Origin of the sequence: Pseudomonas rustica (assembly GCF_018336155.1) — a bacterium.
Classification (GTDB): Bacteria; Pseudomonadota; Gammaproteobacteria; order Pseudomonadales; family Pseudomonadaceae; genus Aquipseudomonas; species Aquipseudomonas rustica.
Genome location: NZ_JAGYHF010000008.1, coordinates 287,227 through 343,055, shown reverse-complemented (window position 1 = coordinate 343,055; position 55,829 = coordinate 287,227). Strand labels below are relative to the sequence as shown.

The window sequence follows — 55,829 nt, the reverse complement described above, 5'->3', positions numbered from 1 at the left end:
TTCGTTATGAGTGACCATCACACGTACAAGAAAGTCGAGCTGGTCGGTTCGTCGACCACTAGCATCGAAGAAGCCATCAACAACGCAATTGCCGAAGCCAACAAGACCATTCGCAACCTGGAATGGTTTGAAGTCACCGAAACCCGTGGTCATATCGAAAACGGTAAGGCTGCGCACTTTCAGGTGACGCTGAAAGTCGGCTTCAAGATTGCCAGCAGCTGAGTTTGGACTAGTCTTCTGAACTTGCGCGCTGGCCGAGTGCCATAGGAATGGCAAAGCGCTATAGGGTGAGCGCATCGGGTGGATGACCCGATGCCCGCCTCTTTCAATCCGACCAGGGAGTGCGACCGATGAAGAAGTTTATGTTGGCGGTAGGTTTGTTGAGCCTTGCGGGTGGTGCGTTTGCTGCCGGTAAGCCATGTGAAGAGCTGAAAAGCGAGATCGCGGCGAAGCTGGATGCCAAGGGCGTTTCCGGGTATTCGCTGGAGATTGTCGACAAGGGCGCAGATGCTGGCGCTAAAGTTGTTGGCACCTGCGAAGGTGGTACCAAGGAAATCGTCTACAAGCGCGGTTGATTGCGCCTGAAATACAAAAGCCGACGTGAATGCGTCGGCTTTTTTGTGTCCCATGTAGGAGCTGCGGCACGCTGCGATCTTTTGATCTTGCTCTAAAAACCTAGATCAAAAGATCGCAGCCTCGTTTCACTCGACAGCTCCTACAGGGGGCCGCGCGTTATCCTTTCATGACCTGCGCCAGCAGTTCGTACGAATGCACGCGATCAGCATGCTCATACAAATCGCTGGTAAAAATCAGCTCATCCGCCTGCGTCTGCTCAATCAGCACTTCCAGCTTCGCGCGAATTTTCTGCGGGCCACCCACCATCGCCAGCCCAAGGAAATCACCCACCGCCTCACGCTCATGCGGCAACCACAGGCCATCCATGGTTTTCACCGGCGGACGCTGCACCAGACTCTGCCCGCGCATCAGCGCCAGAATGCGCTGGTACACCGACGTCGCCAGATAATCCGCCTGCTCATCGGTATCCGCGGCCACCAATGGCACCCCGAGCATCACGTACGGCTTGTCGAGCACTGCCGACGGTTTGAAGTGATTGCGATAAACGCGGATCGCCTCATGCATGAAGCGCGGGGCGAAGTGCGAGGCGAAGGCGTATGGCAAACCGCGTTCACCGGCCAGTTGTGCACTGAACAGGCTGGAACCGAGCAACCAGATCGGCACATTGGTGCCCGTGCCCGGCATCGCGATCACCCGTTGATCCGGGGTGCGCGGGCCGAGGAAGCGCGCCAGTTCGGCGACATCTTCGGGGAAATCATCAGAGCTGCCTGAACGCTCGCGGCGCAGCGCACGCGCGGTCATCTGATCGGAACCGGGCGCGCGGCCCAAACCGAGGTCGATCCGCCCTGGATACAGGCTTTCCAAGGTGCCGAACTGTTCAGCGATCACCAAAGGCGCATGGTTGGGCAGCATTACGCCGCCGGAGCCGACGCGAATGGTCGACGTACCGCCGGCCAGATAGCCGAGCAATACCGACGTCGCCGAGCTGGCGATGCCGTCCATGTTGTGGTGTTCCGCCACCCAAAACCTTGTGTAGCCGAATTTCTCGACGTGCTGCGCCAGATCCAGCGAATTGCGCAGCGCTTGCGCCGGGCTGCCGTTTTCGCGCACTGGCACCAGATCGAGGGTGGAAAATTTTACGTCGGACAGTTGCTTCATAAACCTGCGTCTCCGAGTGAGGAGGCAGGTTTTTCTATGCGAACGAAAACCTGCCGAATCCAAAAGCGTGTTTAAGCAATAAGGGCATATACCCGAGTTTCAATAGCTGAACCGAAATTTCCTACTAAAAAAGTCAACGATTCAGATGGGCTGAACTTTGTTCCGACGTCTATCCTCAGAAGCCTTGCAAGCAAAAACCACGACGACGCGGCGTTTCCGCGTCAGATCTTGAGGAGGCAGACATGGCTATCGTGAAGAAAGCATCCGCACATTGGGCAGGCGATCTGAAAACCGGCATCGGCTCGATCTCCACCGAAACCGGTGTCCTCAGAGAAGCACCGTACGGCTTCAAGGCCCGCTTCGAGGGCGGCAAGGGCACCAACCCGGAAGAACTGATCGGCGCTGCACATGCCGGTTGTTTCTCCATGGCGTTCTCGATGATTCTCGGCGATGCGGGCCTGACGGCTGACAGCATCGATACTCAGGCTGAAGTGACCCTTGATCAGGTGGACGGCGGTTTCGCGATTACCGCGGTGAAGCTGATTCTCAAAGCGAAAATCCCTGGGGCGACCCAAGCGCAGTTTGATGAGCTGAGCAAAAAGGCCAAGGAAGGGTGCCCTGTATCGAAAGTACTGAATGCGCAGATCAGTCTAGAAGCAACGTTGGTCAGCTGATTCGGAGTTAGCAGGTCTGACGCTTTCGCGAGCAGGCTCGCTCCCACATTGGAATGCATTTCAAATGTGGGAGCGAGCCTGCTCGCGAAGGCATTCTGACAAACACCGCAGCACCTGGATCAGACTGCACATCTTGTGCGCAAAGTCAGAACTCGCTTCACAAAAATATGGTCGAATACGTGACAGCAGCTTCAGCGCACGCCCGTGCGCGCTGCCTCAGGGAGCTTCACTCATGAAACGTATTGGCTTGGCCATCCTCTGCAGTGCATTGGCCACTTCGGTTGTTGCGGCACCGAAAGACTGCGAAGAACTGAGAAAAGAAATCGAGATCAAGATCCAGGCCAAAGCCGTGCCTTCGTACACGCTGGAAATTGTCAGCAAGGAAGAGGCGGCCAAACACGATATCGCCATGGTGGTGGGTTCGTGCGAGAACGGCACCAAAGCGATCATCTATCAGAAGAACGACTCCTGATAACGCTTACGGCACGCAGTTGATCTGCCGTTCTTCGGCAACGATCTGCCCCTGACGATTGATCAACCGGGCGCTTGGCGTGAAGGCCAGCGACCGTGCTTCGAGCCGGTAGCGTTGCCCGGCTTCGAAGTGGTCATAGGGTACGGTCATGTAACACAAGCGTTCCTGCGGATCGGTATCCATGCCCTGACCGCCGCCGAAAATCTCGAAATCGAAGCGCACCGTCAATTCATGGCTGCCCGGCGTGACCTGGAAAAAACGCCCATCGCGTAGACGCTGATTATCCAGGCGTTCAGCCAGCAACACTTTGCCGCCGGGTGTCGGCATCGAAAAATCGACCCAGGCCATCTGTGGATCGACCGCTGGCAGCGGGCTCTGACAGCCGGCAAGCACACTTCCTACCAGCAACAACGTCAACCTGCGCATGATCAATGTCCTTTGATGTGGACAGCCAGCATACCGCCGATCAGGTCTTCTGGCAGCCCGCCGGTGTGCCCTGCCCGACGACTTTGCGCTGCTCATCATAAAGTTTGGCCCATGGCCGGAAACCAATACTGCCCGCCTGCAACTGATAGCGTTGGCCGGCGTTGAAATCCTTGAATTTCAAGTTCAACTGGCAATCGCGCCACAGCGGTTCGGCATCAGGGCCGATGTTGCTGGCGTCGACCGGAAACTGATAGCGCACCTTCAATTCATGGCTGCCGGGCTCGACTTCAAAATAGCGTTTATCAATCGCGGCCTGGCTGTCGACCTTCAGCGCTTGCAGAGTCGTGTCCTGTTGCCGGGCATCGAGATCGATCCAGGCTTGTGAGGGGTCAGGGTCGGGCATTCCGAAATTGGCACAACCGGCCAGCGTCAGCAGGCCTCCCGTCAGCATCAACATGCGCATAGCGGTGCTCCTTAAGGCGGGATAGTCTTGCGAGCAGACTCTCCGGGGGGATTTCTTATTGTGATCAGGCCGTTTGCAAGCCATGGGTTACTTGATCGCGTTTTTCGGATTTTGTTTCCGGGTGTGATGTTTTTGTTGCTCAACGGTTGCGCCAGCGTCAGCTATTACAGCCAGTTAGCCAGCGGTCAGCTGCAACTGCTGCGGGCGCGCGAGCCAGTGGCCGAGGTGATTGCCGACCCGGGCCGCGATGCGAAGTTGCGCGCACACCTGAGCCAATCGCAAAAGGCTCGTGCTTTCGCCAGCGAACATCTGCACCTGCCCGATAACCAAAGCTATCGCCTGTACGCCGACATTGGCCGGCCGTTCGTGGTGTGGAATGTGTTCGCCACTCAGGAGTTTTCCCTGACGCCGCAGAACCATTGCTTCCCGATTGCCGGGTGTGTGGCTTATCGCGGCTATTACAGCCAAGGCGCGGCGCGAGGCGAGGCGGCGATCCAGCGCTTGCAGGGCATGGACGTATCGATTGGCGGCGTCGAGGCCTATTCGACGCTGGGCTGGTTCAACGACCCGATCATCAACACGATGATGGGCTGGGGCGACGAACGCCTGGCCACGCTGATCTTTCATGAACTGGCGCATCAACGCTTTTATGTGAAGGACGACACCGAGTTCAACGAGTCCTTCGCCACTTTCGTCGAACAGGAAGGCACGCGGCAATGGCGCGCGTTTCGCGGGTTGCCGGCGGATACCGACTCGCGGTTGCAGCAGCGGGATCAATTCATTGAGCTGGTGCTGGATGTGCGATCACGGCTGGAGAAGCTGTATGCACAGCCATTACCGGCTGAGCAGATGCGCGAACGTAAAGCGGCGGAGTTCGAGCAGTTTCGCCGGGATTATCGGGTGATGCGCGACAGCCAGTGGGCCGGGGATAAGCGCTATGACGCTTGGGTGAATGCGCCGCTGAACAATGCGCGGTTGTTGCCGTTTGGCCTGTACGACCAGTGGGTGCCGGCGTTTTCGGCGTTGTTCAAACAGGTCGGGGGAGATTGGCTGAGGTTTTATGCCGAGGTTGAGCGGTTGGGTGGGTTGCCGGTGACTGAGCGTAAGGCGGCGCTCAAGGCATTGGCGGAATCCTGATTTTGCATTGGCTAGGCCGGCCCTTTCGCGAGCAAGCCCGCTTCCACAGGGGGAATGCATTCCAAATGTGGAAGCGGGCTTGCTCGCGAAGACTGACTGATCAGCGCCGCAAAAACGCCTGATGTAACTCATCCAGCGTTTCAAAGTGATAAGCCGGCGCCTCGGCATTCAGCTCTTCAAAACTGCCAAATCCATAACCGACCGCCGCCGCATCCAGGCCATTGCTGCGTGCGCCAATCAGGTCGTGCTTACGGTCGCCGATCATCAGCGTATTCGCCGGATCCAGCCCCTCTTCTTTCATCAGGTGCGCAATCAACTCAACCTTATTGGTGCGGGTGCCATCCAGTTCGCTGCCGTAAATCACTTTGAAGTGCCGGGCGAAATCAAAGTGCCGGGCGATCTCGCGGGCGAATATCCACGGCTTCGACGTCGCGATATACAGCTGCCGACCTTGGCCACCGAGGGTTTCCAGCAACGGTGTAACGCCATCAAACACGCGGTTTTCATACAGACCGGTGACCTTGAAGCGCTCGCGATAGAAATTCACCGCCTCCCACGCTTTAGCCTCATCAAAATCGTAGAACTGCATGAATGCCTGCAACAGCGGCGGGCCGATGAAGTGTTCGAGCTTGGTCAGGTCCGGCTCATCGATGCCAAGTTTGGCCAAGGCAAACTGAATGGAGCGGGTGATGCCTTCACGCGGGTCGGTGAGGGTGCCATCGAGGTCAAACAGTACTGTTTGGTAATGCATGGTAATTCCTGGGCAGTCGCCAATTCGATTCAGAGTGTGTCGTAGCCTTCGGCCAGATGCAGATCCTTGAGCTTCACGTAATTGGCCGCGCTGTAAGTGAAGAAAGCGCGTTCCTTGTCGCTCAACGGGCGGATCTGTTTCACCGGGCTACCGACATACAGGAAGCCGCTTTCAAGGCGCTTGCCCGGCGGCACCAGGCTGCCGGCGCCGATGATCACGTCGTCTTCAACCACCGCGCCGTCCATGACGATGCTGCCCATGCCGATCAGCACGCGGCAGCCGACGCTGCAGCCGTGCAGCATGACTTTGTGGGCGATGGTCACGTCGTCGCCGATCAGCAGCGGAAAGCCGTCAGGGTTGAACGGGCCGGCGTGGGTGATGTGCAACACGCAGCCGTCCTGCACGCTGGTGCGCGCACCGATGCGGATGCGGTGCATGTCGCCACGGATCACGGTCAGCGGCCAGACCGAGCTGTCTTCGCCAATTTCCACATCGCCGATCACCACCGCCGAGCGGTCGACAAACGCGCCTTTGCTCAGGCTGGGGGTGTGATTCTGGTACTTGCGAACGGACACGATAATTTCTCTCTCTGTCGCCGATAGCTGCGGTGAATGCCGATTGTAATTAAGATGGGGCAATGTTTCCCCAGCCAAGGTGCCAACCGTGAGCGTGAACAACCCTCTGCTGCAGTCCTACGACCTGCCACCGTTCTCCACGATCCGTGCCGAACACGTCCTGCCAGCCATTGAAACCATCCTGGCCGACAACCGCGCCGCCATCGCCGAAATCCTCAAGACTCAGGTTCAGAACCCTACCTGGGCCGGGCTGGTGTTGGCGATGGACGAGCTCAATGATCGCCTCGGCGCCGCCTGGAGCCCGGTCAGCCACCTTAACGCCGTGTGCAACAGCGCGGAATTGCGTGAAGCCTACGAGTCGTGCCTGCCAGCCTTGAGCGCCTACTCCACCGAGATGGGCCAGAACCGCGAACTGTTCCAGGCGTTTGAAGCCCTGGCCAACAGCCCGGAAGCCGCCGGTTTCGACGTGGCGCAGAAGACTATTCTGGAACACGCTCTGCGTGACTTCCGTCTGTCGGGTATCGACCTGCCGGAAGCCGAACAGAAACGCTACGCCGAAGTGCAGAGCAAACTGTCCGAGCTCGGCAGCCGCTTCTCCAACCAACTGCTCGACGCCACTCAGGCGTGGACCAAGCACGTCAGCGACGAAGCCGCCCTTGCCGGCCTGACCGATTCGGCCAAGGCGCAAATGGCCGCCGCCGCTCAGGCCAAAGGCCTCGACGGCTGGCTGATCACCCTGGAATTCCCGAGCTACTACGCGGTGATGACCTACGCGCAAGACCGTGCGCTGCGTGAAGAAGTCTACGCCGCCTACTGCACCCGCGCCTCGGATCAAGGCCCGAACGCCGGCCAGAACGATAACGGCCCGGTGATGGAAGAGATCCTCGACCTGCGTCAGGAACTGGCCAGGCTGCTGGGTTTCGCCAGCTTCTCCGAACTGAGCCTGGCGACGAAAATGGCTGAATCCAGCGATCAGGTACTGAGCTTCCTGCGCGACCTGGCCAAGCGCAGCAAACCGTTCGCCGCACAAGATCTGCAACAGCTGCGCGCTTACGCCGCCGAACAGGGCTGCGCCGATCTGCAAAGCTGGGACAGCGGTTTCTACGGTGAAAAACTTCGCGAACAACGCTACAGCGTTGCTCAGGAAACCCTGCGCGCCTACTTCCCGATCGATAAAGTCCTGGGCGGTCTGTTCGCCATTGTTCAGCGCCTGTACGGCATCGAAATCGCCGAACAGAAAGGCTTTGACACCTGGCACCCGGACGTTCGCCTGTTCGAGATCAAGGAAAACGGCCAGCACGTCGGCCGCTTCTTCTTCGACCTCTACGCCCGCGCCAACAAGCGTGGCGGTGCATGGATGGACGGCGCCCGCGACCGTCGCCGCACCATCGACGGCGTGCTGCAAAGCCCGGTGGCCAATCTGGTGTGTAACTTCACCCCGGCTGACAGCGGCAAGCCTGCGCTGCTGACCCACGATGAAGTGACCACGCTTTTTCACGAGTTCGGCCATGGCCTGCATCACCTGCTGACCCGCGTTGATCACGCCGGTGTTTCCGGGATCAACGGTGTGGCGTGGGACGCGGTCGAGCTGCCAAGTCAGTTCATGGAAAACTGGTGCTGGGAGCCGGAAGGCCTCGCGCTGATTTCCGCTCACTACGAAAGCGGCGAGCCGCTGCCGCAGGATCTGCTGGAAAAAATGCTCGCGGCGAAGAACTTCCAGTCCGGCCTGATGATGGTGCGTCAGCTGGAGTTCTCGCTGTTCGACTTCGAACTGCACGCCACCCACGGTGACGGCCGCAGCGTTGCGCAGGTACTCGAAGGTATCCGCGACGAGGTGTCGGTGATGCGTCCGCCAGCCTACAACCGCTTCCCGAACAGCTTCGCGCACATCTTCGCCGGCGGTTATGCGGCCGGTTACTACAGCTACAAGTGGGCTGAAGTGTTGTCGGCCGATGCCTTCTCGAAGTTCGAAGAAGACGGCGTGCTCAACGCAGAAACCGGTCGCGCCTTTCGCGAAGCGATTCTGGCGCGCGGCGGTTCGCAGGCACCGATGGTGCTGTTCGTCGACTTCCGTGGGCGTGAGCCGTCGATTGACGCACTGTTGCGCCACAGCGGCCTGAGTGAGGACGCGGCAGCATGAGTGAGGGGCCTGTGATTACCAAAAAACGCTTTATCGCCGGGGCGGTCTGCCCGGCGTGCAGCGAGCCGGACAAGTTGATGATGTGGAACGAAGACAGCGTGCCGCACCGAGAATGTGTGGCTTGCGGTTACTCCGACACGCTCAACGAGCAAGGGTTGTCGGTGCCGAAAGAACTGGGCACGCGGGTCAACACCAGCGCTATCAGCAAACCTGCGCCGGACAAAACCGTGCAAGCCGTACAGTTTTTCCCCAACCCGAAGCTGAAGAAAAAGCCTGACGAGCAACACTGACGTGTCACCCACCTTTCACCGTTTTGGCGGTGAAAGGTGGTAACTATGTACCGCCCTTCCCCCGCGCTTCCTGATTAGGCTGGCTCTTTCAGCCATCCCTCAAGGAAGACGCCATGCCTGACTCCAATCCGCTGTTACAACGCTGGACGCTGCCGCCGTGGTCAACCGTGCGCGCTGAACATCTGGTGCCTGCGATCACAACGATTGTGGCCAACAACCAACTGATCATTGAACAAGTAATCGCCAGCCAGACCGAGCAGCCGAACTGGGACGATCTGATCCTAGCCGTCGATGAAGCTGATGCCACATTGGCTGAAGCCATGGCGGTGATCGAATACCTGTCGATGGGCAAATCCGCCGACAGCGCGTGGGAAAAAGCCAGCGCGCAGTGCAACCAGATCGCCGGGCAATACCGGACTGACACGTTGGCGAGCGTGCCGTTGTTCCGTACGTTTCAACGCTTGGAAGACAGTGCGGTCGCCGTCCATTTCGATGCTTCACGCAAAGCGTCACTGGCCAAAATCCTGCGCGGGTTGCGCTTGTCCGGGGTTGAGTTACCCGCAGCGCAACAGGAGAAACTCGCCCGTTTGAATCGCGTCATCGGCCTGCTCGAACAGCTGTTCGCCAGCCAGATCGATCTCGCCAACGCTGCATGGACAAAACACATCACCGACGCCGCGCGGCTCGACGGTCTAAGCCCGCACAGCCAGGCGCAACTGGCACTCAAGGCCAGACAGGCCGGGCTCGACGGCTGGCTACTCACGCTGGATCAAAACACCTGCCACCAAATCATGACGTACGCGCGCGACCGCACTTTGCGCGAGGAATATTTCATTGCCTGGACCACCCGCGCATCGGATCAAGGCCCGCAGGCGGATCAGTTCGATAACGAGCCGGTATTGAGTTTGCTGCTGACCTTGCGTCACGAAAAAGCCGAAATTCTCGGTTTCGATAACTACGCGCAACTGCGCCTCAACGATCGGATGGTCACCTCCACCGCGCAAGTCAGCGCCTTCCTGCAGCGACAAGTCGCGCAAGCCAAACCGCTGATGGAGCAAGAGTCGAAAACGCTGCAGGCGTTCGCCGATCAGCAGGGCTTTGGAACCATTCAGGCCTGGGATCAGGAATTCCTCGCCGAACGGTTACGCGTGCAGCAACTGGACGGCGCGCTGCAAGGCTTGCGGCAGTATTTCCCGCTGGACGCAACCGTGCAGCGGTTATGCCGGTTCAGCGAACATTTGTTCGGCATCACGATTCACGAGCAGCGCACGTTTGATCGCTGGCATGAGCATGTCCGCCTCTATGAAGTCAGCGAGCATGGCCAAGCCATCGGGCATATCTACCTCGACCCTTACGCGGGCAAACACGCTGCGGACTATGCCTGGACGGGCACGGTGCGCAATCGGCGAATCGATGCCGAAGGTCGGGCGTCGACGCCGATCGCCGTGCTGTCCAGTAACTTCACCGCTCCCACGCCCGAACACCCGTGCCTGCTGTCGCATCAGGATTTGCGGGTGCTGTTCCATGAATTCGGGCATTGCCTGCAACACGTGCTGACGCGCTCGCCGCATCACAACCTGTCGGGCATTTCCCAGTTCCCACGCGACACCGCCGAATTCGCCGGGCAATTGTTTGAGCAATGGTGTTTGTCGCGAGAATTTATCTTGTGGCTGGCGGCGCATCATCAAACCGCAGAGCGCCTGTCTGAAGCGCGCGTGAACACCGCGCTCACGGCTTTGAGCGCGCAATCCAGTCGAGCGACCGGGATGTTGCTGATGGGCGCTTTGTTCGATTTCGAGTTGCACCACCGCCACGGCGACGGCCGCAGCATTGCGCAGGTGTTCGATGGGGTGCAGCGCCAGTTTGCCGAACTGCAAATGCCGGACTACTGCCGGTTTGCCAACAGCTTCGACTATTTGGTCACCGGTTATGAAGCTTCGGTGTACGCCTATAAATGGTCGGGCGTGCTGGCGACCGAGGCGTTCAAACGCTTCGAGCACGACGGAGTGTTCAATCCGCAAACCGGCCGGGCGTTTCGCGAGGCATTTTTTTCCGGCGACTCGCCGACGTTGCTGAGTGCTCTGGAAAAATTTCTCGGGCGCCCCGTCAGCGCGGAGCTGTTTGAAACCGCGCCCGATCCAACCACTGTCACTTCAAATTGACCGACTGAAACCAGCTCTTCATCGAGCAAGTGGCGAACGCGCTGGTGCTGCAATCACCATTGGCCAGCGCGGTGCGCAGTTTGTCAGCATCGGCCTGCATCACGTAGCGCACGCTGTCGCGGAAATGCCCACTCTCGCCGAATCCGCCTTGGGTCATTTCGCTCAGCGCGTCTTCTTTGCTCCAGCCTTGCACAACCACACGGTACATCGCCGCCATCAATCCGGTGCGGTCGGAACCGTGTTTGCAGTGCAGCAACACTGGGCCGTTGGCTTCGGCAGCCTGAATGGCGCGCAGGGTTTTCAGCACGTCAGCATCGTCGACGTGGTTGGTGCGGTAAGGCAGTTGCACCTGATTGATGTCGGAGTCCGACAGCCAGTTCTGGTCGGATTCCGGCAAAAAGGTAATCACCGTGGCGACTTTGAGATTTTTCAGCAACGGCACCGCGCCACTATCGGGCAAGGCACTGCGGTAGAGCGTCGGTGACATCTGAAACAGGTTGTATTGCACTTCAACCGGTTGCGCCCATTCAGTCGGGCGCACCGGGGTGGCGGCCTCAGCCTGAGCCGGCATCCAGTGCAACAGCGCTACAAGCGATAAACACAAAGCAGGAAACAAACGCACTCGGGACATGCTGAGCTGACCGTGTCGGAATTCTTCAGGAATAGGAGCCGTAGCTTCGTCGTTGGGCGGTCAAAGCCCCGTGAGGCGTTTGTCAAAGAAACGTGAATCCGCGTTGTTTCATCGATTTCATCCAAGAAATCCGGGCTTTTTTTCACTGAATCGGTTCATCCCGATGCTTAGCCTGCTACCATTTGTCACATGATGTTGCAGACGCTTTCCCTCCTCCGGGTCTTCCACCGGCCACGTCGCGACGAAAAATCCTCAAGCCGTTCGCAGAAACAGCTGACCACCATTGATGCCTGATGAGGTACACCTTCCATGTCTGATCAAGATCGAGACAACCCGCGGCGTGAGTTTTTGCGCAAATCCCTGACCCTGATCCCGGTCGTGACCCTTGCCGGCACCGGCCTGGGCAGCAGCGTCCTGCAAGCCGCGCCTGAAGCGGCGCCCGCTGCACCGGCCACGCCAGCCGCTCGCGCTGACGCCGAGGTGTATCAACCGAGCTATTTCACCGCCGAAGAATGGGCATTCATCAATGCCGCCGTCGCGCAGTTGATCCCCAACGATGCCCAGGGCCCGGGCGCGCTTGAAGCCGGTGTGCCGGAATACATCGACCGTCAAATGAACACGCCGTACGCCGCCGGTGCCCTTTGGTACATGCAAGGCCCGTTCAATGCCGAAGCTGCGCCGGAAATGGGCTGGCAGAGCAAACTGGTGCCGAAAGAAATCTATCGCCTCGGCATCGCCGCCACGGATCAGTGGGCAAAATCCCTCAACGGTAAAGTATTTGCTGAGCAAGACAGCGCTACCCGAGAAGATTTGCTCAAGCAACTCGAAGCCGGCAAGCCGCAGTTCGATGCGGTTCCGGCGAAGATTTTCTTCAACCTGCTGCTGCAAAACACCAAGGAAGGCTTCTTCTGCGACCCGATCCACGGTGGCAATAAAGGCATGGTTGGCTGGACGATGATCGGTTTCCCCGGCGCCCGCGCCGATTTCATGGATTGGGTGGAACGCAACGAGCAATACCCCTTCCCGGCAGTGTCGATTCGCGGCGAGAGGGCGTAAGCATGGCAACGGTATTGAAGAAAGTAGACGCAGTCATCATCGGTTTTGGCTGGACCGGCGCGATCATGGCCAAGGAGCTGACCGAAGCGGGTCTCAATGTGCTGGCGCTGGAGCGCGGGCCGATGCAGGACACTTACCCCGACGGCAACTATCCACAGGTGATCGACGAACTCACCTACAGCGTGCGGAAAAAACTCTTTCAGGACATCTCCAAAGAGACCGTCACCATTCGCCACAGCGTCAACGACATCGCCCTGCCGAACCGCCAGTTGGGCGCGTTCCTGCCGGGCAACGGTGTTGGCGGCGCCGGCCTGCACTGGTCGGGTGTGCACTTCCGGGTCGATCCGATCGAGTTGCGCATGCGCAGCCATTACGAAGAGCGCTACGGCAAAAGCTTTATCCCCAAGGACATGACCATCCAGGACTTCGGCGTCAGCTATGAAGAGCTGGAGCCGTTCTTCGATTACGCCGAAAAAGTCTTTGGCACCTCGGGCCAGGCCTGGACGGTAAAAGGCCAACTGGTCGGTCAGGGCAAGGGCGGCAACCCGTACGCGCCGGATCGCTCCAACCCGTTCCCGTTGGAAGCACAGAAGAATACGGTTTCCGCACAGCTGTTCGGCAAAGCGGCTACAGAAGTCGGTTACAAACCCTACAACCTGCCGTCCGCGAATACGTCGGGGCCGTACACCAACCCTTACGGCGCACAAATGAGCCCGTGCAACTTCTGCGGTTTTTGCAGCGGTTATGTTTGCTACATGTACTCCAAGGCGTCGCCGAACGTGAACATTCTGCCGGCGCTGAAGCCGCTGCCGAATTTCGAGTTGCGCGCCAACGCTCACGTGCTGCGGATCAACCTCGACAGCACCAAGAGCAAAGCCACCGGCGTCACCTACATCGATGCACAGGGTCGCGAAATGGAGCAACCGGCGGATCTGGTGATCCTCGGCGCGTTCCAGTTGCACAACGTACGTTTGATGCTGCTCTCCGGCATCGGCAAACCGTACGACCCGAAGACCGGCGAAGGCGTGGTCGGGCGTAACTTCGCCTACCAGAACATGGCGACCATCAAGGCGTTCTTTGACAAGGACACCCACACCAACAACTTCATCGGCGCCGGCGGTAACGGCGTGGCGCTGGACGACTTCAACGCCGACAACTTCGACCACGGCCCGCACGGCTTCGTCGGCGGTTCGCCGATGTGGGTCAACCAGGCGGGCAGCCGGCCGATTGCCGGTACCTCGAACCCGCCCGGCACGCCTGCCTGGGGCAGTGCGTGGAAACGCGCGACCGCCGATTACTACACCCACCAAGTGTCGATGGACGCCCACGGCGCGCATCAGTCCTACCGTGGCAACTACCTCGATCTCGACCCGGTGTACCGCGATGCCTACGGTTTACCGCTGCTGCGCATGACCTTCGACTGGCAGGAAAACGACATCAAGATGAACCGCTTCATGGTCGAGAAAATGGGCAAGGTCGCCGAAGCCATGGGCCCGAAAGCCATTGCGGTGATCGGCAAACAGGTCGGTGATCACTTCAACACCGCCGCGTACCAGACCACCCACCTCAACGGTGGCGCGATCATGGGCACCGATCCGAAGAAGAGCGCGCTGAACCGCTACTTGCAGAGCTGGGACGTACATAACGTCTTCGTTCCGGGCGCCTCGGCGTTCCCGCAAGGCCTGGGCTACAACCCGACCGGGCTGGTTGCCGCACTGACCTACTGGTCGGCAAAAGCGATCCGCGAGCAGTACCTGAAAAACCCCGGCCCGCTGGTTCAGGCTTAAGGAGCGATGACCATGAAGAATTTCGTTATCGCGACCCTGGCCCTGCTCGGCAGCGCCTCGATCCATGCGACTGAGGTTGATCAAGCCTTGATCAAACAAGGCGAATACCTCGCCCGCGCCGGTGACTGCGTGGCTTGCCACACGGCCAAGGGCGGCAAGCCGTTCGCCGGTGGTCTGCCGATGGAAACGCCGATCGGCACGATTTACTCGACCAACATCACCCCGGACAAAACCGGCGTCGGTGAATACAGCTTCGCAGACTTCGATCAGGCCGTACGCCATGGCGTCGCTAAAAACGGTAGTACGTTGTACCCGGCGATGCCGTATCCGTCCTACGCGCGTGTCAGCGAAACCGACATGCAGGCGCTGTATGCGTACTTTATGCACGGCGTCGAACCGGTCGCGCAGGAGAACAAGGCCAGCGACATTCCGTGGCCGTTGAGCATGCGTTGGCCCCTGATGGGCTGGCGCTGGATGTTTGCGCCGAAGGTCGAGGACTACAAAGCAACGAGTACCGACCCGGTGATCGACCGTGGCGCGTATCTGGTTGAAGGCCTCGGCCATTGCGGCGCCTGCCACACGCCACGTGCGCTGACCATGCAGGAAAAATCCTTGAGCGCGGCCGATGGCAGCAACTTCCTCGCCGGCAGTGCGCCGCTGGAAGGCTGGATCGCCAAGAGCCTGCGCGGTGATCACAAGGATGGCCTCGGCGGCTGGAGCGAAGAGCAACTGGTGCAATTCCTCAAAACCGGTCGCAGTGATCGCAGCGCGGTGTTCGGCGGCATGAGCGACGTGGTCACCCACAGCATGCAATACATGACCGACGCCGACCTGACCGCCATCGCCCGCTACCTCAAGTCGCTGCCGGCCAATGACCCAAACGATCAACCGCATCAGTACGACGAGAAAGCCGCCAAAGCGCTGTGGAACGGCGACGACAGCCAACGCGGTGCCTCGGTGTACATCGACAACTGCGCGGCGTGTCACCGCACCGATGGTCACGGTTACACGCGAGTGTTCCCGGCCCTGGCAGGCAATTCGGTGCTGCAATCGGAAGATCCGACCTCGCTGATTCACATCGTGCTCAAGGGCGGCACCCTGCCGGCGACGCACACCGCGCCTTCTACTTTCACCATGCCGGGTTTCGCCTGGCGTTTGTCGGATCAGGAAGTGGCAGACGTGGTGAGTTTTATTCGTGGGAGTTGGGGTAATAAAGGCTCGGATGTTAATGCCGATGATGTAGCTAAGTTGCGTAAAGGCGATTTGAGCCAGGCAACTATCGACACTCGTTAATTCACCGCTAATAAAAAACCCTGCTTGAGCAATCAAGCAGGTTTTTTTATCAATATGAAAACTATCCTGGTTACGGATTGATGATACTTGCATAGGCTTTTGCGAGCGCCGCCAGTTTGGCTTTGTCTGCATCGCCAATCACACCGTCGCGATCCACATCTTGATTGAGACGCCCGATGGTGAAGGTCTTGCCCCCGTCTTTAGAGGTTGCGGTGACCATGATCGAATCAACCAGCAATTCGCTTTCGGTCGAAGTTTGCGCATCCCACGCCAATTCCTTGCGTGCCAGTTGCATGGAAACCAGTGTATTAGGCTCCGAAGGGCCAGGTTGCATCAGTTGCAGAAAAACACCGCGAGCATTGAAAAACGACATAACTAAATCCTTTTATTTAATAAGTTTTGAACACAACCAAAGACTACAAATTCAAGACTCGAATAACCAGCCGATAGTTGTTTCGCTAGTTTGCACATAACAACTTACTTATTGTCGGCAATAGCCGAAGCGCAGCATTTCTTGCCGGCCAGCCAAACGGTAGTGGCCAAAAACCGGCAAATGCGATTACTGTATGGATATACAGAACAAAGGATCCGACTGATGTCCATCGCCCTGCCCCCACGCGGCCGCGGCACCGCGACCAACCCGCACAACCGCTTCGCGCCGAGCCGTTCGGTAGCTGAGGACGACGGCTGGTATCAGGAAGTGCCCGAAACACAGAACACCGAGGTGATGATCGAAACCGCGAAAACCATCATCACTCGTAACACATCGCCCGACCTGCCCTTCGATCGCTCGATCAATCCCTACCGAGGCTGCGAACACGGCTGTATTTATTGCTACGCACGGCCCAGTCACGCCTATTGGGATATGTCGCCGGGACTGGATTTCGAAACTCGGCTGATCGCCAAGACCAACGCCGCGCAAGTGCTGGAAGAACAGTTGAGCAAACGCGGCTATCAATGCGCGCCGATCAATCTGGGCTCCAACACCGATCCGTATCAGCCGATCGAACGCGAGCACAAAATCACTCGGCAGACCCTCGAAGTGCTGCTGCGCTACCGGCATCCGGTGACCATCGTCACCAAGGGTTCGCTGATTCTTCGCGATCTCGATTTGCTGACTGAATTGGCGCAGCAGCGGCTGGTGGCGGTGATGATCAGCCTGACCACGCTGGACGATGAACTCAAACGCATCCTCGAACCGCGTGCCGCTGCGCCGAAAGCGCGGTTGCGGGCGATCCGGGTCATGCGCGAAGCAGGAATTCCGGTCGGCGTGTTGTGCTCGCCGATGATTCCGATGATCAACGACAGCGAAATCGAAAACCTGCTCAATGAGGCGCACGCCGCCGGTGCGCAAAGTGCCGCTTACATGATGTTGCGCCTGCCACTGGAAGTGGCGCCGCTGTTCGAGGAATGGTTGGCCGCGCACTACCCGCAACGCGCTACCCATGTGCTGAGCCTGATCCGCCAGAGCCGTGGCGGCGAGCTTTACGACAGCCGTTTCGGTGCCCGCATGCGTGGCGAAGGGCCGTTTGCCGACCTGCTCGCACAACGTTTTGCCAAAGCGATTAAACGGCTTGGCCTCAATCATCGCGAAGGCTATAACCTTGATTGCACAGCCTTCTGTCCGCCGGGTCGCCAGATGTCGTTGATTTAGCGACAATTGACGCTGGGTTGAGGGGTTGGAATCCTTCTGTCGAAATTACCCAGTCACATTTTTTGTGACCTGGAACACACGTTCTAGAGCGTTTGATTCAGTTTGAGTTAAGTTTCGGCGGCTACCTTGTTCATCGAGTGACTGACCGGTCGGGATGACCGGGAAAGTTTAAACAGCCACTGGCTTCAAACCGGAATACCGGGGAAGAGTCCCTGAATCCGTCATAGAGGATGAATCATGAGTGATAAGGATAAACAGTCGCTGGCTGCGTCGGCGCCGTCCCCAGAAGCGGAATCCGCCGATGCAGCGCTGCGCCAGATCGTAGATGGCTTTTTGCATTTTCATCATGAGATTTTTCCGCAGCAGGAAGAACTCTTCAAGAAACTCGCCACGGCCCAGGCGCCGAAAGCGATGTTCATTACCTGCGCCGACTCGCGCATCGTCCCCGAGCTGATCACGCACAGCTCGCCCGGCGATCTGTTCGTGACCCGTAACGTCGGCAACGTGGTTCCGCCTTACGGCCAGATGAACGGCGGCGTTTCCACCGCGATCGAATACGCGGTACTGGCACTCGGCGTGCAGCACATCATCATCTGCGGCCACTCCGATTGCGGCGCCATGCGTGCAGTGCTCAACCCGGACAGCCTGGAAAAAATGCCGACGGTCAAAGCCTGGTTGCGTCACGCTGAAGTCGCGAAAACCATGGTGCATGAAAACTGTAACTGCGCCGACGAAAAAGAAAGCATGCCGATCCTCACCGAGGAAAACGTCATCGCCCAACTGCAGCACTTGCGTACCCATCCTTCGGTAGCCTCGCGCATGGCGAACGGTCATCTGTTCATCCATGGCTGGGTTTACGACATCGAAACCAGCGAAATCAAAGCTTACGACGCGGATCAGGGACGCTTCCTGCCGCTCGACGGCAGCCATCCGATTCCGGTGGCGACGCCCAAAGCGCGCTTCTAAATCTTCCAAAACATCTGTGTGGTTTGACGCCGGTCGCTGATTCAGCGACCCGGCCTTGCCATGCCTGAAGAAAACGTCGGGAGAATCGCCATGCGTGCGGCTCAATTGAAAGCGGTGTTGCCACGGGAGCTGCTCGCTTCCGTGGTTGTGTTTCTGGTCGCTCTGCCGCTGTGCATGGGCATTGCGATTGCGTCAGGGTTGCCGCCGGCCAAAGGCCTGATCACCGGGATCATCGGTGGGCTGGTGGTCGGTTGGCTGGCGGGTTCGCCGTTGCAGGTCAGTGGGCCGGCGGCGGGGCTGGCGGTGTTGGTGTTCGAGCTGGTGCGCCAGCACGGCATCGAGATGCTCGGGCCGATTCTGCTGCTCGCCGGTTTTCTGCAATTGGTCGCTGGGCGTCTGAAGCTCGGTTGCTGGTTTCGAGTTACGGCGCCAGCGGTGGTCTACGGCATGCTCGCCGGGATCGGCGTATTGATCGTGCTCTCACAGGTGCACGTGATGCTCGATGCGTCACCGAAACCTTCCGGGCTGGATAACCTCGCCGCATTCCCGGCGGCGGTGGCTCAGGCCGTGCCGTCGTTCGGTTGGCAGGCCGGGTTGCTCGGGCTGTCGACGATTGCAGTGATGTGGTTGTGGGAAAAATTCCGTCCGCATTCGCTACGGTTTATTCCCGGGGCGCTGCTTGGCGTGGGGCTGGCGACGGGTGCCAGCCTGATGCTGGCCTTGCAGGTGAAACGCGTTGAGGTGCCGGCGAATCTCGCGGAAGCCATCGACTGGTTGAAGCCGACAGATCTGCTCAGTCTGGCTGATCCGACGTTGCTGATAGCGGCGTTCGCCGTAGCCTTTATCGCCAGCGCCGAAACCCTGTTGTCCGCTGCTGCGGTAGATCGCATGCACAGTGGCGTGCGATCTGATTTCGACCGTGAACTGTCGGCGCAAGGGGTCGGCAACATGCTTTGCGGTCTGGTTGGCGCACTACCGATGACCGGGGTGATCGTGCGCAGTTCGGCCAACGTCCAGGCCGGGGCGACCACGCGTTATTCGACGATTTTCCATGGCCTGTGGCTGCTGGCGTTCGTGCTGTTGTTGTCAAGCGTGCTGCAAAGCATTCCGGTGGCGAGTCTGGCGGGCGTGCTGGTGTATACCGGTTTCAAACTGGTCGACCTCAAGGCGTTTCGTGGTCTGAGCCGTTATGGGCGGATGCCGATGTTTACCTATGCGGCGACGGCGCTGGCGATCATCTTCACCGACCTGCTGACCGGAGTGTTGCTGGGTTTCGGTCTGACGTTGTTGAAGCTGGCGTTCAAGGCGTCGCGCTTGAAGATCAGCCTGATCGATCTGCCGCAGGACGGCGAGATGGAATTGCGTTTGATCGGTGCGGCGACGTTCCTGAAGGTACCGGCGCTGACGCAGGTGCTCAACAGTATTCCGGCAGGCGTGACGGTGCATGTGCCGCTCAATAATCTGAGCTACATCGACCATTCGTGTCTGGAGTTGCTGGAGGAATGGGGCCGGGCGAATGCGGCGAAGGGGTCGAAGCTGTTGATCGAGTCGCGCGGGTTGAAGCGCAGGCTTGAGGGGCGGATTCGCACAACAACAGGCATCGGTGCAGCCGGTTAAATTCCCGGCTGAACTCAACCCCTGTAGGAGCTGCCGCAGGCTGCGATCTTTTGATCTTGATCTTCTTAAAAACAAGATCAAAAGATCGCAGCCTGCGGCAGCTCCTACATTGGATCGTGTGAAATCAGGCGGCGGGCTGGTCGAGTTCCAGGCCTACGCCCAATCGGCGGCTCATGCACGGCCAGCGTTTCCACGCTGCGCCGGTGTCCGGGCTGCTGAGTTTTTCGCGGTAGGCTTCTACCGATTCCAGGGCAAAACTTTCGTCGTTGAGCATCTCGTCGATCGCGTGATGCACCGCTTCGTCCAGTTGGTTGGCAAATTCCTCACCGATCAATTGGTGAGCAATCAAGTTGGCGACCGTCATGTCCAAGGGGATCAGTGGCTGGCCGAAATGCTTGATGTACAGGTCGTTGACCTCTTCGACAAAACGGTGCGCCAGATAGGCTTCATCCAGCAGGCTATCCAGGCCAACATGCCCGGCCATGATGGCGGGCGGCTGGAGGAAATACTGCTCGGCGATTTTCAGCACCGGTTTGATCTGCGATTCGATTCCCGCTTCCCTGGCGACTTCATTGGCTGCATCCAGCAGGTCTGGCACTTCATCGATGTAGGCGGCGACAAAACGCGTCAGCACGCCTTGGGCGTCGGCTTCCGGCAATTGAATCGCCGGGTGTAAATGAGGCAGCTTGCTTTCCAGCTGACGGGTCAGCAGGCCGGTGTCTTTCTCATGCTGTTGGGCTGTTTGGATCTGCTCGCGCAATGCGGCGGTGTTCATGAAAACTCCAGGGAACAAGGCAATGAATTAGGGAAGACATAACTTAGCTGGCTTACGAAAATTGCTAAGACGCATTTGTCATAATTATTTCATCCTTGATGCAGCTGCGTTATATCGATTTGCCACCACTCGTCTGCATCCTTCTCCATTCGTGCCCTTGAACGCAAGTTTCAGCTGTTTCAGATCATTTACGTCGCCACGTTGCAATTCTCAGCCGCTGACTATACTCGCCAGTGAATGGAGTTAGCTGATGACGCCCGACTGCACCCGCAGCAAGGCCCGGCGATTCAAGTTCGTAGTCTGATGCAGCCGCTCCCTTGCCGCAGGCGAAAGCCGGCGGGATAACAAGAACGATAAGGGGAACCCGCAATGATGCGACATCCACACGTCTGGATGGGCCTCCTGTTGTGGTCGATTTTCAGTCCGGCACACGCCGCATGGACTGTGAATATGGCGCCTGGAGCGACTGAAATCAGTCACGCAGTATTCGACCTGCACATGACCATTTTCTGGATCTGTGTGGTGATCGGGATCATCGTCTTCGGCGCCATGTTCTGGTCGATGATGGTGCACCGCCGTTCTACCGGGCAGGTCGCCGCAAAATTCCACGAAAGCACCACCGTCGAAATTCTCTGGACCGTCGTACCGTTCCTGATTCTGGTAGCTATGGCCGTGCCGGCGACCGCCACCCTGATCAAGATGTACGACACCAGTGAGCCGGATATCGATATCCAGATCACCGGTTATCAGTGGAAGTGGCACTACAAATACCTGGGCCAGGACGTCGAGTTCTTCAGCAACCTGGCCACCCCCGCCGAGCAAATCCACAACAAGGAAGCCAAGGGCGAGCACTACTTGCTCGAGGTCGATAAGCCGTTGGTGCTGCCGACCGGGGCCAAGGTGCGCTTCCTCGTGACCTCCGCCGACGTTATCCACTCGTGGTGGGTGCCGGCCTTCGCGGTCAAACGCGATGCGATCCCGGGGTTCGTCAACGAAGCGTGGACGCGCATCGACAAGCCCGGCATCTACCGTGGCCAGTGCGCCGAACTGTGCGGCAAGGATCACGGCTTCATGCCGATCGTGGTCGAGGTCAAGGACAAGGCTGACTACGACAAGTGGCTCGCCGAGCGCAAAGCCGAAGCCGCGCAGCTCAAAGAGCTGACCAGCAAGGAGTGGACGCTCGACGAACTTAAAGAGCGCGGCGACAAGATTTATCACACCACCTGCGTCGCCTGTCACCAGGCCGAAGGTCAGGGCCTGCCGCCAATGTTCCCGGCGCTTAAGGGCTCGAAAATCGCCACCGGACCGAAAGAAGGCCACTTGAGCATCGTCTTCCACGGCAAGCCCGGCACCGCCATGGCGGCGTTCGGCAAGCAGCTGTCGGAAGTCGATATCGCAGCGGTCGTGACCTACGAACGTAACGCCTGGGGCAACAACAAGGGCGACATGGTCACGCCAAAAGAAGTGCTGGAGCTGAAACAGGCGGAAAGCAAATGAGCCGGTCTATCGCGTACTTCGTGAACCGGTCGGGGCAGTGCGCCCCGGCCTGCCCAACCCACTCACGTACAGGAGACCGGCCATGAGCGCTGTCATCGATGACCATGGTCATGCCGACCACGCCCACGGCCCCGCCAAAGGCCTGATGCGCTGGGTGCTGACCACCAACCACAAGGACATCGGCACGCTGTATCTTTGGTTTGCGTTCTGCATGTTCCTGCTCGGCGGTACGTTCGCGATGGTGATTCGCGCCGAACTGTTCCAGCCCGGGCTGCAAATCGTCGAGCCGGCGTTCTTCAACCAGATGACCACCATGCACGGTCTGGTGATGGTCTTCGGTGCGGTGATGCCGGCCTTCGTCGGTCTCGCCAACTGGATGATCCCGTTGATGATCGGCGCGCCGGACATGGCCCTGCCCCGGATGAACAACTTCAGTTTCTGGCTGTTGCCGGCGGCGTTCCTGATCCTGGTATCGACCCTGTTCACCCCCGGTGGCGGGCCGAACTTCGGCTGGACGTTCTACGCGCCGCTGTCGACGACGTACGCGCCGGAAAGCGTGACCTTCTTCATCTTCGCCATCCACTTGATGGGCATCAGCTCGATCATGGGCGCGATCAACGTGATCGCGACCATTCTCAACCTGCGCGCCCCCGGCATGACGCTGATGAAAATGCCGCTGTTCGTCTGGACCTGGCTGATCACCGCGTTTCTGCTGATCGCGGTGATGCCGGTACTGGCCGGGTGCGTGACGATGATGCTGATGGACATTCACTTCGGCACCAGTTTCTTCAGTGCGGCCGGTGGCGGTGACCCGGTGTTGTTCCAGCATGTGTTCTGGTTCTTCGGGCATCCCGAGGTGTACATCATGATCCTGCCGGCCTTCGGCGCCGTCAGCTCGATCATCCCGACCTTCTCGCGCAAGCCGCTGTTTGGCTACACCTCGATGGTTTATGCGACGGCGAGCATCGCGTTCCTGTCGTTCATCGTCTGGGCGCACCACATGTTCGTGGTCGGCATTCCGTTGGTGGGCGAGTTGTTCTTCATGTACGCCACGCTGCTGATCGCGGTGCCGACCGGGGTGAAAGTGTTCAACTGGGCGAGCACCATGTGGCAAGGCTCGCTGACCTTCGAGACGCCGATGCTATTTGCCGTGGCGTTCGTGATCCTGTTCTCCATCGGCGGTTTCTCCGGGCTGATGCTGGCCATCGCCCCGGCGGACTTCCAGTATCAGGACACCTACTTTGTCGTCGCGCACTTCCACTACGTGCTGGTGCCGGGGGCGATCTTCGGGATCTTCGCGTCGACCTATTACTGGCTGCCGAAATGGACTGGCCACATGTACGACGAAACCCTCGGCAAACTGCATTTCTGGCTATCGTTTGTCGGCATGAACCTGACCTTCTTTCCGATGCACTTTGTCGGATTGGCGGGGATGCCACGACGGATTCCGGACTACAACCTGCAGTTCGCCGACTTCAACATGGTCTCGTCGATCGGCGCGTTCATGTTTGGCGCGACGCAGATTTTCTTCCTGTTCATTGTGATCAAGACCATTCGCGGCGGCCCGCCAGCACCGGCCAAACCTTGGGATGGTGCGGAAGGTCTGGAGTGGAGCGTGCCGTCACCGGCGCCGTACCACACCTTCACCACACCGCCGGAAGTGAAATGAATATCCAGCCTTTTGTGAAATTTGTGCAAAGGCACAGATCCCCTGTGGATGCTCAAAAATCTTCTTTGGATGCACACAAAGCCCCTGTGGATGCTCACAGATATTCTCTGGATGCAAATAGATCCACTGTGGCGAGGGGATTTATCCCCGCTGGGTTGCGAAGCAGCCCCAAAATCTGCAACCGAGATTTATCAGGCAAACCGTGTGCGCTGGATTCAGGGCTGCTGCGCAACCCAACGGGGATAAATCCCCTCGCCACAAAGGCATCACCGATAAGGGGTGCAAGCCATGGCTGACTCGATCTCGATGAAAAAGCTCGTCACCCGCCTCCTCGGTGTAGTGGTGGCGATGTTCGTGTTCGGTTTTGCCCTGGTGCCGATCTACGACGTGATGTGCAAAGCCTTCGGCATCAACGGCAAGACCGGTGGGCAGTACGAGGGTGAGCAAGTGGTCGACACTTCGCGCCAGGTGCGCGTGCAGTTTCTGTCGACCAACAACGTCGACATGCCGTGGGACTTTTACCCCAAGCATGACGAACTCACCGCCAATCCCGGCGCAGTCAACGAGATGATCTTCATCGCGCGCAATCCCACCGACAAACCGATGAGTGCGCAAGCCGTGCCGAGCATCGCGCCGAGCAGCGCGGCGGCGTATTTCCACAAGACCGAATGCTTTTGCTTTACCCAGCAAGTGCTGCAGCCCGGTCAGCAGATCGAGATGCCGGTGCGTTTCATCGTTGACCGCGACATGCCCAAGGATGTGAAGCACCTGACGCTGTCCTACACGCTGTTCGATATCACCGCCCGACATCCACCGGTGGCTGTAAACACTGGCGGTTGAGCGTGCCCGATAAGGAGAACAATAAATGGCAACTCATGAGCATTATTACGTTCCGCCGCAAAGCAAATGGCCGATCATTGCGACCTTCGGCATGGCCATCACCGTGTACGGCCTGGCCGTCTGGTTCAACGATCTAAAGGCGGCGCGCCCGGAATCCCACGGCCCGTACATCTTTTTCGTCGGCGGCCTGTTGCTGGCGTACATGCTGTTCGGCTGGTTCGGCGCGGTGATCAAGGAAAGCCGCGCGGGGCTCTATAGCGCGCAGTTGGATCGCTCGTTTCGCTGGGGCATGAGTTGGTTCATCTTCTCCGAGGTGATGTTCTTCGTCGCCTTCTTCGGTGCGCTGTTTTACGTGCGCCACGTCTCCGGCCCGGCGCTCGGCGGCGAAGGCACCAAAGGCATCGCGCATATGCTCTGGCCGAACTTCCAGTTCACCTGGCCGCTGCTGCACACACCGGATCCGAAACTGTTCCCGCCGCCCAAGGACGTCATCAGCCCGTGGGGCCTGCCGCTGATCAACACGATCCTGCTGGTCAGCTCCAGCGTGACCATCACCATCGCCCACCATGCCTTGAAAAAGGGCCATCGCGGCGCGCTGAAAATCTGGCTGGCGATCACCGTGCTGCTCGGCTGCGCGTTTCTTGGTTTCCAGGCTGAGGAATACATTCACGCCTATCACGAACTGGGGCTGACCCTCGGTTCGGGCATTTATGGCGCGACGTTCTTCATGCTCACCGGTTTCCACGGCGCTCACGTGACCATCGGCACGATCATTCTGTTTGTGATGCTGATGCGGATCATGAAGGGCCACTTCGACAACGAGCACCAGTTCGGCTTCGAAGCGGCGAGCTGGTATTGGCACTTCGTCGACGTGGTGTGGATCGGCCTGTTTATCTTCGTTTACGTACTCTGAGGATCAACCCTACCAAGGCGCATGCGAGACCAATTGGCCGCTGTAAAAGCCCCAGGCGATCAAGCCGACGGTGGCAGCGGCCAATGCCACCCGAACACTCAAGGCGATGACCAGGCGATTGGAACTGCTGTCGTCCTTGACCAGGAAAATCAGGCCGCTGAACAGGCTGATCACCGTGGCAATCAGCATCAGGACGATCGCTGTTTTGAGCATGGGAAGAACTCCGGGGGACAGGCGATGCAGTTGAGTATAGCGAGCGCGACGACTGACTTTGTGGCGCGGCCATGAAGCGCTTTTGTCCGGGCGTGATTCCGACCGTGGTGGTGGCGTTATTGCTGCCGCTATTGGTGTCTTTGGGCTTTTGGCAACTGAGCCGGGGCGCCGAGAAAACCGCCCTGCTCGCCAGTTACGCCGAACGTCGCACGGCCGAGCCGATGGCCAGCACCGAGTTGCCACACACATCCGATCCGGCCTATCGCCGCGTGCACCTGCACGGCCAGTTCGATGCCGCGCACAGCTTGCTGCTGGATAACCGCCAGCGTAACGGCAAGGTCGGCGTCGAGTTGCTGCAACCGTTTCAGGATCAACGCAGCGGTTTGTGGCTGCTGGTCAATCGCGGCTGGTTGCCGTGGCCGGATCGCCGTGTACCGCCGCAATTCACCACGCCCACTGAGGCGTTGAATATCGATGCCTGGGTCTACGTCGCCCCCGGCGCCACTTTTCAGTTGCACGCTGATCCAGTCAGCAGCACCTGGCCACAAACCATCACCGCCGTCGAACCCGCCAAGCTGTGGCAAACCCTCGACCGCGACGGCTTCGCCTACGAATTACGCGCCGAACCCGGCCCTGCCAGCTACGAGGCCGATTGGCCGGTGGTTGCGATGGGCCCGGAAAAACACCTCGGTTACGCCGTGCAGTGGTTCGCCATGGCCACCGCCCTGCTCGGCCTCTACGTCTATTTGGGCTTGCACAACGCAAAGGAGAAACACCATGGGAACGGCCATGAATCCACCCAGCATGTCTGAGGCGAAACCTGCCGCCAGCCGCCGTCGCGGGCGCATTCAGTTATTGCTGATTTTGCTCGGCGTGATTGGCCCGATGGTGCTCGCCACCGGCATGTACAAATTGCAGTTCTGGGTGCCGGAGGGTCGCAGCTATCACGGTGAACTGATCGGCAACGGCCAGACCCGCGCCGACCTCGGCGTGCAGGCCGACGAGGAGCGTTGGCAGATCCTGGTCACCGCGCCGAAAGATTGCGCGGTGGATTGCCAGCAACTGGTGTATCTGGCGCGGCAGATCCAGATCGGCCTCGGCCGCGATGCCGGCCGCGCCAGCCACGCCCTCGCCGCTGCTCAACCGGTCAGCGCTGATTACGACGCCAAGCTCAACCGCGAATATCCACAGCTGCAACGCTACCCGCTGGACGCCGCTGTGTTCAGTAAAACCACGGGCGATAAAGCCACGCCGCAACTGTGGATCATCGACCCGCACGGCAACCTCGTGCTGCGCTACGAGCCGAATGTGAAGGGTAAGGATCTGCTCAACGACCTGCGGCACCTGCTGAAACTGTCGAACATCGGATAAGGGCATCGTCATGGCCAAACCTGGATTTCGCCTCGCGCTGTTTGCCACCCTGCTGGCGCTGATTGTGGTGCTGCTCGGCGCGTATACGCGCCTGACCCACGCCGGCCTCGGCTGTCCGGACTGGCCGGGCTGCTACGGCTTTATCAGCGTGCCGAAAAGCGAAGCGCAACTGGCCCATGCCGAACTGCATTACCCCGATTCGCCGGTGGAGGCGCACAAGGGCTGGAACGAGATGATCCACCGCTACTTCGCCGGCACCCTCGGCCTGCTCATTTCGATTCTGGCCGGGCGGGCGTGGGTCAATCGACGTCATCCGGGGCAGCCGTTGAAACTGCCGTTGTTTCTGCTCGCGGTGGTGTTCGCACAAGCGGCGTTTGGCATGTGGACGGTGACGCTCAAGCTCTGGCCGCAGGTGGTCACCGGGCATCTGCTCGGCGGGTTTGCGACCTTGAGTCTGCTGTTTTTGCTGACGCTTCGATTGTCCGGCGTGTTGCCGGCGCTGACCGTGCCCAAGCGTTTGCAGTATTGGGCGACGGCGGGATTACTGTTGGTGATTGGTCAGATCGCGCTGGGTGGCTGGGTCAGTTCCAACTACGCGGCGGTGGCGTGTATCGACTTCCCGACCTGCCACGGGCAGTGGCTGCCGCCGGCGGATTTCGCCAATGGGTTTCATCTGACTCAACACATCGGCCCGAATTATCTCGGCGGGCAACTCGACAGCGATGCGCGCACGGCGATTCACCTGACTCACCGTATCGGCGCGTTGCTGGTGACGTTGGTGCTGCTCGGTCTCGCCTGGCAACTGAAAGTGGTTGGCATGACGCGGTTGGCCGGTCTGGTTCTCGTCGCCCTCGCGGCGCAGATCACCCTCGGCATCAGCAACGTGTTGTTCCATCTGCCGCTGCCGGTGGCGGTCGCACATAACGCTGGCGGTGCCGCGCTGTTGCTGACGATGGTGCTGGTCAATTACCACGCGCGCACCAGCCTGGTTCGGGTCAAACAACCGGTGCTCGCGCGCTGGCGCCTGAGCCCGCGCAAACATTCCGCCGCGCCCATCACTATTAAAGGAGAAACGCCGTGGCGATTCTGATTGGCGAACGTCCGCATCAGGCGATCTGGCGTGATTACCTGGAGCTGACCAAACCGAAAGTCGTGGTGTTGATGCTAATCACCTCGCTGGTCGGCATGTTTCTGGCGACTCGTGCCGGGGTGCCGTGGACGGTGCTGGTGTTCGGCAATCTGGGGATTGCGCTATGTGCCGGTGGCGCGGCGGCGGTCAATCATGTGGTCGATCGGCGCATTGATGCGGTGATGGCGCGCACGCACAAACGGCCACTGGCCGAGGGCCGGGTTTCGCCGGCGGCGGCACTGACCTTTGCGTTGGTTCTGGCGCTGCTTGGTCAGGCGTTGTTGCTGACCTTCACCAATCCGCTGACGGCGTGGCTAACGCTCGCTTCGCTGCTCGGTTACGCGGTGATCTACACCGGTTTCCTCAAACGTGCGACGCCACAGAACATCGTCATCGGTGGCCTCGCCGGCGCCGCCCCACCTCTGTTGGGGTGGACAGCCGCCACCGGCCACGTCAGCGCCGAACCGTTGTTGCTGGTGCTGATCATCTTCGCCTGGACGCCGCCGCACTTCTGGGCGCTGGCGATCCATCGCAAAGAGGAATACGCCAAAGCCGACATCCCGATGCTGCCGGTCACCCACGGCGAGCACTACACCAAAGTGCACATTCTGCTGTACACCTTCGCGCTGCTGGCGGTGAGTCTGCTGCCGTACGTGATCCACATGAGCGGCGTGCTCTACCTGATTTGCGCGCTCGGTCTGGGCGCAAGGTTTCTGCAATGGGCCGTGGTGCTGTACCGTGGCACTCGGCCGCACGCGGCGATCAACACCTTCAAGTACTCTATTTGGTACTTGTTCCTGTTGTTCATCGCCCTGCTCGTAGACCACTACTTACTGTTGAACCTATGACTCGAACCCAGAAAACCGTCTTCATCCTCGTCGCCGTGATCGCGCTGATCCTCGGCCTGACCGTCAACAAAGTGCTGAGCGGCAAGGGCCAGGGCGACCCCACGGCGTTGATCGACGCCGGCATTATCCTGCTGCCGCAGAGCCGCAATTTGCCGGACGTAACGATGACCGATCAGGACGGCAAACCGGTGGCGATCAATGAGCTGAAAGGTAAGTGGAGTTTGCTGTTTTTTGGCTACACCTTTTGCCCGGACATCTGCCCGACCACCCTCGCACAGCTGCGGCAGATCAAGAGTGAACTGCCGAAAGACGCTGTGGATAAATTGCAGATCGTGCTGGTCAGCGTTGACCCGAACCGCGATAACCCGAAGCAGTTGAAGCAGTATCTGGGCTACTTTGATCCGCAGTTTGTTGGTCTGACGCCGACCTCGATTGAAGAGCTGCAGAAGGTGGCGAATGCGGTGAGTATTCCGTTTATTCCGGCGGATACGAGTAAGCCGAATTACACCGTCGACCATAGCGGCAACCTCGCGGTGATTGGCCCGGACGGGACACAGCGTGGGTTTATTCGGGCGCCGTTGAACAACGCCAAACTGGTGGCGCAACTGCCGGTCATGCTTAACCGTAAGTGACAGTTTAAAAGCCAAGAGCCCCTCACCCTAACCCTCTCCCGGAGGGAGAGGGGACTGACCTAGGTGTTTTTTCGAGTTGCGCCGACCTGCAATTGTGAGTCGAACTCAGGCTCGAAAAGCTTGAAGATCGGCCCCCTCTCCCTCGGGAGAGGGCTGGGGTGAGGGGCAGCTTCACAACAGTTCCAAAGCCGAACACCAGACACAAAAAAGGGGACGCTCATGGCGTCCCCTTTTTTCGTTGCAGCAATCTAAATCAGAACGCCGGCAATACCGCGCCTTTGTACTTCTCGGTAATGAATTTCTTCACTTCCGGACTGTGCAGCGCAGCAGCCAGTTTCTGCATCGCGTCGCTGTCCTTGTTGTCCGGGCGGGACACGAGGATGTTCACGTACGGCGAATCATTACCTTCAATCACCAGCGCATCCTTGGACGGATCGAGCTTGGCTTCCAGCGCGTAGTTGGTGTTGATCAGCGCCAGGTCGACCTGTGTCAGCACGCGCGGGATGGTCGCGGCTTCCAGTTCACGGATTTTCAGGTCTTTCGGGTTGGTCGCGATGTCTTTGACGGTCGACAGGATATTGGTCGGATCCTTCAACGTGATCACGCCAGCCTTGGCCAGCAGCAACAGCGCACGGCCGCCGTTGGTGGCGTCGTTCGGGATCACCACGTTGGCGCCGCTTGGCAGGTCTTTCAGGTCTTTGATCTTGCTCGAGTAAGCACCCAGCGGCTCCAGGTGCACACCGGTCACGGCAACCAGGTTGGTGCCTTTGGCCTTGTTGAACTCATCGAGGTACGGCTGGTGCTGGAAGAAGTTGGCGTCCAGACGCTTTTCGGCGACCTGTACGTTCGGCTGAATGTAGTCGGTGAAGACCTTGACCTTCAGATCCACGCCTTCTTTGGCCAGGGCTGGCTTCACGAACTCGAGGATTTCTGCGTGCGGCACCGGAGTGGCGGCAACGGTCAGGGTTTCGGCGTGGGCCGAGAATGCTGCAACGGCAGCGAAAGCAGCGATCAGTTTTTTCATTCAGCTAACTCCTTATGAGGCGCCCGTCTGGCGCCTGCCAGCGAATGGCCGGCTCATCTGTTCAATACAAAACTGCTTATTTGCGCGAGAAATGCACGACCAAACGGTCGCCCACCATCTGCAGCACTTGCACCAGAATCAGCAGCAACACCACGGTGACGATCATCACGTCAGTCTGGAAACGCTGGTAGCCGAAACGGATCGCCAGATCACCCAGACCACCGGCGCCGACCACACCGGCCATTGCCGTGTAGGAAACCAGTGTAATCGCCGTCACCGTAATCGCTGCATAGATGCCCGGACGGGCTTCTGGCAGCAATGCGTTGAGAATGATCTGCCGCGTGGTCGCGCCCATGGCCTGGGTCGCTTCGATGATGCCGCGATCGACTTCACGCAGCGCGGTTTCCACCAGACGCGCGAAGAACGGCGTGGCACCCACCACCAGCGGCGGAATCGCACCGGCCACGCCCAGCGACGTGCCAGTGATCAGCACGGTGAGCGGGATCATCACGATCAACAGAATAATGAACGGCAGCGAACGCAGGATGTTCACCGCCAACGACATGATCGCGTAGAGAACGCGGTTTTCCAGCAACTGGCGCGGGCTGCAGAGAAACAGCAACACGCCCAGCGGCAGGCCGAGCAACACGGTGAACAGCAGCGAGCCGCCGAGCATCATCATGGTGTCGTTGGTCGCCAGGCCGATTTCCAGCCAGTCGATGTTCTGGAAGAACAGCTTGATGGCTTCTATCGCGGCGTCGTAATTCTTGATTGCAGCGTCGAACATTTCCATTAACGCAGCACCTCCATGTGGACATCAGCGGCGGTGAAGCGGGCGAAGGCCGCTTCCATGTCGCCACCGGTGACGGCCAGGGTCAATTGCCCGTAGGGGATGTCTTTGATGCGGTCGATGCGACCGGCGAGGATGCTGTAGTCGACCCCGGTTTCCCGGGCGACGGTACCAAGCAACGGTGCGTAGGTCGCTTCGCCCTGGAACGTCAGACGGACGATACGGCCCGGCACGTGCGCGAAATCATCACGCTGCTCGCCTTCATCGACCTGCTCGTCTTCCTGGACAAAACGCTTGGTGGTCGGGTGCTGCGGATGCAGGAACACATCGGCCACCGAACCTTGCTCGACGATCACGCCAGCGTCCATCACCGCCACTTGATCGCAGACGCGACGGATCACGTCCATCTCGTGGGTAATCAGGACGATGGTCAGTTTCAGCTCGCGGTTGATCTCGGCCAGCAGTTGCAGCACCGAGGCGGTCGTCTGCGGGTCGAGGGCACTGGTGGCCTCGTCGCACAGCAGAATCTTCGGCTTGGTCGCCAGAGCGCGGGCGATGCCGACGCGCTGCTTCTGGCCGCCGGACAATTGCGCCGGGTATTTTTTGGCGTGGTCGGACAAACCGACGCGCGCCAGCAGTTCAGCTACACGCTGATTGATCTCGCTGGTCGATAATTCACCGGCCAGGGTCAGCGGCAACGCAACGTTGTCGGCGACGGTCTTCGAGGCCAACAGGTTGAAGTGCTGGAAGATCATCCCGACTTGCTGACGGAAACGGCGCAGGCCTTTGGCGTCGAGCGCGGTGACTTCTTCACCGTCGACGAAGATCTTGCCGCCGCTGGAATCTTCCAGGCGATTGATCAGACGCAGCAGGGTACTTTTTCCCGCACCGGAATGGCCGATCAGGCCGTAGACCTGACCGTTCTCAATCGAGAGACTGGTCGGGTGCAGCGCGGGAATGTCCTTACCGGCGACGCGGTAAGTCTTGTGGACGTTTTGAAACTCGATCACGTAGCGAACCTTGTGGGGCGCGTTAGAAAAGGATCAGCGGTTAGCCGGGCGCGCATTTTAGCCTGTCCGTATAGAGGTTCTTAGCATTTATTTCGCAATTAACCTTCGATTTGGCAATAACAAGATCAAAGGTCATAAAAAAGGAACGCTCCGAGCGCCCCATCAGTCACTAAGTAAGCGACTTGAAAACCCTGGGTGCCGTGCCCGGGAACCACTCAAGAGTCCCCGGCAAACACGGGGTCAACCGAGGAGTTTACGACTGATGAGCAAGAAGCCTACGTCCGACAAAAGCCAGATGGCCGGAACCGATGCCCCGGATCGAGCCAACACCAACGCCAAACTCGACAGCCTGGAGAAGTTCCGCTCCGACGCCACTGGCCAAGCCCTGCGCACCAATCAGGGCGTCAAGATTGCTGACAACCAGAACACCCTGAAGGCCGGCCCGCGCGGGCCATCGCTGCTTGAAGACTTCATCATGCGTGAAAAAATCACGCACTTTGACCATGAACGCATCCCGGAGCGCATCGTCCACGCGCGCGGCACTGGCGCGCATGGTTTCTTTCAGGCTTACGAGAACCATTCGACACTGACCAAGGCCGGTTTCCTACAGGATCCGGGGAAAAAGACGCCGGTGTTTGTGCGCTTTTCCACGGTGCAGGGCCCGCGTGGCTCCGGCGATACCGTACGCGACGTGCGCGGTTTCGCGGTGAAGTTCTTCACCGATGAAGGCAACTTCGACTTGGTCGGCAATAACATGCCGGTCTTCTTCATTCAGGACGCGATCAAGTTTCCCGACTTCGTCCACGCGGTGAAACCTGAGCCGCACAATGAAATCCCTACCGGTGGCTCTGCCCACGACACCTTCTGGGATTTCGTCTCGCTGGTGCCGGAATCGGCGCACATGGTTATCTGGGCGATGTCTGACCGGGCGATCCCGAAAAGCCTGCGCAGCATGCAAGGCTTCGGCGTGCACACCTTCCGGCTGATCAACGCCGAAGGCAAATCGCGCTTCGTCAAATTCCACTGGCGCCCTACTGCCGGCACTTGCTCGCTGGTGTGGGACGAGGCGCAGAAGCTCGCCGGTAAAGACACTGACTACCACCGTCGCGACCTCTGGGAAGCGATCGAGATGGGCGACTACCCGGAATGGGAACTCGGTGTACAGATCATCGAGGAGGAAAACGAGCACGACTTCGATTTCGACATCCTCGACCCGACCAAGCTGATCCCCGAAGAAATCGTGCCGATCACGCCGCTGGGCAAAATGACGTTGAATCGTAACCCGGACAACTTCTTTGCCGAGACCGAGCAGGTTGCGTTCTGCCCTGGCCACATCGTGCCGGGCATCGACTTCTCCAATGATCCGCTGCTGCAAGGTCGGTTGTTTTCCTACACCGATACGCAAATCAGCCGACTCGGTGGGCCGAACTTTCATGAGCTGCCGATCAACCGCCCGGTCGCGCCGTTCCACAACGGCCAGCGCGATGCGCAGCACCGCACGGTGATCGATAAGGGTCGTGCTTCTTATGAGCCGAACTCGATTGATGGCGGCTGGCCGAAAGAAACCCCGCCGGCTGCACAGGACGGTGGTTTTGAAAGTTATCCAGAGCGCATCGATGCGAACAAGATCCGCCAGCGCAGCGAGTCGTTCAGCGATCACTTCTCTCAGGCGACGTTGTTCTTCAACAGCATGAGCCCGCACGAGAAGGAGCACATCATCGCGGCCTACAGCTTCGAGCTGGGCAAGGTTGAACGCGAGTTCATCCGCGCGCGCGAGGTGAACGAGATTCTGGCCAACATCGATCTGGAACTGGCCAAACGTGTAGCGGCCAACCTGGGTCTGCCTGCGCCTACCAAAGGCACGGTGAATGCGCGCAAGGTGTCGTTCGATCACTCGCCAGCGTTGAGCCAGGCGAATCTGCTGCCAGAGAACATCAAAACCCGCAAAGTGGCGATTCTTGCTGCTAACGGCGTCGATGGTGCGGCGATTGATGCGATGAAGAAGGCATTGGCGGCGGAAGGTGCGCACGCGAAATTGCTCGGCCCGACTTCGGCGCCGGTGAAAACTGCGGACGGAAAAATGTTGCCTGTGGATGCTTCGATGGAAGGCATGCCGTCGGTGATTTTCGATGCGGTGTTTGTGCCGGGCGGCGCGGCGTCGGTCAAGGCCTTGAGCGGTGACGGCGTGGCGTTGCACTACGTGCTGGAGGCTTACAAGCATTTGAAGGCGATTGCGTTGCAGGGTGATGCCAAGCAATTGCAGGATTTGCTGAAACTGGAAGCGGATGCCGGGTTGTTGCAAGGCAAGGATGTACCGGCGCTGACCAAGCCGTTCTTTGCTGCGATTGGGCAGCATCGGGTTTGGGCTCGTGAGCCTAAGGCTAAAGCCATTCCGGCTTAAGTTGTTGGCTGCCTGAAAGGACGCCTTCGCGAGCAAGCCCGCTCCCACATTGGATTCGTGTACGACACGGAACCAATGTGGGAGCGGGCTTGCTCGCGAAGCTTTTTAAGGTTTACGCGGACTCAAAACCATTTGCGCCGGCACGGTGCGCACGATCTGCTTCTCGATCTTCAGATCAAAATCCGGGTTGAGCTTCTTGACCCGTTTGATCAGCAACGTCGACAACCACGGATAGTCATTCGTCCGTGGTGCCTGAATCGTCACCCCACACTCATAATTCACCACATCGGCGGCGATCGCATCCAGTTGGCGGCGAAGTTTGTGGCTATCGGTGATATTCAGCGCAACCGTGGTGCTCTCGGCGGTCGGATCGATCACCTTGGCTTTCGGCTTGGCTTCGGCCGCCAGCAGCGCCGCTTCAGCCTTTTCCAGCTCAGCCTTGCGCGCTTCGGTGATGGCGCCGTTGACGCCACCGGTCAGCGCCGGCGCTTTCGGCATCAGCACGCGGGCACGGCTCAGCGCCGTAGCGGCGGCATTCACATCACCCTTCTGCAACACAATCTGGCTGCGACGCAGATACGCTTCGGCCAATTGCCGCTGGTATTGCTCAAGGGATTGATCATTGGGAGTTTCTTTCTGCAAAGCGGCCAATTGGTCTTCAGCGGTGGCCAGTTCGCTGCTGGCCAGGCTTTGCTCCAGCTGTGCGATGGCCGTAGCCCGCGCATCGGGGGCTTCAACCACCGGTGGGGTACTTTGGCAGGCGCCCAGCAGCACTGAAAATGCGACAAGGAGCAGATAACGGGAGGCGAACGGCTTCATTCCTGCGACTCTCTATTTGCGCAAAAAGCGGCCAAGTCTACACCCCACGACGGGGCAGAACAAAACTCAGCAGAAACAGTGCGGCCGCCGTCACAACGATTGACGGGCCTGCCGGGGTGTCCTTGAACCACGACAAAGCAAGGCCGCCACACACCGCGACCATACCCAGCAGGCTCGCGCCGACCGCCATCTGCTCCGGCGAACGAGCGTGACGCTGTGCCGCAGCCGCCGGAATGATCAGCAGTGAAGTAATCAGCAACACACCGACGATTTTCATCGCCACCGCGATCACCACCGCAATCAACAACATCAGCGCCATGCGCAGACCTGCAACCGGCAGGCCTTCGACCTTGGCCAGCTCTTCATGCACGGTGATCGCCAGCAATGGCCGCCACAATGTCACCAGCAACACCAGCACCGCCGCGCTGCCGCCGAGGATCCACGCCAGATCAGTCGGGCTGATCGCCAGCAGGTCGCCGAACAGATAGGCCATCAGGTCGATCCGCACTTCATGCATGAAGCTTAGTACCACCAGGCCGAGAGAGAGCGTGCTGGGTGCGAGAATTCCCAAAAGCGTGTCAGACGCCAGCGGTTGGCGCTGTTGCAAAGTCACCAAAAGCACCGCCAGCAGCAGACAGCCTACGGTGACCGCGACCGTCGGGCTGACATCCAGCAAAAAGCCCAGCGCCACACCGAGCAGCGCAGCGTGGGACAGGGTGTCGCCGAAATAAGCCATGCGTCGCCAGACCACGAACGAACCCAGCGGACCTGCAACGATCGCCAGCGCCAGACCTGCAAGCAGGGCATACAACAGAAAATCAGCCATGCTTGCAGTTGTCTCCGTGAACGTGAGGTTGGCCAATCACCGGCCCTTTGACCACCGAACCGTGCAGGTCGTGAGCGTGGTCGTGATGGTGGTGATAGACCGCCAGGCTCTGCGCGTTCTTGCCGAACAGCTCGACAAACGCCGGATCGCCGCTGACCTGCTCGGGATGCCCGGAGCAGCAGACGTGACGGTTGAGGCAGACCACCTGGTCGGTGGTGCTCATCACCAAATGCAAATCGTGGGACACCATCAACACGCCGCAACCATGGCGATCGCGCAGACGTGTGATCAGGCTGTACAGCTCGGCCTGCCCGGCGACGTCGACGCCTTGCACCGGCTCGTCGAGCACCAGCAATTCCGGCTCGCGCAGCAATGCCCGCGCCAGCAATACGCGCTGCATTTCACCGCCGGAAACGCTTTGCACCGGGCTGTCAATGACGTGTTCGGCGCCAACTTCTTTCAACGCGGCCAATGCACGCGGACGGTCAACGCCCGGCACCAGACGCAGAAAACGCAGCACAGAAAGCGGCAAGGTCGGATCGACGTGGAGTTTTTGCGGCATATAGCCGACGCGCAGTTTCGGCTTGCGCCAGACGCTGCCGCTGTTCGGTTTCAACAGCCCGAGCACGGCGCGCACCAGCGTGGTCTTGCCGGCGCCGTTGGGGCCGATCAGGGTGACGATCTGCCCCGGCTCGACGCTCAGCTCGATGTTGTCCAGCACGGTCTGCCCGGCAAACGTGACGGCGACCTGTTCCAGACGGATCAGCGCATTGCTCATCAAGCCCCCTGGCAACCGGAGCACAGGCCGACGACTTCGACAGTCTGCGCTTCGACGATGAAACCGACGTCTTTGGCGCTGTTGATAATCGCGTCGCTGATTACTTTTTGCTCAAGTTCGATGGCGGCGTGGCATTCACGGCAAATCAAGAACTGGCCCTGATGCGCGTGCTCCGGATGGACGCAGCCTACGAAGGCGTTCAGCGAAGAGATGCGGTGCACCAGGCCGTTTTCCAGGAGGAAGTCCAGCGCACGGTACACGGTTGGCGGCGCGGCGCGGCGGCCATCCTGCTCGCTGAGCACGGCGAGAATGTCGTAGGCGCCCAGCGGCTTGTGGCTTTGCCACACCAATTCCAGCACCCGGCGGCGCAACGCGGTCAGGCGCAAGCCTTTCTGGGCGCACAAGGTATCGGCCTCGGACAAAGCGCTGTGCACGCAATGTGAGTGGTCGTGGGGACGGCTGGCAATCGGTGTAATAGGCATGGGCGGCGACGAGTTTTGATAGAGACGTTATTATGTTACCCGTTCTCGCCTCCTTGAGTGGTCATCGTGTCCCGACTTTTTTCTGTTTTTGTGGCTTTTGTCGCCAGTTTTCTGCTGATCGGTTCGGCTCAGGCCCAGGTCAAAGTCCTCACCAGCATCAAGCCGTTGCAGCTGATTGCAGCGGCCGTGCAGGACGGTGTGGCGATTCCCGAAGTGCTGCTGCCGCCGGGTGCCTCGCCGCACAATTACGCGCTGCGGCCATCCGACGTACGGAAGGTGCAATCGGTCGATCTGCTCTACTGGATCGGCCCGGACATGGAGGGTTTCCTGCCACGCGTGCTGAACGGTCGTACGCTGCCGAGCGTCGCCGTGCAGGATCTGCCGGGGATGAAGCTGCGGCGTTTTGCTGAAGACAGCCACTCCCACGCCGAAGAGGCCGACGAGCATGATCACGATCACCGTCCAGGCACGCTGGATGCGCATTTGTGGCTGTCGCCGGTGAATGCGCGAGTGATCGCCGACAAGATGGCCGCAGACCTCAGCGCTGCCGACCCGGCGAATGCCGAGCGCTATCAGAGCAATGCCAAGGCGTTTGATGAGCGCCTGGATGCATTGGATCAACGCTTGAAGCAGCGTCTGGCCAGCGTAGAAGGCAAGCCGTATTTCGTCTTTCACGAGGCGTTTGATTACTTTGAAGAGGCTTACGGCCTGAAGCACACCGGGGTGTTCAGCGTGGCCGCCGAAGTGCAGCCGGGCGCGCAGCATGTCGCAGCGATGCGCAAGCGTTTGCAGGAAGTGGGCAAGACTTGTGTGTTCAGCGAGCCGCCGTTGCGTCCGCGTCTGGCGGAGACATTGGTCGCTGGCCTGCCAGTGAAACTGGCTGAGCTGGATGCGTTGGGCGGGTACACCCCGGCGACGGCTCAGGGCTATGAGCAGGTGTTGGAAAAGTTGGGGAATGATTTGGCCGGGTGCCTGGAATCTCTGTAAACCCGGCATCGGCGTCGACCCATTCGCGAGCAAGCCCGCTCCCACATTGGATTTGTGAACGACACAGAACCAATGTGGGAGCGGGCTTGCTCGCGAAGCTTTTAAAGGGCGAAAGGCAACGGTGTGTGCACCTGCTGCCGCTGCGCCAATTTCTGCTCAAACTCTTTTGGATCGTGAATCAACACGTCCTGCCCGGCAAACTGCTCCGCCGCGATCAACCGCGACAGCCAGAACCGCACACACGCCACGCGCAGCATCATTGGCCACAACTCAGCCTCTGCCGCCGTGAACGGCCGTAGCGCCGCATAAGCGCCAAGGAATGCGCGGGCACGCGGGCCATCGATCAAACCTTCTTCGTCCGAGCACCAGTCGTTCAAGGCAATCGCCACGTCGTACAGCATCGGCCCCGAGCAGGCGTTGTAGAAGTCGATCAGCCCGGTCAGGTGCGTGCCTTCGAACATCGCGTTATCGCGAAACAAATCCGCATGAATGTTCGCCCGAGGCAACGCGAGAATCTTCTCTTTGCGCTCGCTGATTTCATCCAGCGCCTTTTGCAGCAAGGCCCGTGGCTCATCGCTCAGGTGCGAGAGAAATTCATTGCCCTCCTCCAGCATCCAGTCGAGGCCACGATCAGTCTTGCGCTTGATCATGCGCTCGCCCTGCGTCGCCAGGTGCAGATGCGCCTGCAATTCGCCGACCTGCACGCAATGCTGGGCATTGGCCACTTTGATGTGTTTGCCGGACAGACGCGGTTGCAGCAGCGCCGGTTTGCCTTTCAGCTCGCGCAACGCCACGCCGTCAGTGGTGCGCAATGCGTACGGCACCGGCAGATCGGCTTCGTGGAGCACGTCGAGCAGGTCGATGAAGAACGGCATCTCCTGCACCGGGCCGCGCTCGACCAGGGTCAGGACAAATTCGCCCTGCTCCAGGCTGATAAAGAAATTGGTGTTTTCGCTGCCGGCGGCGATCCCCTGGAAATCAAGCAGACGGCCTAGCCCGTAAGGGGCGAGAAAGGTTTCCAGCTCGGGCCGAGCCAGGGGCGTGAACACAGACATGTTTTAACTGCCAGTACGGGCGCCGCCAATTGCGGCGCCGGGTGAATTAAAAACTTACTTCCATTCGAAAATCTTCCATGACGGAATCAGCATATCCGGCTGATCCGAGCGGATGAAGTTGGCATCCGTCCCGTCGGCACGCACCAGAAAGTATGGCGGAAAGCCTTTCTGGGTCACTTTGATCGCATAGAGGAAACCGTTCTGGCGGTACTCCTGAATGGTCTTGTCGCCTTCCGTGCGGATGGTAACTTCCGGCTCCCCTGTCGGTGCATCATCCGCCGCCATCGCGGCCAACGGTGAGGCAGCAATCAGACCGACCAGCAGCAAGCGATTTAACGTACGCATGATAACCTTGTCCCTTTGTCGTCAACGGTCCCGCTATTCTAGCGCCGGACCCGCCGAAAAGGTTGATCCTGCTCATGAGCCAAGCCCCCCTCGTCCTGGTGGACGGTTCGTCTTACCTGTACCGCGCCTTTCACGCGCTGCCACCACTGACCACTTCCAAAGGCCTGCCGACCGGTGCGGTCAAAGGCGTGCTGAACATGCTCAAGAGTCTGCGCAAGCAGTACCCGGACAGCCCGTTCGCCGTGGTGTTCGACGCCAAGGGTGGGACATTTCGCGATGAGATGTACGCCGAATACAAAGCCAATCGCCCAAGCATGCCCGACGACATGCGCGTGCAGATCGAGCCGTTGCACCAGAGCGTGATCGCCCTAGGTTTCCCGCTGTTGTGCGTGGAAGGCGTCGAGGCTGATGACGTGATCGGCACCCTCGCCCGCAGCAGCGCGGCGGCGGATCGTCCGGTGATCATCTCCACCGGCGACAAGGACATGGCGCAACTGGTCGATGGCCACATTACCTTGGTCAACACCATGTCCGGTAGCTCGATGGACGTGGAAGGCGTGAAGGAGAAATTCGGCGTCGCACCGGAGCAGATCATCGATTATCTGGCGCTGATGGGCGATTCGTCCGACAACATTCCAGGCGTTCCGGGCATCGGCCCGAAGACCGCTTCCGGCTTGCTGGTCGGCGTCAACGGTGGCCTCACCGAGTTGTACGCCAATCTCGACATCGTCCCGACCCTGCCGATTCGCGGCGCGAAAACCCTGCCGGCCAAGCTCGAAGAGCACAAGGAGATGGCATTCCTCTCCTATCAACTGGCGACGATCAAGATCGACGTGCCGCTGGACGTCGAACTCGACGATTTGCAGATGGGCGCGGAAGACCCGGCCAAGCTCTACGAGCTGTACTCGCTGCTGGAATTCAAAAGCTGGATCAATGATCTGGATCGCGACGCCAAACGGCTGGAATTGAGCGCGGCCAGCGAGCCTGCGCCGGCTGGCGATCTGTTCAGCGCGCCAGATATCGAAACTCCTGCTGCTCCGACCGAAGCGGCGTACGAAACCATCCTCGATCAGGCACGTTTCGACGTCTGGCTGGAAAAACTCAACAACGCCAAGCTGTTCGCCTTCGACACCGAAACCACCGGCATCGATGCGCAGCAGGCGCAATTGGTCGGCCTGTCGTTCGCCGTGCAGGCCAACGAGGCCGCGTACATTCCGCTGACCCACTCCTACATCGGCGTGCCAGAACAGCTGGATCGCGACACCGTATTGCGCGCCCTCAAACCAATTCTGGAAGACCCGAGCAAGCTCAAGGTCGGCCAGCACGCCAAGTTCGACATGAACATCCTCGCCAACTGCGCCATCGGTGGTGATCAGAGCCAAGGCATCACCGTGCGTGGCATCGCCTTCGACACGATGCTTGAGTCCTACGTGCTCAACTCCACCGCCACCCGCCACGACATGGACAGCCTCGCGCAGAAGTACCTGGATCACACCACTGTGAGTTTCCAGGACATCGCCGGCAAAGGCGCCAAGCAGCTGACTTTCGACCAGATCGCGCTGGAACAGGCCGGCCCGTACGCCGCCGAAGACGCCGACATCACCCTGCGTCTGCACCAGACTCTGTTCGAAAAACTCAGCGCGATCCCGAGCCTGGCCAGCGTGCTGACCGACATCGAAATCCCGTTGGTGCCGGTGCTGGCGCGCATCGAACGCCAGGGCGCGTTCGTTGACGCGGAGCTGCTCGGCATCCAGAGCATCGAGTTGGGCAACAAAATGGTCGCGCTGGAGCGCGAAGCGTTCGAGATCGCCGGGGAAGAATTCAACCTCGGCTCGCCGAAGCAACTGGGCGTGATTCTCTACGAGAAGCTTGGTTTGCCAGTGCTGAAGAAGACCGCCAAGGGCCAGCCGTCCACCGCTGAAGAAGTGTTGGCGAAACTCGCTGAAGATGATCACCGCTTGCCGAAGGTGCTGATGGAGCACCGCTCGATGAGCAAGCTGAAAAGCACTTACACCGATCGCCTGCCGGAGCAGATCAACCCGCGCACCGGGCGTATCCACACTTCGTATCATCAGGCGGTAGCGTCGACCGGTCGCTTGTCCTCCAGCGATCCTAACCTGCAGAACATTCCGGTGCGCACCGCTGAAGGTCGACGCATTCGTCAGGCGTTCGTCGCGCCAAAAGGCTACAAACTGCTGGCAGCGGACTATTCGCAGATCGAACTGCGGATCATGGCGCACCTGTCCAAGGACGAAGGCCTGATGAACGCCTTCCGCAACAATCTCGACGTGCACACCGCGACCGCTGCCGAAGTGTTCAAGGTCGAACTGCACGAAGTCAGCTCCGATCAGCGCCGTGGCGCCAAGGCGATCAACTTCGGCCTGATCTACGGCATGGGCGCGCAGAAGCTCGGCAAAGACATCGGCGTCGACACCAAGACTGCCAAGGCTTACATCGACACCTACTTCGCCCGCTATCCGGGGGTTCGCGAGTACATGGATCGCACCCGCGCGCAGGCAGCGGATCAGGGTTATGTCGAGACGTTCTTTGGCCGTCGTCTGTATTTGCCGGAGATCAACTCGAACAAGCCGCAGGAACGCGCTGCCGCCGAACGCACGGCGATCAACGCGCCGATGCAGGGTACGGCTGCCGATATCATCAAGAAAGCCATGGTGGCTGTTGATGAATGGCTGGCGACGTCCGGGCTGGACGCTCGCGTCATCCTGCAGGTACACGATGAATTGGTGCTGGAGGTTCGCGAGGATCTGGTCGAGCAGGTCAGCGCCGAAATCCGCGTGCACATGAGCGAAGCGGCGAAACTGGATGTACCGCTACTGGTCGAAGTCGGTGTAGGCAACAATTGGGATGAGGCTCACTGAGCCGTTTGAACACGGTTTGCCGCGACCTGTTGTCGCGGCAAGCCCGGTAAAACCTGCTTATTTCGAAAAGCGCTTGAGATTATTCCAAAGCTTTTTGAAAAAAATCTGAACTAATCTGGAAGGACACTACTCAGAGTTACTGAATGGCTGGTGAAGCCCTTCAATGCTCCTATGTTGTGTTAAGTGTTGGCAGATATCTGAACCCCGCCCTAGCGGTTCGGAACTTAAACCCCGGAATTCTCCCTCCCCAATGAAGTCCGGGGCTTTTTTTGCCCAAAATTTGTCTGTAGCGCGTTCATGCTGCGTTGAAAGCGCAGCTCAAATGCTCATTTAGATTCCCTAAACTCCGCTTTTCACTGCCCTTTCGCCTTGCCTGAACACACTACAAACAAATTTCCATATCCCGACTTACTCGGCTGCCGCCTCGGCGCCTTTGTCTGCCAGTTCCATCCAGCCGGCCAATACAGTGTAGGCCTCTTCCAGGCCCATGCGTTTTGGTGCGGAGAACAGTTGAATGGTGACTTGATCGCCCCAGCCTTTGCGAATTTCCGACTGCACTTTGAGCAGGGTGTTTTTGGCTGCGCCGTAGGTCAGTTTGTCGGCCTTGGTCAACAGGATGTGCATCGGCATGCCGGCCGCAACGGCCCAGTCGAGCATGAGCAGGTCGAAGTCGGTCATTGGATGACGGATGTCCATCATCAAAATCAAACCCTTCAAACTCTCGCGGCCACCGAGGTAAGCCTCAAGGTGACGCTGCCAGTGCATCTTCAGCGGGATCGGTACTTTTGCATAACCGTAGCCCGGCAGGTCGACCAGACGGCGATCTTCGTCTAGCTTGAAGAAGTTCAACAGCTGTGTGCGACCCGGCGTTTTCGAGGTGCGCGCCAGGCTGGCGTGAGTCAATGTGTTCAGTGCGCTGGATTTGCCGGCGTTGGAACGGCCGGCAAACGCGACTTCGAAGCCTTCGTCGTCAGGGCATTGATCGACTTTGGCGGCACTGAGCATGAACGTGGACTGTTGGCACAGGCCGAGGATGGGATTCTTGAGTTGCATGGGATTTCCGATGTGGGCGGCGCCGGGATTGGGCGCGGAACGCGGTGTCGCTTCCGTTTCAGTGACGCCAGTATATAATGCCGCAGATTTTGTGTGTGCTTTGTCCCAGCGAAGGATGAAGTTCACGAGAGCGACAGACTTTGATTGCGCATTAGAACGCAGAACGCTCTCAACCCTGAAAAGGTCGTTTTATGACGAAATGGCTGCTGGCTGCCGGAGTCTTGATGCCGCTTTACAGCGCACAGGCTACACAGGATCCGGAAGCTGTGTACAACCGTGTTTGTGGTGCCTGTCATTCCGGCCAACTACCCATGGCGCCCAAAAGAGGCGATCAGGAAGCTTGGACGCCGAGGTTGGCGAAAGGTATGGAGACGCTGGTGCAACACGTGACCCAGGGTTTCAAGGCGATGCCGCCGCGTGGTTTGTGCATGGACTGCAGTGCCGAGGATTACCAAGCCATCATCCTTTGGATGAGCGAGTAAACCCGGTCCATAACTTAACCCTTAGCCGTAGTTGGATTAGCTGATGAACAAATTGATCGTGAGTCTGCTGTTGACCGTGGGAATCTCAGGCTTCGCCCATGCTGCCGGTGATGCCGCAGCGGGCCAGGCAAAAGCCGCCGTTTGCGGAGCCTGCCATGGCCCGGACGGCAACAGCATGGCGCCAAACTTTCCAAAACTGGCCGGTCAAGGTGAACGCTACCTGACCAAGCAACTGCACGACATCAAGTCGGGCAAGCGCACCGTTCTGGAAATGACCGGGCTGCTGACCAACCTGAGCGATCAGGATCTGGCCGACATCGCCGCCTACTTCGCCAGCCAGAAAGGCAGCGTCGGCGCTGCCGATCCGAAGATCGTCGCTCGCGGTGAAGCGCTGTTCCGTGGCGGCAACCTCGCCAAAGGCCTGCCAGCCTGCACCGGTTGCCACTCGCCGAATGGCGCCGGCAACGCCGCAGCCGGCTTCCCGCACCTGGGTGGCCAACACGCTCAATACATCGCCAAGCAGCTGACCGATTTCCGTAAGGAAGAAGGCGGCCGTACCAACGACGGCGACACCATGACCATGCAGACCATCGCCAAGCGCTTGAGCGACGAAGATATCGCAGCGGTCTCCAGCTACATTCAGGGTCTGCACTAAGCGCGTTGTGGCGGGCGTTGAGCGAGGGTGAAGATCAAAAGATCGCAGCCTTCGGCAGCTCCTACAGGGGGGGTGCGTGATCCAATGCTGGAGTTGATATCTCCTGCAATGTTAACGCTCGATTAATCCGCCGCAGCAAGTATAAAAAGGGTGGCTTTGGCCGCCCTTTTTTGTGGCCGCTGCCGTTACACTACAGAACTCATGCCCGCCAGGATCTGTCTGAAAACAGGTCGCGCGAGGCGACCAAAATTGTCCAGGAGTAAAGCATGCGTAATCTGATCATCAGCGCCGCTCTCGTCGCTGCCAGCCTGTTCGGCGTCACCGCCCAAGCCGCCGAAGCCCCAGCCGCCCCTTACGTGGAGCTGGCCAACCCGGTACCGGTTGCAGAGCCTGGCAAGATCGAAGTGGTCGAGCTGTTCTGGTACGGCTGCCCGCACTGCTACGCCTTTGAGCCAGTGATCAACCCGTGGGTTGAAAAACTGCCGTCCGACGTCAACTTCGTGCGTATCCCGGCGATGTTCGGCGGCCCGTGGGACGCTCACGGCCAAATGTTCCTGACCCTGGAAGCGATGGGTGTCGAGCACAAGGTTCACGCGGCGGTTTTCGAAGCCATCCAGAAACAACACAAAAAGCTGACCGACAAGAACGAGATGGCTGACTTCCTCGCCACCCAAGGCGTGGACAAGGACAAGTTCCTCGCCACTTTCGACTCGTTCGCCATCAAAGGTCAGATCGTAAAAGCTCGCGAACTGGCCAAGAAGTATGAAATCACTGGCGTTCCAACCATGATCGTCAACGGCAAGTACCGCTTTGACATCGGCTCTGCCGGTGGTGCCGAACAAGCGCTGCAACTGGCAGACCAACTGGTCGCCAAAGAGCGAGCGGCAACCAAGGCTGCAGCCAACTAAGCGCCGCCCCCGCCATGCGCCGCTGGAAGTCTGAACGCATCGTTGGCCTGCATGATCCGCAGGTCAACGAGCATCACCTGGAGTCCACGGGCCTGCCCGCAGACCAACGTCTGCGCCTGCTCAGTTTCAATATCCAGGTGGGCATCAGCACCGAGCGCTATCGGCATTACCTGACCCGTAGCTGGCAGCACCTGCTGCCGCACAACGGTCGCTCAGGCAATCTGCAAAAGATCGGCGACCTGCTCGGCGACTTCGATCTGGTCGCCTTGCAGGAAGCCGATGGCGGCAGCCTGCGTTCGGGCTACGTCAATCAGGTCGAACACCTGGCCCAGCTCGGCGCCTTCCCCTACTGGTATCAACAACTCAATCGCAATCTCGGCCGACTGGCCCAGCACAGCAACGGCGTGCTCAGCCGTCTGAAACCGTCGGCGATTGAAGATCACCCGCTGCCCGGCCCGAAAGGTCGTGGCGCGATTCTGCTGCGTTTCGGCGAAGGCCCGGAAGCGCTGGTGGTGGTGATGATGCATCTGGCCCTTGGCGCGCGAACCCGCAGCCTGCAACTGGCCTATATTCGTGAACTGATCGGTGGCTACAAACACCAGGTGTTGATGGGCGACATGAACACCCACGCCAGCGATCTGCTACAACACTCTCCGTTACGCGATCTCGGCCTGCTGGCCCCGCAGGTGGAAGCGACATTCCCCAGCTGGCGTCCTCAGCGTTGCCTTGATCATATTTTGCTCAGCCCGACCCTGACCCTGGAAAAGGTCGAAGTGCTGGCGCATCCCATTTCCGATCACCTGCCGGTCGCGGTAGAGATTCGTCTGCCGGGTTCGCTCACGGCTGATGCATTGCCCGCGTTGAGTCCTGACCCTCGCGGAACCCCTGAATGAGCGACGAAGCCCAGCGCTGGAAAGAGAAATACCTCAAAAGCATCGAACAACAGGACAAACTCGAACGCCGCTGGGCCGCCAGGCTCGACCTGCTGCGTCGCGGGCTGGTGCGCAGCACATTGGCCGCCGAAGGCACCGACAAAGTCGTTGATCAGTGCATGAAAGAGATGCGCGACGTGGTGCGCACCGACGACATGGACGCCGGCCTCGCCGCCCTGCTGCCGCGTCTGGAAAAAGCCGTGCTCGACTCCGAGCAACGCCGCGAAACCCGTATCGATCAGGTCAGCACCGCACTGACAGCGCTGGTGACGCAACTGCAAGCCTTGCCGCTGCCTCGCGAAGTCGCGCAACCGCTGAAAAAATTCGCCAAGCAACTGGATGGCCGCGTCGGTTCAGCGCGGGAAATGCCGCTGCTGCTGAGTGAGCTCAGTGGTTTGCAGGGTAAAGCGTTGAGTCAGTTGGACGCGCCTGCCGAACCTGAGCGACCAGGATTGTTGCAGCGTCTGTTTGGCGGTCGTGACAGCGATGAAGCGCCGGCACCAGAAGCGCCCGCGCCGGTTCAAGCTGCTCAACCGGTTGCTGCACCCGAGCCTGTAGCGCCTGCCGAAGTCATTGAACCGGTAAAAGCTGCGCCTCCGCTCCAGGAAGCCCCTTGCGTTGCGATTACTGAAACACCCGCTACGGCGATTCAGGCAGAACCGGAAGTCTTCGCCTTCGTACCGCCAACCGTCGCCAGCGAAGCCGTCAGCGCTCCAGCAGAAGTCATCGCCGTCGAGCCGGAATCGCAGGTCATTGCCGCCCCTGCCCCCCACGTCGCCTTCAACCCCGACGAACTGATCCACCACAGCGATCCGTCTCCGCTGATCCTCGACAGCCTGCCGCTGCCCGAACCCATCGCCCAGGCACTGGCCGCGATCGACCCGGAACAGCCTGAGCAAGATATTCTCTTTTCCCTGCCGGACACCCCGGAGCCGTCCTACAGCTCCGTGGCCAAACACATCGAAGACACCCTGATCGGTCTGCTCGACGACCTGACCCTGCCCGAACGCCATCGTCCGCAAGCCGAGGCGATGCGCGAGCGGCTCAAGCACGGTCTGAACTGGTACGAACTGATCCCGATCCTCGACGATCTGGCGACGTTGATGCTGGCGATCACCGACAGCGGCCAGCACGAATTCGAAGCCTATCTGCAACAACTCAACGAACGCCTCGAAGCGTTCCAGAGCAATCTGCAAGCCGCCAGTGACGGCCATGCCGATAACAGCTCGGCGGCGCGGGCGATGGACACGCAAATCCGTGAGCAGGTCGACGGTTTGCAGACCAGCGTGCAGGAGGCGGCGGATCTGGATGACCTCAAGCAAGTGCTGGAGAATCATCTGGAAGGCCTGCTCGGCACCATGGATCAGCACCAGAAGCAGCGCGACGCCCGCGAGCAGGAAGTGGCGACGCGGCTCAAAGGCCTGTCCGAGCGCGTGGCGCACATGGAGCAGGAAGCCCAAGGCTTCCGCGAACACCTTGAAGAACAACGCCAGAAAGCCCTGATCGACCCGCTCACCGGTCTGCCCAACCGCGCCGCGTGGAGCGAACGCCTTGAGCATGAAATCAAGCAGTGGCAGCAGCACGGCAACACCCTGAGCCTGGCGATGCTCGATCTCGATCACTTCAAGCGCATCAACGATAACTACGGCCACTTGGCCGGCGACAAAGTGCTGAAGATCATCGCCACCGTGTTGCGCAAACGCCTGCGCGGTTCCGATTTCATTGCGCGTTTTGGCGGAGAAGAGTTCGTGCTGTTGTTGCCGGCCACGCCGCCAGCGCTCGGCGCGAAACTGTTGGAAACGCTGCGCGCAGCGATCGAGGCCTGCCCGTTCCACTTCAAGGGGGAACGCGTGACCATCACCATTTCCATGGGGCTGGCATCATTCAAGGCCGGAGAACACAGCGATCTGGTGCTGAAAAGAGCCGATCAGGCGCTGTACCGGGCAAAAAATGCAGGACGCAATCGGGTCGAGCTCGGCTGAGCAATTTGTTCCATTTTGTTTAAATCCGCCCGCTGACCGTCGAGACGCAAGGCAGTACGTTACACTGTTGCATTACTGTCTTGCGTGTATTGCCCTCAGCCATGAAATTTTTTGCCCTCCTCGCGTCGCTGCTCGTTCTGGCCGGTTGTGCCAGCGCCCCGCGTTACGACACCAGCCACCCTTCGGCCAATTACGACAGCCGCATTCAGTTCGTGATCGTCCATTACACCTCCGCTTCGCTGGAGCGTTCGCTGCAATTGCTGACCCACGGCGAAGTCAGCAGCCATTACCTGATCAGCGATGACAAGAACGCGACCGTCTACAAGCTGATGGATGAAAACCAGCGCGCCTGGCACGCCGGGGAAAGCCAATGGCAGGGCCGCACCTGGCTCAACTCCAGCTCGATCGGCATCGAAATCGTTAACCCAGGCTTCAAAGACACGCCAACCGGCCGCCTCTGGTATCCGTACAGCGAAGCGCAGATCCAAGGGCTGATCGCCCTGCTCAAAGACATCAGCAAACGCAACGGCATCAGCCCGCGCCACATCATCGGCCACAGCGACATCGCGCCGTTGCGCAAACTCGATCCGGGCCCGTTGTTCCCGTGGAAGCGTCTGGCGGCCGAAGGCCTCGGCCTGTGGCCGAACGAACAAGCGGTGGCGCGCCAGCAGGCGTTGTTCAACAGCGGCGAACTGCCGAGCATCAGCTGGTTCCAGGGGCAACTCGCGCACCTTGGTTACGACACACCGCAGACCGGCGAACTCGACGTCGCCACCCGTCACGTCCTCGCCGCGTTCCAGATGCACTATCGCCCTTCGCGCTTCGATGGCACCCCGGATGCGCAAACGGCGGCGTTGTTGCTGGTACTTAATCAGACAAAATAATGACGCCCGCCCGACGGTCAGGGCGAAATCGCAATCAGCAGCTATAACTCATTGGTAATTCTTCGGATATTCCATATGGTTGCTACCCGAGAGACGCTGCGAAGCTGGTTTTATCGCCCTTGGTTTTTGGCGACGATCGCGGCTGTCCTCAGTGCCAGCCTGCTGATCGCCGGCGGTATGTTCTTTGCGATGCATCAGGTCGAGCAAAGCGAAAGCCGGGAAATGAATGCGCAAGGCGAACGTTTCCTCGCCCGCCTCGAACAATTGTTCGGCCAGTTGCGTGAGAGTCTCGACGACCTCGAAGCACAGCCGTTGCGCAGTTGTGACGGCGACATGATTGCCACCCTGCAGCAAGTCACCTTCAACTATCGCTTCGTCTATGAAGCCGCCTACAGCGATGGCACCCGAACCTGTTCCAACCGTCCGCGTCAGGAAGGTTTGACGGTTGCTCGCCAGCCCGACATCAAAGGCCCGACCTACAGCTATTGGCTGAACACCACCACCGAACCCGATGAAAACCGCGCCGCACTGATGCTGGGTCGCGGCAATTTTCGCGTGGCCACTTCGCGGGGACATTTGACCGACATGGTCGACCTGTCGCCCGGCAGCAGCCTGCTGGTGGTGCTCGATCACGGCACACGGGCAATTCCGGTACTCGGCACAGAGCAGGCCTGGCCGCCAACCGAGCACTGGCCACCGAAAAACCGCGAAGCACTGCAAGTCACGCAAACCCGCCTTGTCTACCGCATGCCCACGGATAATCCGGAATATCAATTGGTGCTGATCTCGCCGCGCAGCGGCATGCACATTCCCGCCGTCTGGTGGTGGATGGTGCCAGCCTGCCTCTTGCTCGGCGCACTGGCCGGGTTCCTGGTGTTTTTGCTGGTGCGCCAGCGTCAGTCGATAGACGCCGAGCTGCACGGCGCGATTCGCCGTGGCGAGTTGCAGGTGCTCTATCAACCGATCTTCGACCTCGACAGTCGCAACTGCGTCGGCGCTGAAGCCTTGCTGCGTTGGCGGCGCCCGGACGGCACGCTGACCAGCCCTGACCTGTTTATCCCGATGGCGGAGAACACCGGACAGATCAGGCAGATGACCGACTTCGTCCTCCAGCGTTTGCTGGAGCAACTCGGTCAGCTCCTGCGCGCCAACCCACAGCTGTATATCTCGGTGAACCTCGCAGCGTGCGACGTGATGGTGCCGCGCATCGGCCAGGTCATGGCGCGCCTGCTGACCCTGCACCGGGTGGCCGCGCGGCAGATTGCCTTCGAAGTGACTGAACGTGGATTGATCGATGTGGTGGTGGCGCGGGAAAACCTGCAAGCCCTTCGCGATGTCGGCCACCAAGTGCTGATCGACGATTTCGGCACCGGCTATTGCAGCCTCGCCTACCTGCAAACCCTGCCGGTGGACTGCCTGAAAATCGACAAAGCCTTTATCGACGCACTCGGCCATGACGCCGCCAGCAGCGGCGTTGCCCCGCACATCATTCACATGGCGCAGGCGCTGGATCTGAAGGTGATTGCCGAAGGCATCGAGCTGGAATCGCAAGCCGAGTTGCTCAGCAGCGAAGGGGTGAAATTTGGTCAGGGCTGGCTGTTCGCCCATGCCTTGAGCGCGGTTCAGTTTATCGAACTGATCACCCGAGGCCGACGACTCGCTGGCCGTCGCATGGACGACGAAGCCTAGACTGCCAACGCCATGTAGAACTGCGTGCCCTGCCCCGGCCGTGAATACACGCCCATGCGCCCGCCATGCAACTGCACGATTTCCTTGCACAGCGCCAGACCAAGCCCGGCGCCGCCCTTCTTGCGCCCGACCTGCACGAACGGTTCGAAGATCCGCCCCTGCTGGCCGTAGGCAATCCCTTCGCCGTTGTCTTCGACGCTGATGATCACCCGCTCGCCATGCCGACGGGCCTGCAAACGGATCTGGCCGTCGCGGGCGGTATGGCGCAAGGCGTTGTCGATCAGGTTGTCGAGCACGCGATCGAGTTGCGCCTGATCGGCTTGCAAACGCGGCAACGGGCCTTGCAACTCGATATTGAGGGCGATGCCCTTCGCCGCCGCTGAATCGGCGAACCGCAGCTGCGCCTGCTCGAGCAAATCTTCGATGGAGCACGGTGCCAGCGTGAGTTTCTGCAAACCGTTCTGGTAGCGCGAAAAGTTGAGCAAGTCGTTGATCAACTGCATCAGGCGCTGCATTTCTTCGTTCACGGTGTCGAGCAAATCAGCCTCGCGCGACTCCGGCGGAAATTTCGCCCGTTCGCGGAACAGTCCGAACGCCATGTGCATGCCAGTGACCGGCGTGCGCAATTCGTGGGAAGCACGCAAGACGAACTCACTGCGCACCCGCTCGAACGCACGCTGCTCGGTGACGTCGTGCAGCACCATCACCGCGCCGAGGATATGCCCTTGGGTGTGGCTGACCGGTGTCAGGCTGTACGTCAGCAGACGCGATTCGCCGTCGACCTCGATGCTCAAATCTTCCGGTGCGCGCTCCAACGTGCCGCCGCGCAATACCAGTTGCAGCTGAGCGTCCAGCTCAGGCCTTCCGAGCGCGGTGCCGAGGCCTTGGCCGAGACGATCGTCCTCCCAGCCCAATTGGCGCTGCGCCACTGGGTTGAGGTGTTCCAGATGGCCCTGACGGTCGATCATCAACAAGCCATCGTCGATGCTGTCGAGCACGGCCTGTAACCGTTGCTGACCGGCGAGCAACTCGTCGACGTTGGTCGCTTGATGTTCGCGCAGTGCTTCGGCCATCAGCCCGAAACGCCGGGACAACAGGTTCACTTCCATCGCCGAGGAGATCGGCAGGGTCACTTCAAAGTTGCCCTGCCCGATGTTGTCGGCGGCTTTCGCCAGCACTTCGATTGGCGCACCGAAGCGTCTTGCGATGCCGTGAGCGGTGACGAAACCGATGATCAACACCGCCAGCCCGACCAGCCCCAGCAGGCCGGCAACCAGCAACGCCCGTTCGCGGGCGGCGTGTTGCACGGCATTAATGTTGTCCAGCGCATGCTTGTGCTCGGTGATCAAACCGTTGCGCAGCGCATTGAAGCGTTCCCTGAAGTTGGCATTGCTGCTCAACGCGGTCGCCGGGTCACGGGACAGGTCAAACGCCTGCAGAAAACTTATGTAGTCCGCTTTGGCCTGGCTGAAGCCGTACTGGCGATCATCATCACCGCGTTCCTGGGCGATGCCTTCATCGAGCAGCTCGAAGTAATGCTGTTTGGACGCTTCGAACGCGGCGTCATCCGGCTTTTCGGCCAACATGAGGATCAGTTGATCACCCAGCGTTTGCCGCATCTTCAGGCCCAGATCAAGGGTGACGAAGTTGTTGCGCAACAGCGCTTCCTGCGAGCCGGCCATCTGCATCACGCTGACCAGCCCGAGCAGAAGCCCGAGCAACGCCACGGTGATCAAGGCGGAAATGCTCAGGAACAACCGTGTGCGCAACTTCATCGCCAGTTTCATCGCCCGGCACTCACAGGTTGTACTGCTTGCGCTTGCGATACAGGGTCGAGGCGTCGATGCCGAGGGTTTTCGCTGCTTGATCCAAGGTGCCGGCGGTGGCGAGAACCGCACCGATGTGGGCTTTTTCCAACTCATCCAGGCTCAGCGCGGCGCCAACCCGTGGTGCGTTGTTGGCTGGCTGCTCGGCCATGCCGAGGTGGCTGATTTCCACGCGCTCCTGCGGGCAAATGATGCTCGCCCGCTCGACCACGTTGCGCAGCTCACGAATGTTGCCCGGCCAGCGATAACCCAGCAGTGCTTCACGAGCCTCGTCGCTGAAACCGCGTGCAGGACGCGCGTACTCTTTAACGAAGCGCGCCAGAAAGCGATCGGCCAGGGTCAGGATGTCCTCGGCGCGCTCACGCAGCGGCGGCAAGTGCAGGGTAATGACGTTGAGGCGATAGAGCAGGTCTTCACGGAAGCGACCGTCGCGCACCATGTCTTCCAGATTGAGGTTGGTCGCCGCGAGAATTCGTACATCGGCGCGACGGGTGACCGGATCCCCTACCCGCTCGTATTCCTTGTCTTGAATAAAGCGCAGCAACTTGGGTTGCAACGTCAGGGGAAAATCGCCGATCTCGTCGAGAAACAGCGTGCCGCCGTCAGCTTGATTGACGCGACCCAGCGTGCTTTCACTGGCGCCGGTAAACGCACCGCGACTGTGACCGAACAGCTCGCTTTCCATCAATTCCGCGGTCAGCGACGGGCAGTTGATGGTGACGCAGGATTTCTTCTCGCGTTTGCTCCAGCCGTGAATGGCGCGGGCCAGTTCACCTTTACCGGTGCCGGACTCGCCGAGGATAAGAATGTTGGCGTCAGTGCCCGCGACTTGCCGTGCAGTTTCCAGTACGACTTTCATCGCCGGGCTGTGGGAATCGAGCCCGTCCTTCGGCTTGCGGATCTCGCCTTCGAGGGCTTCGAGGCGCGCCGACAGTTGGCGCACTTCCAGTTGTTTGGCGGTGGCCAGACGCAACTGATCAGGGCTGCACGGTTTGACCAGATAGTCGGCGGCGCCGGCCTGGATCGCATCTACAGCGGTATCAACAGCAGAATGCGCGGTGACGATCACCACGCGCATCCACGGCGCCTGAATGCGCATTTGCGCGAGTACATCGAGACCGTTGTCTTCACCCAGACGCAAATCGAGGAAACACAGGTCGAAGACCTGGCGTTGCAGCAGTGCGTCGGCCTGAGCGGCGCTGTTGGCCGTGGCCACCGTATAGCCTTCGTCTTCGAGGCAATAACGGAAGGTTCGCAGGATGGCGGATTCATCATCCACCAGCAGAATGCGGCCTTGTTGCTCAGTGGCAGATTCCATTTTTCCTACGCTCCATAAAGATTGGTCTTGGGTTAGTCCCGGAAAAATCGGGCAAGTTGCATGGTTGATTCTGAACGATGCGAGCCATAGGAGGGTAGCTCTCTCCAGCCTTCAGGGCCAATACGTTGATTTTGTTGATTTTTTAAACAAACAGCGATTTGCAGGGGATTCCCTGCGTCCTTTTCTGACATCCAAGACCTCCACTCAATTCCATAAGAATGAATTCTCCTACGAAATAATCGTGCGGTTTGCACGACCGTGGAAGAGCCATCGTGCAGGATGCGTCGCGAAAGATTTTCAGATCGATCGTAACCTATTGTTTTTATTGGTTTTTTAATCAACTAAAAAACTGGCATGCAGTCTGCAATATCTCTATCAGCCCGGGCAGATCAGATCTGCCCTAACCGAATAAGAGAGTGAGGAACCCAGGATGACTCGCCAACGTGCCGCCCAAGTGCGTATCTCGCCACTGCATATCCAGCAAGGTCTGTTTGGCGTACTTGCGCTGCTGATCACCCTGATCGCTTGCCAGCAATACCTGCGCTGGGAAAACGCCCAGCAGCCAGAGGCACCGCTGATCTCGATGCAGCACGCGACACAGAGCCATTTCAGCGCTGTCAGCAGCGCCCAGGAAGACAGCGCGCCGATGCGCATGATGTCGGTCGACCAGGCAGAGCCACTGGATCAGCTGCCACGCGAAGAACGCTGGGTTTTCTGATCGATCTGATTTTACAAATTCGGGCGCGCAGCGCCGGAACACGCCACACCCCTAAATAGAGAAGTAAGGAGAATCACCATGTTGAGCTGGGCAATTACATTCTTGATCATTGCCATCATCGCTGCAGTACTGGGCTTCGGTGGTATCGCGGGCACCGCCACGGGTATCGCCAAGATTCTCTTTGTCGTGTTCCTGGTGATGTTCATCGCTTCCTTCTTCTTTGGCCGCCGCGGCCGAGGTTAACGATGAATGCTTTAAAAGCATTGGCAGC

General features: G+C 59.4%; 57 protein-coding genes (1 of these 57 running past the window's edge). 36 read left to right on the top strand and 21 right to left on the bottom strand.

Features of this window, described 5'->3' with window-relative positions; all coding sequences use genetic code 11:
• Positions 1-6 precede the first annotated feature (6 nt).
• Together KFS80_RS18020 and KFS80_RS18015 are read left to right on the top strand one after the other, a co-directional pair.
• Entirely contained in the window at positions 7-222 is a 216-nt protein-coding gene (locus KFS80_RS18020; protein ID WP_053116406.1) for a dodecin, read from the top strand.
• 128 nt (positions 223-350) lie between these two features.
• On the top strand, positions 351-575 hold the full coding sequence (locus KFS80_RS18015) for a DUF1161 domain-containing protein (protein WP_212545478.1): 225 nt from the start codon (positions 351-353) through the stop codon (positions 573-575).
• 157 nt (positions 576-732) lie between these two features.
• On the opposite strand, the gene KFS80_RS18010 is transcribed toward KFS80_RS18015, so the two are convergent.
• A complete protein-coding gene (locus tag KFS80_RS18010; RefSeq protein ID WP_212545477.1) occupies positions 733-1,734 on the bottom strand; it encodes an LLM class flavin-dependent oxidoreductase in 1,002 nt (333 codons plus the stop codon).
• A gap of 242 nt (positions 1,735-1,976) precedes the next feature.
• Between KFS80_RS18010 and KFS80_RS18005 the strand changes: the two genes are divergently transcribed.
• A complete protein-coding gene (locus KFS80_RS18005) occupies positions 1,977-2,408 on the top strand; it encodes an OsmC family protein (RefSeq protein WP_053116403.1) in 432 nt (143 codons plus the stop codon).
• Positions 2,409-2,640: 232 nt separating this feature from the next.
• Positions 2,641-2,880, top strand: coding sequence for a DUF1161 domain-containing protein (locus KFS80_RS18000; protein ID WP_008081158.1), 240 nt, complete (start codon positions 2,641-2,643; stop codon positions 2,878-2,880).
• Positions 2,881-2,886: 6 nt separating this feature from the next.
• Here the strand turns inward: KFS80_RS18000 and KFS80_RS17995 are convergent, their stop codons facing one another.
• Together KFS80_RS17995 and KFS80_RS17990 are read right to left on the bottom strand one after the other, a co-directional pair.
• Positions 2,887-3,306: a PA0061/PA0062 family lipoprotein gene (locus KFS80_RS17995; RefSeq protein WP_212545476.1), complete on the bottom strand. Its 420-nt coding sequence runs from the start codon at positions 3,304-3,306 to the stop codon at positions 2,887-2,889.
• 40 nt (positions 3,307-3,346) lie between these two features.
• Positions 3,347-3,769, bottom strand: coding sequence for a PA0061/PA0062 family lipoprotein (locus KFS80_RS17990; protein ID WP_212545475.1), 423 nt, complete (start codon positions 3,767-3,769; stop codon positions 3,347-3,349).
• A 60-nt stretch (positions 3,770-3,829) separates the two neighbouring features.
• Here KFS80_RS17990 and KFS80_RS17985 point away from each other — a divergent pair, with 60 nt between their 5' ends.
• Positions 3,830-4,906 carry an aminopeptidase gene (locus KFS80_RS17985; RefSeq protein ID WP_212545474.1) on the top strand — a complete coding sequence of 359 codons (1,077 nt, stop codon included), beginning with the start codon at positions 3,830-3,832 and terminating at the stop codon, positions 4,904-4,906.
• Positions 4,907-5,006: 100 nt separating this feature from the next.
• On the opposite strand, the gene KFS80_RS17980 is transcribed toward KFS80_RS17985, so the two are convergent.
• Positions 5,007-5,657: an HAD family hydrolase gene (locus KFS80_RS17980; RefSeq protein WP_212545473.1), complete on the bottom strand. Its 651-nt coding sequence runs from the start codon at positions 5,655-5,657 to the stop codon at positions 5,007-5,009.
• 29 nt (positions 5,658-5,686) lie between these two features.
• The gene (locus KFS80_RS17975) at positions 5,687-6,232 is read right to left on the bottom strand and encodes a gamma carbonic anhydrase family protein (protein WP_159813337.1); all 546 of its coding nucleotides are present in this window, start codon (positions 6,230-6,232) and stop codon (positions 5,687-5,689) included.
• 88 nt (positions 6,233-6,320) lie between these two features.
• Here KFS80_RS17975 and prlC point away from each other — a divergent pair, with 88 nt between their 5' ends.
• The 3 genes from prlC to KFS80_RS17960 all read left to right on the top strand — a co-directional run bounded on the left by prlC (position 6,321) and on the right by KFS80_RS17960 (position 10,824).
• Positions 6,321-8,372 (top strand): oligopeptidase A, encoded by a 2,052-nt coding sequence (gene prlC / locus KFS80_RS17970; RefSeq protein WP_212545472.1) that lies wholly within the window; start codon positions 6,321-6,323, stop codon positions 8,370-8,372.
• Positions 8,369-8,662 (top strand): YheV family putative zinc ribbon protein, encoded by a 294-nt coding sequence (locus KFS80_RS17965; RefSeq protein ID WP_053116396.1) that lies wholly within the window; start codon positions 8,369-8,371, stop codon positions 8,660-8,662. The genes prlC and KFS80_RS17965 overlap by 4 nt, the downstream gene beginning before the upstream one ends.
• Positions 8,663-8,775: 113 nt before the next feature.
• Positions 8,776-10,824, top strand: a complete 2,049-nt coding sequence (locus KFS80_RS17960) for a M3 family metallopeptidase (RefSeq protein ID WP_212545471.1) — start codon at positions 8,776-8,778, stop codon at positions 10,822-10,824.
• Here the strand turns inward: KFS80_RS17960 and KFS80_RS17955 are convergent.
• Complete coding sequence (locus tag KFS80_RS17955) at positions 10,811-11,455, bottom strand: phosphatase domain-containing protein (RefSeq protein WP_212545470.1); 645 nt, start codon at positions 11,453-11,455, stop codon at positions 10,811-10,813. The genes KFS80_RS17960 and KFS80_RS17955 overlap by 14 nt on opposite strands.
• A 309-nt stretch (positions 11,456-11,764) precedes the next feature.
• Between KFS80_RS17955 and KFS80_RS17950 the strand changes: the two genes are divergently transcribed.
• Genes KFS80_RS17950 through KFS80_RS17940 form a run of 3 tightly spaced genes read left to right on the top strand, consistent with a single transcriptional unit; the run spans position 11,765 to position 15,591 of the window.
• Positions 11,765-12,511 (top strand): gluconate 2-dehydrogenase subunit 3 family protein, encoded by a 747-nt coding sequence (locus tag KFS80_RS17950; protein ID WP_212545469.1) that lies wholly within the window; start codon positions 11,765-11,767, stop codon positions 12,509-12,511.
• A 2-nt stretch (positions 12,512-12,513) separates the two neighbouring features.
• Positions 12,514-14,298: a GMC family oxidoreductase gene (locus KFS80_RS17945; protein ID WP_212545468.1), complete on the top strand. Its 1,785-nt coding sequence runs from the start codon at positions 12,514-12,516 to the stop codon at positions 14,296-14,298.
• A gap of 12 nt (positions 14,299-14,310) precedes the next feature.
• Entirely contained in the window at positions 14,311-15,591 is a 1,281-nt protein-coding gene (locus KFS80_RS17940) for a c-type cytochrome (RefSeq protein ID WP_212545467.1), read from the top strand.
• A gap of 70 nt (positions 15,592-15,661) precedes the next feature.
• Here the strand turns inward: KFS80_RS17940 and KFS80_RS17935 are convergent, their stop codons facing one another.
• The gene (locus tag KFS80_RS17935; protein ID WP_159813351.1) at positions 15,662-15,964 is read right to left on the bottom strand and encodes a hypothetical protein; all 303 of its coding nucleotides are present in this window, start codon (positions 15,962-15,964) and stop codon (positions 15,662-15,664) included.
• A 222-nt stretch (positions 15,965-16,186) separates the two neighbouring features.
• Between KFS80_RS17935 and KFS80_RS17930 the strand changes: the two genes are divergently transcribed.
• The 3 genes from KFS80_RS17930 (at position 16,187) to KFS80_RS17920 (ending at position 19,828) form a co-directional block, all read left to right on the top strand.
• Positions 16,187-17,245, top strand: a complete 1,059-nt coding sequence (locus tag KFS80_RS17930; protein ID WP_212545466.1) for a PA0069 family radical SAM protein — start codon at positions 16,187-16,189, stop codon at positions 17,243-17,245.
• Positions 17,246-17,482: 237 nt separating this feature from the next.
• A complete protein-coding gene (locus KFS80_RS17925; protein WP_212545465.1) occupies positions 17,483-18,211 on the top strand; it encodes a carbonic anhydrase in 729 nt (242 codons plus the stop codon).
• Between the two features lie 90 nt (positions 18,212-18,301).
• Positions 18,302-19,828 (top strand): SulP family inorganic anion transporter, encoded by a 1,527-nt coding sequence (locus KFS80_RS17920; protein ID WP_053116386.1) that lies wholly within the window; start codon positions 18,302-18,304, stop codon positions 19,826-19,828.
• 124 nt (positions 19,829-19,952) lie between these two features.
• Here the strand turns inward: KFS80_RS17920 and KFS80_RS17915 are convergent, their stop codons facing one another.
• Positions 19,953-20,603, bottom strand: coding sequence for a hypothetical protein (locus KFS80_RS17915; protein ID WP_053125446.1), 651 nt, complete (start codon positions 20,601-20,603; stop codon positions 19,953-19,955).
• Positions 20,604-20,972: 369 nt separating this feature from the next.
• Between KFS80_RS17915 and coxB the strand changes: the two genes are divergently transcribed.
• The 4 genes from coxB (at position 20,973) to KFS80_RS17895 (ending at position 25,522) form a co-directional block, all read left to right on the top strand.
• Positions 20,973-22,100 carry a cytochrome c oxidase subunit II gene (coxB, locus tag KFS80_RS17910; RefSeq protein ID WP_008081192.1) on the top strand — a complete coding sequence of 376 codons (1,128 nt, stop codon included), beginning with the start codon at positions 20,973-20,975 and terminating at the stop codon, positions 22,098-22,100.
• An 82-nt stretch (positions 22,101-22,182) separates the two neighbouring features.
• Positions 22,183-23,769 (top strand): cytochrome c oxidase subunit I, encoded by a 1,587-nt coding sequence (gene ctaD / locus KFS80_RS17905; protein ID WP_016986466.1) that lies wholly within the window; start codon positions 22,183-22,185, stop codon positions 23,767-23,769.
• A gap of 288 nt (positions 23,770-24,057) precedes the next feature.
• The gene (locus KFS80_RS17900) at positions 24,058-24,609 is read left to right on the top strand and encodes a cytochrome c oxidase assembly protein (RefSeq protein WP_212545464.1); all 552 of its coding nucleotides are present in this window, start codon (positions 24,058-24,060) and stop codon (positions 24,607-24,609) included.
• A gap of 25 nt (positions 24,610-24,634) precedes the next feature.
• Positions 24,635-25,522, top strand: coding sequence for a cytochrome c oxidase subunit 3 (locus KFS80_RS17895; RefSeq protein ID WP_053125435.1), 888 nt, complete (start codon positions 24,635-24,637; stop codon positions 25,520-25,522).
• 9 nt (positions 25,523-25,531) lie between these two features.
• On the opposite strand, the gene KFS80_RS17890 is transcribed toward KFS80_RS17895, so the two are convergent.
• Positions 25,532-25,735 carry a twin transmembrane helix small protein gene (locus KFS80_RS17890; protein WP_212545463.1) on the bottom strand — a complete coding sequence of 68 codons (204 nt, stop codon included), beginning with the start codon at positions 25,733-25,735 and terminating at the stop codon, positions 25,532-25,534.
• Positions 25,736-25,806: 71 nt separating this feature from the next.
• On the opposite strand from KFS80_RS17890, the gene KFS80_RS17885 reads away from it, so the two are divergent.
• Genes KFS80_RS17885 through KFS80_RS17865 form a run of 5 tightly spaced genes read left to right on the top strand, consistent with a single transcriptional unit; the run spans position 25,807 to position 29,715 of the window.
• Positions 25,807-26,547, top strand: coding sequence for an SURF1 family protein (locus tag KFS80_RS17885; RefSeq protein WP_212545462.1), 741 nt, complete (start codon positions 25,807-25,809; stop codon positions 26,545-26,547).
• Positions 26,513-27,106 (top strand): hypothetical protein, encoded by a 594-nt coding sequence (locus KFS80_RS17880; protein ID WP_212545461.1) that lies wholly within the window; start codon positions 26,513-26,515, stop codon positions 27,104-27,106. Before KFS80_RS17885 ends, KFS80_RS17880 begins: the two co-directional genes overlap by 35 nt.
• Positions 27,107-27,116: 10 nt before the next feature.
• Positions 27,117-28,196, top strand: a complete 1,080-nt coding sequence (locus KFS80_RS17875) for a COX15/CtaA family protein (RefSeq protein ID WP_053125428.1) — start codon at positions 27,117-27,119, stop codon at positions 28,194-28,196.
• Positions 28,184-29,083, top strand: coding sequence for a heme o synthase (gene cyoE / locus KFS80_RS17870; protein WP_160054517.1), 900 nt, complete (start codon positions 28,184-28,186; stop codon positions 29,081-29,083). Before KFS80_RS17875 ends, cyoE begins: the two co-directional genes overlap by 13 nt.
• Positions 29,080-29,715, top strand: coding sequence for an SCO family protein (locus KFS80_RS17865; RefSeq protein WP_007911741.1), 636 nt, complete (start codon positions 29,080-29,082; stop codon positions 29,713-29,715). Before cyoE ends, KFS80_RS17865 begins: the two co-directional genes overlap by 4 nt.
• Positions 29,716-29,968: 253 nt before the next feature.
• Here KFS80_RS17865 and KFS80_RS17860 read toward each other — a convergent pair whose 3' ends face one another.
• The 3 genes from KFS80_RS17860 to KFS80_RS17850 form a co-directional block, all read right to left on the bottom strand.
• The gene (locus tag KFS80_RS17860; protein WP_159813371.1) at positions 29,969-30,739 is read right to left on the bottom strand and encodes a MetQ/NlpA family ABC transporter substrate-binding protein; all 771 of its coding nucleotides are present in this window, start codon (positions 30,737-30,739) and stop codon (positions 29,969-29,971) included.
• 76 nt (positions 30,740-30,815) lie between these two features.
• Entirely contained in the window at positions 30,816-31,526 is a 711-nt protein-coding gene (locus KFS80_RS17855; protein ID WP_172680176.1) for a methionine ABC transporter permease, read from the bottom strand.
• A gap of 5 nt (positions 31,527-31,531) precedes the next feature.
• On the bottom strand, positions 31,532-32,539 hold the full coding sequence (locus KFS80_RS17850) for a methionine ABC transporter ATP-binding protein (RefSeq protein WP_007911748.1): 1,008 nt from the start codon (positions 32,537-32,539) through the stop codon (positions 31,532-31,534).
• Between the two features lie 259 nt (positions 32,540-32,798).
• Here KFS80_RS17850 and katE point away from each other — a divergent pair, with 259 nt between their 5' ends.
• Positions 32,799-34,940, top strand: a complete 2,142-nt coding sequence (katE, locus tag KFS80_RS17845; protein WP_212545487.1) for a catalase HPII — start codon at positions 32,799-32,801, stop codon at positions 34,938-34,940.
• A gap of 105 nt (positions 34,941-35,045) precedes the next feature.
• On the opposite strand, the gene KFS80_RS17840 is transcribed toward katE, so the two are convergent.
• The 4 genes from KFS80_RS17840 to KFS80_RS17825 are packed head-to-tail and all read right to left on the bottom strand — an operon-like array spanning position 35,046 to position 37,845.
• The gene (locus tag KFS80_RS17840; RefSeq protein WP_212545460.1) at positions 35,046-35,759 is read right to left on the bottom strand and encodes a PA5502 family lipoprotein; all 714 of its coding nucleotides are present in this window, start codon (positions 35,757-35,759) and stop codon (positions 35,046-35,048) included.
• 37 nt (positions 35,760-35,796) lie between these two features.
• Positions 35,797-36,585: a zinc ABC transporter permease subunit ZnuB gene (znuB, locus tag KFS80_RS17835; RefSeq protein ID WP_159813375.1), complete on the bottom strand. Its 789-nt coding sequence runs from the start codon at positions 36,583-36,585 to the stop codon at positions 35,797-35,799.
• Positions 36,578-37,363: a zinc ABC transporter ATP-binding protein ZnuC gene (gene znuC, locus KFS80_RS17830; protein WP_053125416.1), complete on the bottom strand. Its 786-nt coding sequence runs from the start codon at positions 37,361-37,363 to the stop codon at positions 36,578-36,580. Before znuC ends, znuB begins: the two co-directional genes overlap by 8 nt.
• On the bottom strand, positions 37,363-37,845 hold the full coding sequence (locus tag KFS80_RS17825) for a Fur family transcriptional regulator (RefSeq protein ID WP_053125415.1): 483 nt from the start codon (positions 37,843-37,845) through the stop codon (positions 37,363-37,365). The genes znuC and KFS80_RS17825 overlap by 1 nt, the downstream gene beginning before the upstream one ends.
• A gap of 66 nt (positions 37,846-37,911) precedes the next feature.
• Between KFS80_RS17825 and znuA the strand changes: the two genes are divergently transcribed.
• Positions 37,912-38,832, top strand: a complete 921-nt coding sequence (znuA, locus tag KFS80_RS17820; protein ID WP_212545459.1) for a zinc ABC transporter substrate-binding protein ZnuA — start codon at positions 37,912-37,914, stop codon at positions 38,830-38,832.
• A gap of 101 nt (positions 38,833-38,933) precedes the next feature.
• Here the strand turns inward: znuA and KFS80_RS17815 are convergent, their stop codons facing one another.
• Complete coding sequence (locus tag KFS80_RS17815) at positions 38,934-39,887, bottom strand: homoserine kinase (RefSeq protein WP_212545458.1); 954 nt, start codon at positions 39,885-39,887, stop codon at positions 38,934-38,936.
• A 54-nt stretch (positions 39,888-39,941) separates the two neighbouring features.
• On the bottom strand, positions 39,942-40,232 hold the full coding sequence (locus KFS80_RS17810) for a DUF2782 domain-containing protein (RefSeq protein ID WP_159813381.1): 291 nt from the start codon (positions 40,230-40,232) through the stop codon (positions 39,942-39,944).
• A gap of 74 nt (positions 40,233-40,306) precedes the next feature.
• Here KFS80_RS17810 and polA point away from each other — a divergent pair, with 74 nt between their 5' ends.
• A complete protein-coding gene (gene polA / locus KFS80_RS17805) occupies positions 40,307-43,111 on the top strand; it encodes a DNA polymerase I (RefSeq protein ID WP_159813383.1) in 2,805 nt (934 codons plus the stop codon).
• A gap of 408 nt (positions 43,112-43,519) precedes the next feature.
• Here polA and yihA read toward each other — a convergent pair whose 3' ends face one another.
• Positions 43,520-44,164 (bottom strand): ribosome biogenesis GTP-binding protein YihA/YsxC, encoded by a 645-nt coding sequence (gene yihA / locus KFS80_RS17800; RefSeq protein WP_122604724.1) that lies wholly within the window; start codon positions 44,162-44,164, stop codon positions 43,520-43,522.
• Positions 44,165-44,355: 191 nt separating this feature from the next.
• Between yihA and KFS80_RS17795 the strand changes: the two genes are divergently transcribed.
• From KFS80_RS17795 to KFS80_RS17765, 7 genes are all read left to right on the top strand, one after another.
• The gene (locus KFS80_RS17795; RefSeq protein WP_053125398.1) at positions 44,356-44,646 is read left to right on the top strand and encodes a c-type cytochrome; all 291 of its coding nucleotides are present in this window, start codon (positions 44,356-44,358) and stop codon (positions 44,644-44,646) included.
• Between the two features lie 43 nt (positions 44,647-44,689).
• The gene (locus KFS80_RS17790) at positions 44,690-45,301 is read left to right on the top strand and encodes a c-type cytochrome (RefSeq protein ID WP_008081240.1); all 612 of its coding nucleotides are present in this window, start codon (positions 44,690-44,692) and stop codon (positions 45,299-45,301) included.
• A 266-nt stretch (positions 45,302-45,567) separates the two neighbouring features.
• Positions 45,568-46,209 (top strand): thiol:disulfide interchange protein DsbA, encoded by a 642-nt coding sequence (dsbA, locus tag KFS80_RS17785; protein ID WP_159813385.1) that lies wholly within the window; start codon positions 45,568-45,570, stop codon positions 46,207-46,209.
• Positions 46,210-46,223: 14 nt separating this feature from the next.
• Positions 46,224-47,102 (top strand): endonuclease/exonuclease/phosphatase family protein, encoded by an 879-nt coding sequence (locus KFS80_RS17780; protein ID WP_159813387.1) that lies wholly within the window; start codon positions 46,224-46,226, stop codon positions 47,100-47,102.
• The gene (locus tag KFS80_RS17775) at positions 47,099-49,123 is read left to right on the top strand and encodes a GGDEF domain-containing protein (RefSeq protein WP_212545457.1); all 2,025 of its coding nucleotides are present in this window, start codon (positions 47,099-47,101) and stop codon (positions 49,121-49,123) included. The genes KFS80_RS17780 and KFS80_RS17775 overlap by 4 nt, the downstream gene beginning before the upstream one ends.
• Positions 49,124-49,224: 101 nt before the next feature.
• Positions 49,225-50,007: an N-acetylmuramoyl-L-alanine amidase gene (locus KFS80_RS17770; RefSeq protein WP_212545456.1), complete on the top strand. Its 783-nt coding sequence runs from the start codon at positions 49,225-49,227 to the stop codon at positions 50,005-50,007.
• A gap of 75 nt (positions 50,008-50,082) precedes the next feature.
• Entirely contained in the window at positions 50,083-51,696 is a 1,614-nt protein-coding gene (locus tag KFS80_RS17765; RefSeq protein WP_212545455.1) for an EAL domain-containing protein, read from the top strand.
• Here the strand turns inward: KFS80_RS17765 and KFS80_RS17760 are convergent.
• Together KFS80_RS17760 and algB are read right to left on the bottom strand one after the other, a co-directional pair.
• Entirely contained in the window at positions 51,693-53,483 is a 1,791-nt protein-coding gene (locus KFS80_RS17760) for a KinB sensor domain-containing domain (RefSeq protein WP_212545454.1), read from the bottom strand. The genes KFS80_RS17765 and KFS80_RS17760 overlap by 4 nt on opposite strands.
• Before the next feature lie 10 nt (positions 53,484-53,493).
• On the bottom strand, positions 53,494-54,840 hold the full coding sequence (gene algB / locus KFS80_RS17755; protein ID WP_053125387.1) for a sigma-54-dependent response regulator transcription factor AlgB: 1,347 nt from the start codon (positions 54,838-54,840) through the stop codon (positions 53,494-53,496).
• Positions 54,841-55,270: 430 nt separating this feature from the next.
• Between algB and KFS80_RS17750 the strand changes: the two genes are divergently transcribed.
• The 3 genes from KFS80_RS17750 to KFS80_RS17740 form a co-directional block, all read left to right on the top strand.
• Positions 55,271-55,558 (top strand): hypothetical protein, encoded by a 288-nt coding sequence (locus KFS80_RS17750; protein WP_053125385.1) that lies wholly within the window; start codon positions 55,271-55,273, stop codon positions 55,556-55,558.
• Positions 55,559-55,636: 78 nt separating this feature from the next.
• Positions 55,637-55,801, top strand: a complete 165-nt coding sequence (locus KFS80_RS17745; RefSeq protein ID WP_003177151.1) for a DUF1328 domain-containing protein — start codon at positions 55,637-55,639, stop codon at positions 55,799-55,801.
• 2 nt (positions 55,802-55,803) lie between these two features.
• On the top strand, positions 55,804-55,829 hold the 5' portion of the coding sequence (locus tag KFS80_RS17740) for an inhibitor of vertebrate lysozyme family protein (RefSeq protein WP_053125383.1). The gene runs 439 nt beyond the window's last position; the window shows 26 of its 465 coding nt (coding positions 1-26); it begins with the start codon at positions 55,804-55,806; its stop codon lies beyond the right edge, outside the window.

Excerpts from the sequence above, each read along its gene's own strand:
- KFS80_RS17795 (WP_053125398.1), top strand. The coding sequence starts at position 44,356 with ATGACGAAATGGCTGCTGGCTGCCGGAGTCTTGATGCCGCTTTACAGC.
- KFS80_RS17765 (WP_212545455.1), top strand. The coding sequence starts at position 50,083 with ATGGTTGCTACCCGAGAGACGCTGCGAAGCTGGTTTTATCGCCCTTGG.
- KFS80_RS17840 (WP_212545460.1), bottom strand. The coding sequence starts at position 35,759 with ATGAAGCCGTTCGCCTCCCGTTATCTGCTCCTTGTCGCATTTTCAGTG.
- KFS80_RS18000 (WP_008081158.1), top strand. The coding sequence starts at position 2,641 with ATGAAACGTATTGGCTTGGCCATCCTCTGCAGTGCATTGGCCACTTCG.
- KFS80_RS17960 (WP_212545471.1), top strand. The coding sequence starts at position 8,776 with ATGCCTGACTCCAATCCGCTGTTACAACGCTGGACGCTGCCGCCGTGG.
- KFS80_RS18020 (WP_053116406.1), top strand. The coding sequence starts at position 7 with ATGAGTGACCATCACACGTACAAGAAAGTCGAGCTGGTCGGTTCGTCG.
- KFS80_RS17760 (WP_212545454.1), bottom strand. The coding sequence starts at position 53,483 with ATGAAACTGGCGATGAAGTTGCGCACACGGTTGTTCCTGAGCATTTCC.
- algB (WP_053125387.1), bottom strand. The coding sequence starts at position 54,840 with ATGGAATCTGCCACTGAGCAACAAGGCCGCATTCTGCTGGTGGATGAT.
- KFS80_RS17855 (WP_172680176.1), bottom strand. The coding sequence starts at position 31,526 with ATGTTCGACGCTGCAATCAAGAATTACGACGCCGCGATAGAAGCCATC.
- KFS80_RS17950 (WP_212545469.1), top strand. The coding sequence starts at position 11,765 with ATGTCTGATCAAGATCGAGACAACCCGCGGCGTGAGTTTTTGCGCAAA.
- polA (WP_159813383.1), top strand. The coding sequence starts at position 40,307 with ATGAGCCAAGCCCCCCTCGTCCTGGTGGACGGTTCGTCTTACCTGTAC.
- KFS80_RS17895 (WP_053125435.1), top strand. The coding sequence starts at position 24,635 with ATGGCAACTCATGAGCATTATTACGTTCCGCCGCAAAGCAAATGGCCG.
- KFS80_RS17990 (WP_212545475.1), bottom strand. The coding sequence starts at position 3,769 with ATGCGCATGTTGATGCTGACGGGAGGCCTGCTGACGCTGGCCGGTTGT.
- KFS80_RS17920 (WP_053116386.1), top strand. The coding sequence starts at position 18,302 with ATGCGTGCGGCTCAATTGAAAGCGGTGTTGCCACGGGAGCTGCTCGCT.
- KFS80_RS17780 (WP_159813387.1), top strand. The coding sequence starts at position 46,224 with ATGCGCCGCTGGAAGTCTGAACGCATCGTTGGCCTGCATGATCCGCAG.
- KFS80_RS17880 (WP_212545461.1), top strand. The coding sequence starts at position 26,513 with ATGGGAACGGCCATGAATCCACCCAGCATGTCTGAGGCGAAACCTGCC.
- KFS80_RS17980 (WP_212545473.1), bottom strand. The coding sequence starts at position 5,657 with ATGCATTACCAAACAGTACTGTTTGACCTCGATGGCACCCTCACCGAC.
- KFS80_RS17890 (WP_212545463.1), bottom strand. The coding sequence starts at position 25,735 with ATGCTCAAAACAGCGATCGTCCTGATGCTGATTGCCACGGTGATCAGC.
- KFS80_RS17945 (WP_212545468.1), top strand. The coding sequence starts at position 12,514 with ATGGCAACGGTATTGAAGAAAGTAGACGCAGTCATCATCGGTTTTGGC.
- KFS80_RS17815 (WP_212545458.1), bottom strand. The coding sequence starts at position 39,887 with ATGTCTGTGTTCACGCCCCTGGCTCGGCCCGAGCTGGAAACCTTTCTC.
- KFS80_RS17885 (WP_212545462.1), top strand. The coding sequence starts at position 25,807 with ATGAAGCGCTTTTGTCCGGGCGTGATTCCGACCGTGGTGGTGGCGTTA.
- KFS80_RS17940 (WP_212545467.1), top strand. The coding sequence starts at position 14,311 with ATGAAGAATTTCGTTATCGCGACCCTGGCCCTGCTCGGCAGCGCCTCG.
- KFS80_RS17955 (WP_212545470.1), bottom strand. The coding sequence starts at position 11,455 with ATGTCCCGAGTGCGTTTGTTTCCTGCTTTGTGTTTATCGCTTGTAGCG.
- znuC (WP_053125416.1), bottom strand. The coding sequence starts at position 37,363 with ATGAGCAATGCGCTGATCCGTCTGGAACAGGTCGCCGTCACGTTTGCC.
- dsbA (WP_159813385.1), top strand. The coding sequence starts at position 45,568 with ATGCGTAATCTGATCATCAGCGCCGCTCTCGTCGCTGCCAGCCTGTTC.
- KFS80_RS17935 (WP_159813351.1), bottom strand. The coding sequence starts at position 15,964 with ATGTCGTTTTTCAATGCTCGCGGTGTTTTTCTGCAACTGATGCAACCT.
- KFS80_RS17925 (WP_212545465.1), top strand. The coding sequence starts at position 17,483 with ATGAGTGATAAGGATAAACAGTCGCTGGCTGCGTCGGCGCCGTCCCCA.
- KFS80_RS17995 (WP_212545476.1), bottom strand. The coding sequence starts at position 3,306 with ATGCGCAGGTTGACGTTGTTGCTGGTAGGAAGTGTGCTTGCCGGCTGT.
- KFS80_RS17745 (WP_003177151.1), top strand. The coding sequence starts at position 55,637 with ATGTTGAGCTGGGCAATTACATTCTTGATCATTGCCATCATCGCTGCA.
- coxB (WP_008081192.1), top strand. The coding sequence starts at position 20,973 with ATGATGCGACATCCACACGTCTGGATGGGCCTCCTGTTGTGGTCGATT.
- KFS80_RS17775 (WP_212545457.1), top strand. The coding sequence starts at position 47,099 with ATGAGCGACGAAGCCCAGCGCTGGAAAGAGAAATACCTCAAAAGCATC.
- yihA (WP_122604724.1), bottom strand. The coding sequence starts at position 44,164 with ATGCAACTCAAGAATCCCATCCTCGGCCTGTGCCAACAGTCCACGTTC.
- ctaD (WP_016986466.1), top strand. The coding sequence starts at position 22,183 with ATGAGCGCTGTCATCGATGACCATGGTCATGCCGACCACGCCCACGGC.
- KFS80_RS18010 (WP_212545477.1), bottom strand. The coding sequence starts at position 1,734 with ATGAAGCAACTGTCCGACGTAAAATTTTCCACCCTCGATCTGGTGCCA.
- KFS80_RS17860 (WP_159813371.1), bottom strand. The coding sequence starts at position 30,739 with ATGAAAAAACTGATCGCTGCTTTCGCTGCCGTTGCAGCATTCTCGGCC.
- znuB (WP_159813375.1), bottom strand. The coding sequence starts at position 36,585 with ATGGCTGATTTTCTGTTGTATGCCCTGCTTGCAGGTCTGGCGCTGGCG.
- KFS80_RS17865 (WP_007911741.1), top strand. The coding sequence starts at position 29,080 with ATGACTCGAACCCAGAAAACCGTCTTCATCCTCGTCGCCGTGATCGCG.
- KFS80_RS17965 (WP_053116396.1), top strand. The coding sequence starts at position 8,369 with ATGAGTGAGGGGCCTGTGATTACCAAAAAACGCTTTATCGCCGGGGCG.
- KFS80_RS18015 (WP_212545478.1), top strand. The coding sequence starts at position 351 with ATGAAGAAGTTTATGTTGGCGGTAGGTTTGTTGAGCCTTGCGGGTGGT.
- KFS80_RS17770 (WP_212545456.1), top strand. The coding sequence starts at position 49,225 with ATGAAATTTTTTGCCCTCCTCGCGTCGCTGCTCGTTCTGGCCGGTTGT.
- KFS80_RS17875 (WP_053125428.1), top strand. The coding sequence starts at position 27,117 with ATGGCCAAACCTGGATTTCGCCTCGCGCTGTTTGCCACCCTGCTGGCG.
- KFS80_RS17900 (WP_212545464.1), top strand. The coding sequence starts at position 24,058 with ATGGCTGACTCGATCTCGATGAAAAAGCTCGTCACCCGCCTCCTCGGT.
- KFS80_RS17930 (WP_212545466.1), top strand. The coding sequence starts at position 16,187 with ATGTCCATCGCCCTGCCCCCACGCGGCCGCGGCACCGCGACCAACCCG.
- KFS80_RS17915 (WP_053125446.1), bottom strand. The coding sequence starts at position 20,603 with ATGAACACCGCCGCATTGCGCGAGCAGATCCAAACAGCCCAACAGCAT.
- KFS80_RS17750 (WP_053125385.1), top strand. The coding sequence starts at position 55,271 with ATGACTCGCCAACGTGCCGCCCAAGTGCGTATCTCGCCACTGCATATC.
- KFS80_RS17790 (WP_008081240.1), top strand. The coding sequence starts at position 44,690 with ATGAACAAATTGATCGTGAGTCTGCTGTTGACCGTGGGAATCTCAGGC.
- KFS80_RS17825 (WP_053125415.1), bottom strand. The coding sequence starts at position 37,845 with ATGCCTATTACACCGATTGCCAGCCGTCCCCACGACCACTCACATTGC.
- KFS80_RS18005 (WP_053116403.1), top strand. The coding sequence starts at position 1,977 with ATGGCTATCGTGAAGAAAGCATCCGCACATTGGGCAGGCGATCTGAAA.
- KFS80_RS17810 (WP_159813381.1), bottom strand. The coding sequence starts at position 40,232 with ATGCGTACGTTAAATCGCTTGCTGCTGGTCGGTCTGATTGCTGCCTCA.